General features: G+C 47.3%; 50 protein-coding genes (1 of these 50 running past the window's edge). 33 read left to right on the top strand and 17 right to left on the bottom strand.

Annotation, left to right across the window (positions count from 1 at the left end):
- Positions 1 to 190 precede the first annotated feature (190 nt).
- The gene (gene orn, locus ACKLNH_RS18660; RefSeq protein ID WP_413113774.1) at positions 191 to 733 is read right to left on the bottom strand and encodes an oligoribonuclease; all 543 of its coding nucleotides are present in this window, start codon (positions 731 to 733) and stop codon (positions 191 to 193) included.
- A gap of 77 nt (positions 734 to 810) precedes the next feature.
- Between orn and rsgA the strand changes: the two genes are divergently transcribed.
- From rsgA to ACKLNH_RS18680, 4 genes are all read left to right on the top strand, one after another.
- Positions 811 to 1,863: a small ribosomal subunit biogenesis GTPase RsgA gene (gene rsgA, locus ACKLNH_RS18665; RefSeq protein ID WP_413113775.1), complete on the top strand. Its 1,053-nt coding sequence runs from the start codon at positions 811 to 813 to the stop codon at positions 1,861 to 1,863.
- A gap of 111 nt (positions 1,864 to 1,974) precedes the next feature.
- A complete protein-coding gene (gene asd / locus ACKLNH_RS18670; RefSeq protein WP_413113833.1) occupies positions 1,975 to 2,850 on the top strand; it encodes an archaetidylserine decarboxylase in 876 nt (291 codons plus the stop codon).
- A gap of 139 nt (positions 2,851 to 2,989) precedes the next feature.
- Complete coding sequence (locus ACKLNH_RS18675) at positions 2,990 to 4,396, top strand: SLC13 family permease (RefSeq protein ID WP_413113776.1); 1,407 nt, start codon at positions 2,990 to 2,992, stop codon at positions 4,394 to 4,396.
- Positions 4,397 to 4,484: 88 nt separating this feature from the next.
- Positions 4,485 to 5,372, top strand: a complete 888-nt coding sequence (locus ACKLNH_RS18680) for a DMT family transporter (RefSeq protein ID WP_413113777.1) — start codon at positions 4,485 to 4,487, stop codon at positions 5,370 to 5,372.
- A gap of 24 nt (positions 5,373 to 5,396) precedes the next feature.
- On the opposite strand, the gene epmA is transcribed toward ACKLNH_RS18680, so the two are convergent.
- Positions 5,397 to 6,365: an elongation factor P--(R)-beta-lysine ligase gene (epmA, locus tag ACKLNH_RS18685; protein ID WP_413113778.1), complete on the bottom strand. Its 969-nt coding sequence runs from the start codon at positions 6,363 to 6,365 to the stop codon at positions 5,397 to 5,399.
- Between the two features lie 510 nt (positions 6,366 to 6,875).
- On the opposite strand from epmA, the gene frdA reads away from it, so the two are divergent.
- The 4 genes from frdA to frdD are packed head-to-tail and all read left to right on the top strand — an operon-like array spanning position 6,876 to position 10,174.
- On the top strand, positions 6,876 to 8,678 hold the full coding sequence (gene frdA / locus ACKLNH_RS18690) for a fumarate reductase (quinol) flavoprotein subunit (protein WP_413113779.1): 1,803 nt from the start codon (positions 6,876 to 6,878) through the stop codon (positions 8,676 to 8,678).
- Positions 8,678 to 9,415: a succinate dehydrogenase/fumarate reductase iron-sulfur subunit gene (locus tag ACKLNH_RS18695; RefSeq protein ID WP_413113780.1), complete on the top strand. Its 738-nt coding sequence runs from the start codon at positions 8,678 to 8,680 to the stop codon at positions 9,413 to 9,415. Before frdA ends, ACKLNH_RS18695 begins: the two co-directional genes overlap by 1 nt.
- A 2-nt stretch (positions 9,416 to 9,417) precedes the next feature.
- Positions 9,418 to 9,801, top strand: a complete 384-nt coding sequence (gene frdC / locus ACKLNH_RS18700; protein ID WP_413113781.1) for a fumarate reductase subunit FrdC — start codon at positions 9,418 to 9,420, stop codon at positions 9,799 to 9,801.
- Between the two features lie 10 nt (positions 9,802 to 9,811).
- The gene (gene frdD, locus ACKLNH_RS18705) at positions 9,812 to 10,174 is read left to right on the top strand and encodes a fumarate reductase subunit FrdD (RefSeq protein WP_413113782.1); all 363 of its coding nucleotides are present in this window, start codon (positions 9,812 to 9,814) and stop codon (positions 10,172 to 10,174) included.
- A 110-nt stretch (positions 10,175 to 10,284) separates the two neighbouring features.
- Here the strand turns inward: frdD and efp are convergent, their stop codons facing one another.
- Positions 10,285 to 10,851, bottom strand: coding sequence for an elongation factor P (gene efp / locus ACKLNH_RS18710; protein WP_413113783.1), 567 nt, complete (start codon positions 10,849 to 10,851; stop codon positions 10,285 to 10,287).
- Between the two features lie 32 nt (positions 10,852 to 10,883).
- Between efp and epmB the strand changes: the two genes are divergently transcribed.
- Complete coding sequence (epmB, locus tag ACKLNH_RS18715) at positions 10,884 to 11,906, top strand: EF-P beta-lysylation protein EpmB (RefSeq protein WP_413113784.1); 1,023 nt, start codon at positions 10,884 to 10,886, stop codon at positions 11,904 to 11,906.
- 1,478 nt (positions 11,907 to 13,384) lie between these two features.
- Here the strand turns inward: epmB and ACKLNH_RS18720 are convergent.
- The 4 genes from ACKLNH_RS18720 to ACKLNH_RS18735 all read right to left on the bottom strand — a co-directional run bounded on the left by ACKLNH_RS18720 (position 13,385) and on the right by ACKLNH_RS18735 (position 17,958).
- Positions 13,385 to 14,275, bottom strand: a complete 891-nt coding sequence (locus ACKLNH_RS18720) for a LysR family transcriptional regulator (RefSeq protein ID WP_413113785.1) — start codon at positions 14,273 to 14,275, stop codon at positions 13,385 to 13,387.
- 118 nt (positions 14,276 to 14,393) lie between these two features.
- Positions 14,394 to 15,764, bottom strand: a complete 1,371-nt coding sequence (locus ACKLNH_RS18725; RefSeq protein ID WP_413113786.1) for a serine hydrolase domain-containing protein — start codon at positions 15,762 to 15,764, stop codon at positions 14,394 to 14,396.
- Positions 15,765 to 15,978: 214 nt separating this feature from the next.
- A complete protein-coding gene (groL, locus tag ACKLNH_RS18730) occupies positions 15,979 to 17,625 on the bottom strand; it encodes a chaperonin GroEL (RefSeq protein ID WP_413113787.1) in 1,647 nt (548 codons plus the stop codon).
- Between the two features lie 42 nt (positions 17,626 to 17,667).
- On the bottom strand, positions 17,668 to 17,958 hold the full coding sequence (locus tag ACKLNH_RS18735) for a co-chaperone GroES (RefSeq protein WP_413113788.1): 291 nt from the start codon (positions 17,956 to 17,958) through the stop codon (positions 17,668 to 17,670).
- A 204-nt stretch (positions 17,959 to 18,162) separates the two neighbouring features.
- On the opposite strand from ACKLNH_RS18735, the gene ACKLNH_RS18740 reads away from it, so the two are divergent.
- Complete coding sequence (locus ACKLNH_RS18740) at positions 18,163 to 19,539, top strand: MATE family efflux transporter (protein ID WP_413113789.1); 1,377 nt, start codon at positions 18,163 to 18,165, stop codon at positions 19,537 to 19,539.
- On the opposite strand, the gene ACKLNH_RS18745 is transcribed toward ACKLNH_RS18740, so the two are convergent.
- A complete protein-coding gene (locus ACKLNH_RS18745; RefSeq protein ID WP_413113790.1) occupies positions 19,528 to 20,046 on the bottom strand; it encodes an FxsA family protein in 519 nt (172 codons plus the stop codon). The two genes, ACKLNH_RS18740 and ACKLNH_RS18745, sit on opposite strands and share 12 nt — an antisense overlap.
- Positions 20,047 to 20,458: 412 nt before the next feature.
- Between ACKLNH_RS18745 and aspA the strand changes: the two genes are divergently transcribed.
- From aspA to ACKLNH_RS18765, 4 genes are all read left to right on the top strand, one after another.
- Positions 20,459 to 21,907, top strand: a complete 1,449-nt coding sequence (gene aspA / locus ACKLNH_RS18750; protein ID WP_413113834.1) for an aspartate ammonia-lyase — start codon at positions 20,459 to 20,461, stop codon at positions 21,905 to 21,907.
- A gap of 429 nt (positions 21,908 to 22,336) precedes the next feature.
- The gene (locus ACKLNH_RS18755; protein ID WP_413113791.1) at positions 22,337 to 23,650 is read left to right on the top strand and encodes an anaerobic C4-dicarboxylate transporter family protein; all 1,314 of its coding nucleotides are present in this window, start codon (positions 22,337 to 22,339) and stop codon (positions 23,648 to 23,650) included.
- A 177-nt stretch (positions 23,651 to 23,827) separates the two neighbouring features.
- On the top strand, positions 23,828 to 25,642 hold the full coding sequence (locus tag ACKLNH_RS18760; RefSeq protein WP_413113792.1) for a protein-disulfide reductase DsbD: 1,815 nt from the start codon (positions 23,828 to 23,830) through the stop codon (positions 25,640 to 25,642).
- Between the two features lie 97 nt (positions 25,643 to 25,739).
- Entirely contained in the window at positions 25,740 to 26,390 is a 651-nt protein-coding gene (locus ACKLNH_RS18765) for a response regulator (RefSeq protein WP_413113793.1), read from the top strand.
- 59 nt (positions 26,391 to 26,449) lie between these two features.
- Here the strand turns inward: ACKLNH_RS18765 and ACKLNH_RS18770 are convergent, their stop codons facing one another.
- A complete protein-coding gene (locus tag ACKLNH_RS18770; RefSeq protein ID WP_413113794.1) occupies positions 26,450 to 27,730 on the bottom strand; it encodes an L-cysteine desulfidase family protein in 1,281 nt (426 codons plus the stop codon).
- 472 nt (positions 27,731 to 28,202) lie between these two features.
- Here ACKLNH_RS18770 and ACKLNH_RS18775 point away from each other — a divergent pair, with 472 nt between their 5' ends.
- The 3 genes from ACKLNH_RS18775 (at position 28,203) to ACKLNH_RS18785 (ending at position 30,788) form a co-directional block, all read left to right on the top strand.
- Entirely contained in the window at positions 28,203 to 28,466 is a 264-nt protein-coding gene (locus ACKLNH_RS18775; RefSeq protein WP_413113795.1) for a DUF4212 domain-containing protein, read from the top strand.
- Between the two features lie 12 nt (positions 28,467 to 28,478).
- Positions 28,479 to 30,206, top strand: a complete 1,728-nt coding sequence (locus ACKLNH_RS18780) for a sodium:solute symporter family protein (protein ID WP_413113796.1) — start codon at positions 28,479 to 28,481, stop codon at positions 30,204 to 30,206.
- Positions 30,207 to 30,302: 96 nt separating this feature from the next.
- On the top strand, positions 30,303 to 30,788 hold the full coding sequence (locus tag ACKLNH_RS18785) for a hypothetical protein (RefSeq protein ID WP_413113797.1): 486 nt from the start codon (positions 30,303 to 30,305) through the stop codon (positions 30,786 to 30,788).
- Here ACKLNH_RS18785 and ACKLNH_RS18790 read toward each other — a convergent pair whose 3' ends face one another.
- Together ACKLNH_RS18790 and ACKLNH_RS18795 are read right to left on the bottom strand one after the other, a co-directional pair.
- Positions 30,789 to 34,235, bottom strand: a complete 3,447-nt coding sequence (locus ACKLNH_RS18790) for a PAS domain-containing hybrid sensor histidine kinase/response regulator (protein ID WP_413113798.1) — start codon at positions 34,233 to 34,235, stop codon at positions 30,789 to 30,791.
- Positions 34,236 to 34,332: 97 nt separating this feature from the next.
- A complete protein-coding gene (locus ACKLNH_RS18795) occupies positions 34,333 to 35,502 on the bottom strand; it encodes a 3-phenylpropionate MFS transporter (protein ID WP_413113799.1) in 1,170 nt (389 codons plus the stop codon).
- A gap of 176 nt (positions 35,503 to 35,678) precedes the next feature.
- On the opposite strand from ACKLNH_RS18795, the gene ACKLNH_RS18800 reads away from it, so the two are divergent.
- The 11 genes from ACKLNH_RS18800 to fis all read left to right on the top strand — a co-directional run bounded on the left by ACKLNH_RS18800 (position 35,679) and on the right by fis (position 47,145).
- Positions 35,679 to 37,469 carry a DUF294 nucleotidyltransferase-like domain-containing protein gene (locus ACKLNH_RS18800; RefSeq protein WP_413113800.1) on the top strand — a complete coding sequence of 597 codons (1,791 nt, stop codon included), beginning with the start codon at positions 35,679 to 35,681 and terminating at the stop codon, positions 37,467 to 37,469.
- An 11-nt stretch (positions 37,470 to 37,480) separates the two neighbouring features.
- Positions 37,481 to 38,104: a 3'-5' exonuclease gene (locus ACKLNH_RS18805; RefSeq protein ID WP_413113801.1), complete on the top strand. Its 624-nt coding sequence runs from the start codon at positions 37,481 to 37,483 to the stop codon at positions 38,102 to 38,104.
- 162 nt (positions 38,105 to 38,266) lie between these two features.
- Complete coding sequence (acs, locus tag ACKLNH_RS18810) at positions 38,267 to 40,216, top strand: acetate--CoA ligase (protein ID WP_413113802.1); 1,950 nt, start codon at positions 38,267 to 38,269, stop codon at positions 40,214 to 40,216.
- A 322-nt stretch (positions 40,217 to 40,538) separates the two neighbouring features.
- The gene (gene aroQ / locus ACKLNH_RS18815; RefSeq protein WP_413113803.1) at positions 40,539 to 40,991 is read left to right on the top strand and encodes a type II 3-dehydroquinate dehydratase; all 453 of its coding nucleotides are present in this window, start codon (positions 40,539 to 40,541) and stop codon (positions 40,989 to 40,991) included.
- A 48-nt stretch (positions 40,992 to 41,039) separates the two neighbouring features.
- Positions 41,040 to 41,492: an acetyl-CoA carboxylase biotin carboxyl carrier protein gene (gene accB / locus ACKLNH_RS18820; RefSeq protein ID WP_413113804.1), complete on the top strand. Its 453-nt coding sequence runs from the start codon at positions 41,040 to 41,042 to the stop codon at positions 41,490 to 41,492.
- A 13-nt stretch (positions 41,493 to 41,505) separates the two neighbouring features.
- A complete protein-coding gene (accC, locus tag ACKLNH_RS18825; protein WP_413113805.1) occupies positions 41,506 to 42,849 on the top strand; it encodes an acetyl-CoA carboxylase biotin carboxylase subunit in 1,344 nt (447 codons plus the stop codon).
- A gap of 179 nt (positions 42,850 to 43,028) precedes the next feature.
- Positions 43,029 to 43,298 (top strand): YhdT family protein, encoded by a 270-nt coding sequence (locus ACKLNH_RS18830; protein WP_413113806.1) that lies wholly within the window; start codon positions 43,029 to 43,031, stop codon positions 43,296 to 43,298.
- Positions 43,291 to 44,733: a sodium/pantothenate symporter gene (gene panF / locus ACKLNH_RS18835; protein WP_413113807.1), complete on the top strand. Its 1,443-nt coding sequence runs from the start codon at positions 43,291 to 43,293 to the stop codon at positions 44,731 to 44,733. Before ACKLNH_RS18830 ends, panF begins: the two co-directional genes overlap by 8 nt.
- 74 nt (positions 44,734 to 44,807) lie before the next feature.
- A complete protein-coding gene (gene prmA, locus ACKLNH_RS18840) occupies positions 44,808 to 45,689 on the top strand; it encodes a 50S ribosomal protein L11 methyltransferase (RefSeq protein WP_413113808.1) in 882 nt (293 codons plus the stop codon).
- Positions 45,690 to 45,860: 171 nt separating this feature from the next.
- Positions 45,861 to 46,826 carry a tRNA dihydrouridine synthase DusB gene (gene dusB, locus ACKLNH_RS18845; protein WP_413113809.1) on the top strand — a complete coding sequence of 322 codons (966 nt, stop codon included), beginning with the start codon at positions 45,861 to 45,863 and terminating at the stop codon, positions 46,824 to 46,826.
- A gap of 22 nt (positions 46,827 to 46,848) precedes the next feature.
- The gene (fis, locus tag ACKLNH_RS18850; protein ID WP_086938104.1) at positions 46,849 to 47,145 is read left to right on the top strand and encodes a DNA-binding transcriptional regulator Fis; all 297 of its coding nucleotides are present in this window, start codon (positions 46,849 to 46,851) and stop codon (positions 47,143 to 47,145) included.
- Positions 47,146 to 47,251: 106 nt separating this feature from the next.
- Here fis and ACKLNH_RS18855 read toward each other — a convergent pair whose 3' ends face one another.
- On the bottom strand, positions 47,252 to 47,644 hold the full coding sequence (locus ACKLNH_RS18855; RefSeq protein ID WP_413113810.1) for an MAPEG family protein: 393 nt from the start codon (positions 47,642 to 47,644) through the stop codon (positions 47,252 to 47,254).
- Positions 47,645 to 47,876: 232 nt separating this feature from the next.
- Positions 47,877 to 49,757, bottom strand: a complete 1,881-nt coding sequence (locus ACKLNH_RS18860) for a hypothetical protein (protein WP_413113811.1) — start codon at positions 49,755 to 49,757, stop codon at positions 47,877 to 47,879.
- 387 nt (positions 49,758 to 50,144) lie between these two features.
- On the opposite strand from ACKLNH_RS18860, the gene ACKLNH_RS18865 reads away from it, so the two are divergent.
- Positions 50,145 to 50,273 carry a hypothetical protein gene (locus tag ACKLNH_RS18865; RefSeq protein ID WP_413113812.1) on the top strand — a complete coding sequence of 43 codons (129 nt, stop codon included), beginning with the start codon at positions 50,145 to 50,147 and terminating at the stop codon, positions 50,271 to 50,273.
- A 96-nt stretch (positions 50,274 to 50,369) separates the two neighbouring features.
- On the opposite strand, the gene ppnP is transcribed toward ACKLNH_RS18865, so the two are convergent.
- Positions 50,370 to 50,651, bottom strand: coding sequence for a pyrimidine/purine nucleoside phosphorylase (ppnP, locus tag ACKLNH_RS18870; protein ID WP_413113813.1), 282 nt, complete (start codon positions 50,649 to 50,651; stop codon positions 50,370 to 50,372).
- Positions 50,652 to 50,986: 335 nt separating this feature from the next.
- On the opposite strand from ppnP, the gene purH reads away from it, so the two are divergent.
- Together purH and purD are read left to right on the top strand one after the other, a co-directional pair.
- Positions 50,987 to 52,579, top strand: coding sequence for a bifunctional phosphoribosylaminoimidazolecarboxamide formyltransferase/IMP cyclohydrolase (gene purH, locus ACKLNH_RS18875; RefSeq protein WP_413113814.1), 1,593 nt, complete (start codon positions 50,987 to 50,989; stop codon positions 52,577 to 52,579).
- 74 nt (positions 52,580 to 52,653) lie between these two features.
- Complete coding sequence (purD, locus tag ACKLNH_RS18880; RefSeq protein ID WP_413113815.1) at positions 52,654 to 53,946, top strand: phosphoribosylamine--glycine ligase; 1,293 nt, start codon at positions 52,654 to 52,656, stop codon at positions 53,944 to 53,946.
- Positions 53,947 to 53,994: 48 nt separating this feature from the next.
- On the opposite strand, the gene ACKLNH_RS18885 is transcribed toward purD, so the two are convergent.
- Both ACKLNH_RS18885 and hupA read right to left on the bottom strand, forming a co-directional pair.
- Positions 53,995 to 54,687: a DUF1481 domain-containing protein gene (locus tag ACKLNH_RS18885; protein WP_413113816.1), complete on the bottom strand. Its 693-nt coding sequence runs from the start codon at positions 54,685 to 54,687 to the stop codon at positions 53,995 to 53,997.
- A gap of 37 nt (positions 54,688 to 54,724) precedes the next feature.
- On the bottom strand, positions 54,725 to 54,997 hold the full coding sequence (hupA, locus tag ACKLNH_RS18890) for a nucleoid-associated protein HU-alpha (RefSeq protein WP_413113817.1): 273 nt from the start codon (positions 54,995 to 54,997) through the stop codon (positions 54,725 to 54,727).
- 218 nt (positions 54,998 to 55,215) lie between these two features.
- Here hupA and ACKLNH_RS18895 point away from each other — a divergent pair, with 218 nt between their 5' ends.
- A complete protein-coding gene (locus ACKLNH_RS18895) occupies positions 55,216 to 56,274 on the top strand; it encodes a CNNM domain-containing protein (protein WP_413113818.1) in 1,059 nt (352 codons plus the stop codon).
- A 69-nt stretch (positions 56,275 to 56,343) separates the two neighbouring features.
- On the opposite strand, the gene ACKLNH_RS18900 is transcribed toward ACKLNH_RS18895, so the two are convergent.
- Positions 56,344 to 56,937, bottom strand: coding sequence for a YjaG family protein (locus tag ACKLNH_RS18900; RefSeq protein ID WP_413113819.1), 594 nt, complete (start codon positions 56,935 to 56,937; stop codon positions 56,344 to 56,346).
- 68 nt (positions 56,938 to 57,005) lie between these two features.
- Between ACKLNH_RS18900 and ACKLNH_RS18905 the strand changes: the two genes are divergently transcribed.
- Positions 57,006 to 57,671 carry the 5' portion of a D-2-hydroxyacid dehydrogenase gene (locus ACKLNH_RS18905; protein WP_413113820.1) on the top strand. 246 nt of this gene lie beyond the right edge of the window, so 666 of the gene's 912 nt are visible here — the first part of the coding sequence; its start codon is at positions 57,006 to 57,008; its stop codon lies beyond the right edge, outside the window.

A 57,671-nucleotide genomic window follows, 5' to 3' on the forward strand; every position in this document is an offset into this window, starting at 1 on the left:
GAGGTTCGAACTCGTGACCTCAACCTTGGCAAGGTTGCGCTCTACCAGCTGAGCTAGTGTCGCACTCATGAACGGAAAGTTATTGAAACTTCGTCGTTCAGGGCTGCGCATTATACGAGGTATTTCCTCAGATGCAAGGGGGGTAACAGGTTTTTTTTCAACTGGATTGCATTCGAACAAAAATGCATCATTATTTGAAAAAATGTTCACGATAGTAAGCAAGTTCTGCAATTGACTCACGAATATCGTCTAGCGCCAAGTGGGTGCCCTGCTTCTTAACCCCTTTTAATACCTCTGGCTGCCAACGGCGTGCTAACTCTTTAATCGTACTAACATCTAGATACCGATAGTGAAAATACTGCTCCAATAATGGCATCTGCTTATATAGGAAACGGCGATCTTGGCCAATACTGTTGCCACAAATAGGCGAAACACCAGACTTAACCCATTGAGACAAAAAGGCAATAGTCTGATTTTCAGCCTCTTCCATTGACACTTTTGACTGCTGAACTCGTGCCACTAAACCGCTACCGGTGTGTGTTGTTGTACACCACTCATCCATTTTATCCAGTTCGGCTTGAGGTTGATAAATCGCTAATACTGGTCCTTCAGCTAAAATGTTTAAGTCTGCATCGGTTACAATGGTCGCAATTTCGATGATCTTATGTGTTTCAGGGTCTAACCCTGTCATCTCAAGATCTATCCAAATTAAATTCTGATCGCTCATTGTCATCGTAGTTGCCTATTTTGTGACTAAAACATGTATGATACCGAGCTTAAAGCGAAAGCCAAACAACAGATGAACAAATTGTGGCAAAAAAGAAAAAGTTAACCAAAGGGCAAACCCGACGAGTACGCTCTAACCAAAACAAACGATTACAACGCCAACAGGACGATGTTCAGTGGGATGAATCCCTACTGGAAGCTGCTCAAGAGGGGTTAGTTATCACGCGTTTTGGTCAGCACGCTGATGTTGAAGATACGACATCGGGAGAAATTCACCGCTGTAACTTGCGTCGTAGCATAAAAAGCCTCGTTTCTGGTGATCGGGTCGTATGGCGACCTGGTATTGAGTCATTACAAGGTATTGCTGGCGTTGTTGAGGCCGTGCATGAACGCGAATCCATGCTCACTCGTCCAGACTATTACGACGGCGTAAAAGCTGTTGCAGCTAACGTTAACCAAATTGTCATTGTGTCTGCCGTGCTTCCAGAGTTGTCATTAAACATTATTGACCGTTACTTAGTTGCCGCTGAGACAATAGGCATCAAGCCATTGATCGTTCTAAACAAAACTGACCTAATCGCCAGTGAAAACCGCCCAGATATCGATAAGAAGCTGGCTATCTATACCAGCATTGGCTATCACGTTATCTTGGTCAGCTCCCAATCGGGTGAAGGCATGACAACGCTACAGGAAGCATTAAAAGGGCACATTAACATTTTCGTCGGCCAGTCTGGTGTTGGGAAGTCGAGCTTAGTTAATACCTTGATCCCTGAAGTGGAAGCCGATATCGGTGATGTTTCACAAAACTCTGGCCTAGGAAAGCACACCACCACTGCTGCACGCCTGTATCACTTCCCGCAAGGAGGAGATCTTATTGATTCTCCAGGCGTTAGGGAGTTTGGGCTATGGCATCTAGACAAAGAGCAAGTCACAAAAGCGTTTGTCGAATTTCGACAATATCTTGGTGGGTGCAAGTTTAGGGACTGTAAACATAAAGACGATCCAGGCTGCCTGCTACGCCAAGCGGCAGATGAAAGGAAGATTGCCCATTCTCGGTTCGCTAACTACCATCGAATCGTTGAAAGCATGGATGAGATGAAGGCCAATCGACAATTTTCTCGGCATAAGCCTGAGTAACGGGATCTGCTTACCGATTTGACAGGGGAAGACTGACTTTCCCCTGTTGCTGTTATAGTATTGCCGGTCATTTAGCCAAATCCGGTACCTAGAGAATACGACATCATGTCAATCATCGATAAACTAAAAATCACATTTCAATACCTACTACCTAAACATGCTATCACGCGCTTAGCGGGAAAAGTGGCAGCATGGAAAGGTGGTAATATCACCACATCGATAATTAAAGGCTTTATTCGTCAATACAATATCGATATGACAGAAGCGGCTGATGCAGATCCTGCCGCCTACCCAACGTTCAACCAATTTTTTGTGCGTGAGATGAAGTCAGGTGCACGACCAATTGATGACAACAGCAATAGTCTCTGTTTTCCCGCTGATGCCTGTGTGAGTCAATTTGGTCCAATCGCTAATGATCAACTGATCCAAGCTAAAGGGCATACTTACAACGTTTGTGAATTAGTCGGTGGCAATAAAACCTTAGCTGCACAGTTTACTGACGGCCATTTTGCGACCCTTTATCTCTCTCCACGAGATTACCACCGTGTCCATATGCCGTGCGATGCGACACTGCGTCAAATGGTGTACGTCCCTGGCGATCTATTTTCCGTTAATCAACTAACCGCTGAGCATGTTCCTAACCTGTTTGCACGCAACGAGCGTGTCGTATGTCTTTTTGATACAGAGCATGGACCAATGATTCAAATTTTGGTTGGCGCAACCATTGTCGGTAGCATTGAAACGGTTTGGGCAGGAACTGTTACCCCGCCTACCGGATCCATGATTCGTCGCTGGGATTACCCTCAAGATGGGTCGGATGCTATTCATCTGAAAAAAGGTGAAGAGATGGGGCGCTTTAAGCTAGGCTCAACCGTCATCAACCTTTTCCCAAAAGATATGATGCAGTTTGAATCCTCAATGGCTGTAAATAGCGTTACTCGCATGGGACAAACTTACGGTCACTTTAACTCTAATCTCGTAAAATAGACTAAATTCATTTTTTGTGAGCTAACGGGGGTTTTCAACCCCCGTTTTAGATCGGAAAATTGACATAATCGACGCTTAGGCCAACAAAAAGCAGTATCCTAGATTACAGTTTTTAACAATTTAATCAATTATTTGGCCTATGAATAATATCTCTATATCGTCCGTAGTACGGATACTGCTTGCCTTTGGCATTCCCTTACTGATCCTCACCCTTCCTTCAAGTGCTATTCCCATTGAAGGACTCACACAAGTGCAACACCGTCTGCTCGCGATTTTTGCCTTAGCAGCCTTGTTGTGGGTGCTTGAACCTGTTCCCGTTTTTGCAACATCAATTTTAATTATTGTTTTGCAACTTGTTCTTATCTCCGACAATGGCTTAACCGTCTTAGCTCCGACAGGTGAGAATGAAGTACTTTTGAAATACACCGATATTCTTAACGCCTTCTCCTCCCCTATCATTATTCTCTTTATGGGGGGGTTTGCATTAGCCATCGCTGCATCTCGTTACGAGCTAGATAATAACCTTGCTCGCGTGCTGCTAAAGCCGTTTGGCACACAACCTAAATTTATCATGCTCGGGTTAATGCTGATCACTGCTGTTTTCTCAATGTTCATGTCAAATACTGCAACCACGGTAATGATGCTGGCACTGCTAGCCCCGATTGTTGCCTCCGTTCCGAAAGGGGATACGGGTATCAAGGCGCTTGTACTCTGCATCCCAATCGCCGCAAATACTGGCGGTATTGCAACACCAATTGGTACCCCACCCAATGCTATTGCCTTACAATACTTAGAAGGTGAGCATGCCATTACCTTCATGCAATGGATGATGCTCGGCCTACCATTTGTTATTGTTCAATTGGCCTTTGCTTGGTGGCTTTTGCAAAAACTCTTCCCGACAACATTAGAAAAGATTGAACTCAATCTAGAAGGATCATTCCAAAAAGGCTGGCGTGCGATGGTCGTCTACGCTACTTTCGCGATCACAATTTTACTGTGGATGACCACCTCACTACATGGCATGAATGTCTATGTTGTCTCTGTTATCCCACTCGCTTCGTTTACATTGACGGGCATCATGGGCAAAGATGAGCTCAAGCTTATTAACTGGGATGTGCTTTGGCTCGTCGCCGGAGGGATCGCGATTGGCATGGCCTTGGGCAAAACTGGGCTCGCCGAAGCACTCGCGCATGCTATCGACTATGATAGCTTGTCGCCTATTGCGGTGGTGATAACTCTATCTATCATCTGTTGGTTAATGGCTAATTTCATGTCAAATACGGCCACTGCTAACTTGTTAGTTCCTATTGCTGCGGCGGTTGCTACATCAATGGAGTCCTTAGCCACCATGGGGGGCTTGCAAGGTGTATTGGTCGTTGTCGCATTTTCTGCCTCGCTGGGTATGATTCTTCCCGTCTCAACGCCACCAAACTCTCTCGCCTACTCTACCGGATTAATTGAGAGTAAAGACATGGCAAAAACAGGCATTATCATTGGCCTTGTTGGCCTTAGCATTGTTTATACTTGTGCATTAATCCTTACCTAACACTTAAGTTATAATCAACAACAGTTCGAGTCGGGCGTAAGCCCGATTTTTTGTCGCAACCAGTTAAACTCTCACGAATTGATATTCTATGACTTATGAATGGTTAGCGCTGGGGGCTGCCTTCTTATGGGCACTCAGCTCGATGATCTCTGTAACGCCAGCTCGACATTTAGGTACCTTTGCGTATAGCCGCTGGCGAATGGCATGTGTCACTCTAATGCTTGTCTGTGCGGCTTGGGTTACTAATGGCTGGTCGACGCTGGCGTTTGAAAGCTACCCATTAATGATGCTGTCAGGGCTTGTCGGTATTTTTATTGGTGATACCGCCCTTTTTGCTTGCTTTAATCGTGTTGGGCCGCGCCGTGCTGGGTTACTCTTTTCGTGTCACGCTGTGTTTTCCGCCTTATTGGGCGTATGGTTATTTCAGGAACACCTTTGGGGTTGGAAACTATTGGGGGCCCTTCTCGTCTTTTCTGGGGTGCTGATGGCGGTCTTTTTTGGGCAAAAAAATAGCTCACACACGTGGGAATCAATCAATGGAAATATCTGGCTGGCTGTCGCGCTTGGTCTGATTGCCGCTCTTTGTCAATCTCTTGGGGCCGTTATCGCCAAGCCTGTTATGGCTGCAGGCGTTGACCCGATTGCGGGTTCGGCCTTGCGCATGGCCAGCGCTCTCGGTGCTCATTGCTTGCTGTACTTAACGGGCACCTCGGTAGCAAAAGCCACTCAACCGATAAACTTTGCCATTTTGAGTCAAGTGGCGCTCAATGGCTTTCTTGCTATGGGCGTAGGGATGACCTTGATTATGATTGCACTATCAAAAGGCGATGTCGGGATGGTCAGTATATTGTCCTCAACCACCCCAATCATGATCCTGCCAATGATGTGGCTATTCACGCGACAGCGCCCTAATGCACCATCTTGGGTTGGTGCCTGCTTCGCTGTATTAGGCACCGCAATTATCCTAAAGTGGTAGTGCGGCTAGCAATCCAGAAAACGCTTAAGCACGGGCAACAGGAAAAGCCATCACAGCATCAATATGATCTTTTTCTAAAGCTAACATAATCAATCGATCAACCCCCAACGCAACTCCGGCACAATCAGGCAGCCCAGCATCCAAAGCTGCCAGCAAATTCTCATCAATTAATTGTGGCGGCAAATGGTGAGCGAGACGATATTGGTTATCTGCTTCAAAACGCAGGCGCTGCTCGTTAGCATCTGCCAACTCATGAAACCCATTCGCCAACTCAATGCCTTTAAAGTAGACTTCAAAGCGCTCTGCCACTCGATGATCTTGCCGACAAATTCTGGCTAATGCCGCTTGAGATGCTGGAAAGTTATACACCATCGCCGGCGTATCTTGACCAATCTTCGGTTCAACCCCAACACTAAACAATAACTGCAGCAGTGTATCGCGATTCTGCTCTGACTCGGCGATATCACTGAGGCCCAATGTCGCCGCAACTTGCTTCAATGTCGACATTGATGCCTCCAATGGGCAAACCCCCAATACACGCTGAAATGCATGCTGATAAGTCATCTTTTCCGCTGGCCCTTCCCCTAATATGGATTGTAGCAATGTATCAACCTCTATCATCAGTTGATGATGGTCAAAGCCAACCCGATACCACTCCAACATGGTAAATTCTGGGTTGTGGTAACGCCCTGATTCTTCATTACGAAATGCTTTACCTAGCTGATAAATACAGCCACTGCCTGCACTCAATAAGCGCTTCATATGAAACTCTGGACTTGTCATCAGGCGCAACTTTTTCCCTTTCGCAAATCCTGGTCCAACAAATTCGGTTTGAAAAGTATGTAGATGCACATCGGTAACCGTTGCCTGACTCAACGCCGGCGTTTCCACCTCAAGCACATCACGAGCCAAAAAAAATTGCCTAATAGAAGCAATTAATGCTGCACGTCGCTTTAAAACTGTAATATCAGCTGAGGGCTGCCATAACGTCATACTTTATCCTATTCTTTTTAACTACTATCACCACCGCCGCTCAATAAAGCTGAATGAACGCTGAATATCGGCCGCGCTTTTTGTGGGGTTATTATTACTCAAACGGTATACTTCGCAACGATACATATTTACCATTAATGTAATAGCAACAAGGCAGATGCCTCAATCGCATCAAATCTCGTTTGGATCAGATTTGAACTTTCAATCCAAACCAGAAGGTAATGGTAAGTATATGTTTGTTATGAATTAACACAAAAAAAGGCAAGCACGTCATTGACACGCTAGAATGAAAACAACTGTTAATGTGTTAATAAGCTTATACTACTCTACCTCTTGATGTAGATCACAGATGTTGCGTTTTTTTGCTGTCTATTCATATTTTGAATAGGAATGTGCGTCAAAATCAAATATTTCATGAATTTTGTTCACTAGAATGTGCACAAGATTTTTTAAGGGCTAGGGGCTTTTAAGTTCCTTTTTTAATTTTTACCTTTCCTCCGGAGAATAGCTGTGAAAACAATCACCACAGATATCGCTGTCGTTGGTGCTGGCGGTGCTGGCCTACGTGCCGCGATCGCTGCTGCCGAAGCAAACCCAGAGCTGGAAATCGCTCTGATCTCCAAAGTTTACCCAATGCGTTCGCATACTGTAGCAGCCGAAGGCGGCTCTGCAGCGGTTATCAAGGATGAGGATAGCCTAGACAATCACTTCAACGATACTGTTGGCGGTGGTGACTGGCTATGTGAACAGGATGTGGTGGAGTACTTTGTTGAAAATGCCACCCGTGAGATGACCCAATTAGAGCAATGGGGTTGTCCATGGAGCCGTAAAGAAAACGGTGACGTTAACGTTCGTCGTTTCGGTGGTATGAAAGTAGAGCGTACTTGGTTTGCCGCGGATAAAACCGGCTTCCATATGCTACATACTCTGTTCCAAACCTCGATCAAATATGATCAAATCAACCGTTTTGACGAATACTTTGTGGTTGACCTGATTGTATCTGAAGGCGAAGTTCAAGGCCTGATCGCTATTCACATGGCGGAAGGTGAAATGGTATGCATCAAAGCAAAATCTGTCGTTCTAGCGACAGGTGGTGCTGGTCGCGTTTATAACGTGAATACCAATGGCGGTATCGTAACAGGTGACGGCATGGCGATGGCTTATCGTCACGGTGTACCACTACGTGATATGGAATTTGTTCAGTATCACCCAACGGGCCTACCGGGTACCGGCATCTTAATGACTGAAGGTTGTCGTGGTGAAGGTGGTATTATCGTTAACAAAAACGGTTACCGCTATCTACAAGACTACGGCATGGGTCCAGAAACCCCAGTTGGTCAGCCTAAGAACAAATATATGGAATTGGGTCCACGTGACAAAGTTTCTCAAGCGTTCTGGCACGAGCAGCAAAAAGGTAACACCATCGATCACCCATTGGGCGACGTTGTTCATCTAGACCTACGTCACTTAGGTGAAGAGTACCTAAATGAGCGTCTACCGTTCATCTGTGAACTATCAAAAGCTTACGTTAACGTTGACCCTGCTAAAGAGCCGATTCCAATTCGCCCTACCGTACACTACACCATGGGTGGTATCGAAACAGACAAGAACAACGAAACCAAGATTAAAGGTCTCTTTGCGGTTGGTGAGTGTTCTTCTGTTGGTCTGCACGGTGCAAACCGCCTAGGTTCAAACTCACTAGCAGAATTGGTTGTCTTCGGCCGCCTAGCTGGTGAAGGTGCAGTTAAACGTGCTGCAGAGTTTAAAGGTTGGAACGAGAGTGCCGTTGAACAAGCGATTGCTGATGTTCAAGCACGTATCGACACCCTGATGAACCAAGAAGGTGATGAGAACTGGGCCGAGATCCGTACCGAAATGGGTAGTGCCATGGAAGCGGGTTGTGGTATCTACCGTCGCGAAGACTTAATGCAAGCGACTGTTGATAAACTGGCTGAACTGCGTGAGCGTTACAAGAACATCAGCATCCAAGACAAAGGTAAAGTCTTCAACACTGATCTACTTTACGCTATCGAAATTGGTTACGGTCTTGAAGTTGCACAAGCAATGGCTCACTCAGCACTTCTACGTCGCGAGTCTCGTGGCGCACACCAGCGTCTAGACGAAGGCTGTCAAGCGCGTGATGATGTGAACTTCTTGAAGCACACTCTTGCTTATTATAACGGTGATGATGCACCACGCATTGAATACAGCGATGTAACCATTACCAAGTCTCAACCTAAAGCACGTCTATACGGTGCCGAAGCTGAAGCTGCTGATGCCGCTGAAAAGGCTGCTGAGAAGGAGGCGAAATAATGTCTGCAAACCGTATCCAAAAAGTATCGATTCTTCGTTACGACCCAATGAAAGATGCAGAACCATATCTGCAAACGTTCGAAGTACCATTTGACGACACAATGTCTGTGCTCGATGCTCTGGGCTACATCAAAGATAACCTAGACAAAGATCTGGCCTACCGTTGGTCTTGTCGTATGGCTATCTGTGGTTCATGTGGCCTGATGGTAGATAATGTGCCAAAACTGGCATGTAAGACTTTCCTACGTGATTACCCAAATGGCCTAACCATTGAGCCATTAGCCAACTTCGCGATTGAGAAAGACTTAATTGTTGATATGACACCATTCATCGAGCGTCTAGAAGCGATCAAACCTTATATCATCGGTAACGATCGCAAGCCTGAAGATGGTCCAAACAACCAAACACCAGCACAAATGGCAAAATATAAGCAATTTGCTGCTTGTATTAACTGTGGTCTTTGTTATGCCGCGTGTCCTCAGTTCGGCCTAAACCCTGAGTTTATCGGTCCAGCCGCTCTGACCATGGCGCACCGCTACAACCTAGACAGCCGTGATAACGGCGCTGATGAGCGTATGAAGCTAATCAACGGCGACAATGGCGCATGGGGTTGTACTTTTGTAGGTTACTGTTCTGAAGTTTGTCCGAAGAGCGTGGATCCTGCCGCTGCAGTTAACCAAGGTAAAATCGAGTCGTCTAAAGACTTCGTTATTGCCATGATCAAACCGGAGGCCTAATTATGAGCAATCGTAAGCCTTACGTTCGTGAAATGACGCGTACTTGGTGGAAAGATCACCCTTTCTACCGCTTTTACATGGTTCGTGAAGCCACTGTGCTACCACTGATCCTATTCACCCTGTTCCTAACTTTCGGTCTAGGCAGCTTAGTGCTAGGTGAAGCGGCGTGGGAAAGCTGGTTAGGCTTTATGAAAAACCCAATCGTTATCGCGATTAACATCGTTGCCCTAGCTGGTAGCCTGTTCCATGCGCAGACGTTCTTCAGCATGATGCCACAAGTAATGCCTATCAAATTGAAAGGCAAAACAATCGATAAGAAAGTGGTTGTGCTTGGTCAGTGGGCAGCGGTTGCCGCTATCTCACTTATTGTTCTAGTTCTGGTTTAAGGAGTTAATTGTGGTCAATCGCAATCCTAAACGTTCAGACGAGCCAGTATGGTGGGGCCTATTTGGTGCCGGTGGTACTTGGTTCGCAATGATCACACCAATTACCGTTTTGGTATTGGGTATCTTAGTACCAATGGGCATCATCAGTGCCGAGGCATTGAACTACGAGCGCGTTAGCGCGTTTGTTAGCAGCTGGATTGGTATGGCATTCACTGTGGGTACACTGGCTTTGCCAATGTGGCACGCTATGCACCGTATACACCACGGTATGCACGATCTGAAGTTCCACATCGGTACTGTTGGCAAAATCGCTTGCTATGTTGCAGCGTACACTGTGTCAATTTTAGCCGTTGTCTTCGTATTCATGGTATAAGCCAGTCGATACGAAATAAAAACACCGCCTTTGGGCGGTGTTTTTTTATCTCTGAGCATCAAGAAAATAAAAAGCGCATCACCATGTACGCGCCTATCTAACCTCGATGACTACTTTACACGACTCACATACTCGCCTGAGCGCGTATCCACCTTAATGGTTTCGCCAATCTGAATGAATAGAGGAACACGCACAACCGCACCAGTAATTAGTGTCGCAGGCTTGCCTCCGGTACCCTGAGTATCACCTTTTAGACCAGGATCTGTCTCTGTGACTTCAAGCTCAACAAAGTTTGGTGGCGTTACCGTAATAGGATTACCATTCCACAACGTTAGCGTACAGCTGTCGTTCTCTTTCAGCCATTTCGCACTATCACCAACAGCTTTCATATCAGCACCAAGTTGCTCAAACGTTTCGCTGTTCATAAAGTGATAGAATTCACCATCGTTGTATAGGTAGTCTAGCTCCAGATCCATAACGTCAGCGACTTCTACCGTCTCGCCTGACTTAAAGGTTTTCTCTAGCACCTTACCAGAAAGCAGCTTACGGATTTTCACGCGATTGAATGCCTGACCTTTACCCGGTTTAACATACTCGTTTTCGAGAATGACACAAGGCTCATTATCAAGCATAATTTTAAGACCGCCTTTAAACTCATTAGTGCTAACAGTAGCCATTTTTTCCTCTTTCTATCTTCGAGTTAAATTTAATGCCACACATCATAACCCGAAACGTACCAACTGTTGAGCAAAACTGGCTGACAGAACTTGCGAATGCGATCACTGACCCCGATTCTTTACTGGCTCAACTTGATATCGATCCCACACCGTATAAGGCTGGGTTTGATGCAAAACGTTTATTTGCCCTTCGTGTACCTCAAAGCTTTATTGATAGAATGGAAAAGGGCAACCCTAATGACCCATTATTGCGTCAGGTTTTACCTCTCGTTGACGAGCTCACAACTCAGCCAGGGTACAGCCAGGATCCACTTAATGAACAAAACAACCAACAACCGGGGGTTTTGCACAAATACCATAATCGCTGCCTGCTCATTGTAAAAGGCGGCTGTGCCATCAACTGCCGCTACTGCTTCCGGCGCCACTTTCCTTATCAAGACAACCGAGGAGGAAAGCGCCAATGGCAAGCTGCGCTGGATTACATCGCAACCCAGCCTGAACTTGATGAAGTCATCTTATCTGGCGGCGATCCATTAATGGCCAAAGATCATGAGCTCGAATGGTTGCTAACAGCGCTCGCACAACTGCCTCACATCAAACGGCTACGGATCCACACCCGTTTACCTGTCGTAATACCTGCACGAATTACAGAGACACTCTGTCAGCTCCTTGCGAAGAGCCGCTTTCAAGTCGTGCTCGTCACGCATATCAATCATCCCAATGAAATTGATGCTGCCTTCGTCAAGGCCATGGCGAAATTGAAAGGAACAGGCGTCACATTGCTTAACCAAGGAGTATTGCTGAAAGGGGTCAATGACCATGCAGAGACACTCATAGCCCTGTCTAATCGGCTATTTGACGCTGGCATACTGCCTTATTACCTACATGTACTTGATAAGGTACAAGGCGCGGCACATTTCTATGTCAGTGATGAAACCGCGCGCTCGCTGCTACATAGCATCATGCAAAGGTTATCCGGATACTTAGTACCACAGCTAACACGTGAGATCGGCGGACGTATGAGCAAAACACCACTGGATTTACATCTCGAGTAGCTTTGCTTATCTCAATGCATCAATAAGAATAAGGCGAAGCGCTTCTGGTGAGCGCATATAAAAGAACGGGCGCGACTTACGTCGCGCCCTGAGGTCTTACTCGCAGCAATCCTGCTACAACGATGCTCCCTGCATCATCCATAATTAGTATGCTGAATCCATCAGCGCTATCCATAATCTTCGTCCTGAAGAGTTCCTTGGCGTCCTGACCCGTCAATGCATCCTTATTGACTCTCTCGACCTTCCTGGCGGTGTCCTATCTTTATCCTAAAGAGGTTCCTACACATCCCTGCCAATGGTTCATCCTCGACCACTGCTTCTCTTCCTGAGGCGCCTATCCATGACTTGTCCTGTCCTTGTCACCTCCGTGATGACATGGTTAAGAATACGATATTCTGGCGACAGAAAAAGCCCTCTGCACGTAGTCGATTATCCGGCGAAGTGGTAGGAGGTCTACAATATAATTATAAGCATTTGATAGAAAATAAATAATTTCTGGATATCGGTATATTTACCATCTTAACGATCTAAAAAGTCCCACGTTACTGTGAGAGATCTCTTACAAACATAACGGCAAATTATGAAAATCGCTACCAGCACGGCTCATGCAAATAAGAGCAGGCGGTACAATAAGGGGTTGAGTTATGAGGATGAAACGGTAACGTGTTTTTAGAGCGCACATAAAAGAGCGGGCGCGACTTGCGTCGCGCCCTAAGTTTTACTTGCAGCAATCCAGCTACTATGGTGCTCCCTGCATCATTCCATGATTAGTATGCTGCATCCATTCAGCGCTTCCGTATACTTCATCCTGAAGCTGTCCTAGTCATCCTGACTTGTCGATACATCCTTATCGACTCTCTCGACCTTCCTGGCGGTGTCCCTGACTTCGTCCTGAAGCGTTCCTTCCTCTGTCCTAGAGGTGTTCCTTCGTCATCCTGACACAGCGTCAATCCTGACTCTGTCTACAACATCCTGTTGTGGTCCTTTTTACGTCCTTGCCAGTTAACTCATCCTGAGCCACTGATTCTCATCCTGAGATTACCAATTCCGTTGCGGTTCCTGTTCCGTTCTGTCGTCATCCTGTCGACAAAGAGAATATTACGCTATTAGAGAGGGATTAAAAGTATGTCTCTCTGCTCGAACTCTACCTAGACACTTTTCCATTATTAACCATTAAATATCATTACCAATAAAAACAGTAACATATGTCGACATAACGTCCTTTTTCTTACTTATAAGACGGTCAACTCCCACACCTTTGTAAGAGATCTCGCACACGATGTTAAGCAAAGTACCCACCCTTTACTAAGTTATCTTCCATACAACACCAAACATACGCTCACCGCATGTATTGAGATAAAACGCCGATCAAATGACATAATACTTATAGCTAAGATACCTTAGGGCTTCTTTGGTGGGTGCACGGTCTCTATCGGTGGGCAGAGTACATACGAATTAGCTTCTATTTACCAGGTTCTCTAAGTGAGGATAATCTCAGCATGTTGGGTGAGTATCTCTAGCGTACTTGCAATCTCATCGGTCAATTCATCAGACAGCGCATAAAACACGCAAACCCCCTGACTATAATCTCGATCCGTATCGCTAAGGCACATTTTTTTCAGCTGTCCTGATGCTACCCTTGGTGCTGCTGTCGTATTCGTCAATGCCATCCACCCTCTCTCTTTTAAACACTCCACAGCAAGATCAATCGTCCCTACGCGTTCAATGTCATTACCCAGCTCAAAACTAGCAAGCTCCCCTGGCAACGTTGTTTGCAGCTGCAGCTGCGGTAACATTCTCAGCTCATCCATAGTAACTGAGTGGCGCATAGCCAGCGCAGAATCCGGGTGACAATAGCTGGCAACCGTCATACTCCCCATGTACTTAGATTGCAGGCGTGCCTTGGTTCTGGGGCTATTTTCTGTTGCCATGATAGCGAGGTGGCATTCCCCAGACTCGATAGCTTGATAAGCTTCATGTCGATTCGCTACCAGCAGATGAACCTTTAAGCTTGGGAAGTGGAGCTTAATCTTAGTCGCGAGCTGAGCAAGCCAACATGCAGGGATCATGACATCATAGTAAATCGTGAGATCATCAAGAGGCCGACTCAGTAACGAAAATGCGGCTAAAGAGAAGTCTTCTACTTGTTTCGTCGCATTTGCAGCTCGCTGATACAGCTTATGCGCCGCTGCTGTTGGTGCCGCTTTCCTTCCAGAGATCGAAAACAGTGGCACGCCAATCGTATCTTCTAGCATCATCACATGCTCGCGGATAGTGCTACGCTCTTTGTTTGCTGCTCGACCCGCGGCACTATAAGAACCATGTTGATAGACCAGTGTAAAAGCCTGTATCTGTTCAATGGAGATCATTTAAAATACCACTAATACTCTAAAGATAAATTATCTATAGCTTACAACAAAAGGGTGCCAAGCTTCTCACTTGGCACCCTTCTCATAGCAACTTGTTGATTGATATTACTGTCGTCGGCTATTTATCACTTAGCATTTCTGCCGCCGCACGGAAATAAGCAGGAACCTTAATTTCACCGTAAGGTGGAACATACGGAACAGCAGAGAAGTAAACAGCAGCGAAATCACGCTCAGGATCAATATAGATACCTTGACCGGTATTACCATGCTTGTACATCGCACCATCTTCGTAGAACCAGTCAAATTGATAGCCGCCTTTAACCGGTTTCGTACCTGAAATAGCGAGTGCTTGCCCCTCTTTTGCACCACCAACAAATGCCTCGGCGTCACCGGATGAACGGATCTGTTGTAATAGCGATGGCGTTACCACTTGCTCGTGCGCGACCTTATCCCAACTTGGCGTATACATGGTCGCGTACATGGCAAAGTCTTCCAGCGTTGAAGACACAATGCCCAAGTTTAGCGGTGCACCATCTTGTGAAAGGTGAACCGCTAATGGCATACGCGCGCCAAGTTGGCCCCAAATACGCTCTTCAAAGACATCAGAGACACGCTTACCGGTCACTTCTTGAATAATCATCCCCAATACGTGCGTATTCAATGACGAGTAACGGAAACGCGCACCTGGCTGCTCATCTTCTAATGGTTGCACATCGCGTAGCGCGTCAAGCCAATGCGGGCGCTCAATTGATGTATCGGTCGGAGTCACCGTGCTTCCTACAAAGCGTACAAAGACACCTTCTGGATCAAGGATGGAAGAGTTTGTCTCCTCATGGTCCAAACCAGCGGTATGGTTTAGCAGATTCAGAACGGTTGGCTCATCCCACGCAGTCCCTTTTAGCGCTGGTACGTATTGAGTAACAGAGGCATTTACATCTACTTTACCCTCTTCGACGAGCATCGCAAATACTAGCCCTGTTAGGGTTTTGCTAGACGACATCCAAATATGCATGTCAGAAGGGCTCATCCCAGGGTAAGACTCATAGACAACCTCCCCCTTGTGGATCATCATCACACCCTGGGTGCGGAAAAGAGGATCGATAACATAGTCGTTCAACGCCATTGGCCCTTTGCTGTCCGTGTCGACAACCAACTCGCCAATCGATGCTTGAAGGTTACGATTTAGCATCTTTTGCTGAGGGTGTGGGTTCACCATATCGGTACGCATTACCGTTGACCAATTGGTTAGGTAGTAAAGCGTATGGTCGCCGCCCATCTGAGCGTGAAAACTTTCAAAGCTATTGTAAGCTTCCTGAATAAAGTCAGCATCAAACCCCTCTTTCACTTGGGTTACTGGCATGGTTAGCGTTGCGCCAGGCGCTGCCAAATATTCCGCTAAAGGGTGATCGGCAGGAACAGCAGCATAGGCCGTCATCGATACCGTTGATGCAACGGCCAATGCTAGTGCTTTAACATTTAGCTTTTTCATTTTGTGTCTTTCCTCTAAAGGTATTACCGCTTGACTCATCAATATGAGGAAAGTTTATCGGTTACCCACTTGTTTACAATGCAATCACGTAGGGGAAAGCACGACAAATAGTGTGACATCGGATGCTCGATAAAAAGAAAAACGCCCGCAAGGCAATGCCTTACGGGCGTTTTAAACTATTCTGATCTTCTATGAAGCGACTAACTATGGATGATTACATCATCCCTGGCATGCCACCCATACCGCCCATGCCACCCATATCAGGCATTGCAGGCGCATCTTTAGCTGGAAGTTCAGACACCATTGCTTCAGTGGTGATCATAAGACCTGCAACAGATGCCGCGAACTGAAGTGCGCTACGCGTTACTTTAGTTGGGTCCAAAATACCCATTGCAATCATGTCGCCGTATTCGCCCGTTGCAGCGTTGTAGCCGTAGTTAGCTTCACCCGCCTTCACGTTGTTAGCAACCACAGACTCTTCGTCGCCAGCATTGCTGGTGATTTGACGCAGTGGCGCTTCCATTGCGCGTAGCGCAACACGGATACCAACGTTCTGCTCTTCGTTGTCACCTTGTAGGTCAACCACTTTTGATGCTGCGCGGATCAGTGCAACACCACCACCTGCAACCACACCTTCTTCAACCGCTGCACGAGTTGCATGCAGTGCATCTTCAACGCGGTCTTTCTTCTCTTTCATTTCAACTTCAGTCGCTGCACCAACTTTGATCACTGCAACACCGCCAGCGAGTTTAGCCACGCGCTCTTGCAATTTCTCTTTGTCGTAATCTGACGTTGCTTCTTCGATTTGACCACGAATTTGTGCAACGCGACCTTGGATAGCCGCTTCATCACCAGTACCATCGATGATCGTGGTGTTTTCTTTAGTGATAGCAATGCGCTTCGCTTGACCTAGGTCTTCTAACGTTACTTTCTCTAGCTCTAGGCCCACTTCTTCAGAAATAACCGTACCACCCGTTAGAATCGCGATGTCTTGAAGCATTGCTTTACGACGATCACCAAAACCTGGTGCTTTAACCGCTGCTACTTTCACGATGCCACGCATGTTGTTCACAACCAAGGTGGCTAGCGCTTCACCTTCTACATCTTCTGCAATGATAAGCAGCGGACGAGATGCTTTTGCTACGGCTTCTAATGTCGGCAGTAGTTCACGAATGTTCGATACTTTTTTGTCGACAAGCAGAATAAACGGATTTTCTAGCTCAACACTGCCAGATTCTTGGTTATTGATGAAGTAAGGAGATAGGTAACCGCGATCGAACTGCATACCTTCAACAACGTCAAGCTCATCTTGAAGTGCTTGACCTTCTTCAACGGTAATAACGCCGTCACGGCCTACTTTTTCCATTGCTTCAGCAATGATGTTACCAACAGTGGTATCAGAGTTCGCAGAGATAGTCCCCACCTGTGCGATCGCTTTGGTATCTGCACAAGGGACAGATAGGGCTTTTAGCTCTTCAACTGCAGCGATAACCGCTTTATCGATACCACGCTTAAGATCCATTGGGTTCATACCCGCAGCAACAGCTTTCAGACCTTCAGCAATAATAGATTGTGCAAGAACAGTCGCAGTCGTTGTTCCGTCACCTGCTGCGTCATTGGCTTGTGACGCCACTTCTTTAACCATTTGTGCGCCCATGTTCTGGAACTTGTCTTCCAGCTCAATTTCACGCGCGACAGATACGCCATCTTTCGTGATGGTTGGTGCACCAAATGATTTGTCTAATACAACATTACGGCCTTTAGGACCTAACGTTACTTTAACGGCATCAGCAAGGACATTAACGCCTTCTAGCATTCTTACGCGAGCGTCATTTCCAAACTTAACTTCTTTAGCTGCCATGATTTTCTTCCTTACTTAGATTCTTGTTTAAATTGAAGTGAATTACTCAACGATAGCCATGATGTCGCTTTCAGACAGGATCAGGACCTCTTTACCATCAATCTTTTCGGTTTTGGTGCCATAGCCTTCTGAGAAAATAACTGTATCGCCAACCTTGACGTCCAATGGCTGAACTGTACCGTTTTCTAGGATGCGGCCTTTGCCCACCGCTAAAATGGTGCCTCGAGTTGACTTTTCTGCTGCAGAGCCAGTTAGCACAATGCCACCAGCAGATTTTGATTCAACTTCTTGGCGCGCTACGATAACGCGGTCATGTAAAGGACGAATATTCATCGGTCGTCTCTCCTGATTATTTATATCCATGATTAGAACAATGCCGACAATAAGTCAGGCGTCACTTAGTTAACTCATTTATGGGGATGACAAAATCAGAACCCAAGCCTTCCTGCACTTTTTTTTTATTTTTTCATCCCCTTTACACCAATTAGGGCTTTCGATTAGGGTTATCGCGTACCCGATAACTTTAAATGCATCCCGATGACTATAAAAGCGACGTCCAATTCACTGCCACACGATAAGCATGGCTTGCTCAGCGCACCAGTTAATGGCGTATTACGCCAAATGACTGTGCCGATGGTGTTGGGGCTGATCGCCATTTTATTGTTCAATTTGGTCGATACGTTTTTTATCGCCATGCTGGGTACTGAAGCGTTAGCCGCTGTTAGCTTTACTTTTCCCATTACGTTTGCCGTCAACTGCATTACGATGGGCGTCGGCGTTGGTCTGTCTTCATTGATAGGGCAGCAGCTAGGACAAGGACATCACCATGTCGCTGCGCGTTTAACCACCCATGGTTTGTTGCTAGCTCTTGCCTTAGTATGTAGTGCCTCGACGATTGGTCTACTCACATTAACCCCCTTATTTTCAAGCCTTGGTGCCAACCACTCATTGTTACCATTAATTTCTGACTATATGGTTATCTGGTATTGGAGCATTCCCTTATTGGTTATTCCAATGGCAGGCAACAGTGCGATTCGTGCCAGTGGAGATACCCGATCGCCAGCAGTCATTATGATGTTAGCCGGGGTCATCAATGGCCTTCTCGACCCGTTGCTAATCTTTGGCTTAGGCCCCTTCCCCGAACTAGGTATTCAGGGGGCTGCTATTGCCAGCGCCATCAGCTGGCTCGGTGCATTAATAGGCTCTGGCTATCTACTGGCAGTACGTGAGCGGTTACTGACCTTTCCTACCTGGCATGGCTTATTTCATGATTGGCGACGAATTTTAGTGATTGGTACACCCGCTGGTATATCGAACGCCATGACCCCTCTGTCTGGAGCTATTCTAATGGGGGTGCTTGCAACTCATGGCAATGCGGCTGTCGCGGCGTACGGGGCAGCACAACGGATAGAGTCATTACTTTTAATTGTCGCGATGGCACTTGCTTCGGTATTTACACCGTTTATGGCGCAAAATATGGGGGCGGGATTATATCTACGTGCATTTAAGGGGTTATTTAACGCGATGCGCTTTAGCTTCTTTTTTCAACTTTTTGCCTATATCTTATTCGTCCCCTTAACTTGGCCTATTACCTATTTTTTCACCATCGATACGGCCGTGCAGGATAACCTGTGGCTATACCTTATTATGGTTCCTGCTAGTTACGGCATGCAAGGATGTATGATGCTACTCGTTTCAGCACTCAATGCACTACAACGTTCCTCACAAGCCATGCTATGTAACTTTATTCGGCTGTTTGTTTTGCTGCTACCGATGAGCATCTATGCCAGCCACAGCCAAGGCATTGACGGTATCTTTACCGCAATTGCCTTGGCGAATGTTATCGCCGGCGCTGGTGCTTTACTGTATGCCTTTAAACTGCGCCAACATTACTTGAGACAATTACTTCCCTAGCCGGTCATTTTTGTCGTCTTTGTGTTCAAACTCACCTTCATAGATATCACCATTACGCGAGCTCTGCGATCGATCATGTGGAGGCTGCTGTGAAGAGAACGGGTCTTGCTGATGCCCGAACCCTGCCTGGAAACCAGCTTGCCCCATCGTCTGCACTTTGACACGTTTCATTATCTCTTGCGCTAAGTAAGCACGCGGCACAGGTAAAAGAACCAGCATTCCCAATGCATCAGTCATAAAGCCGGGGGTCAACAAAAGCACCCCACACACTGCTAACATAACCCCTTCCAATATTTGCTGTGCTGGCATCTCCCCTTGTTGTAAACGCTGTTGGACAGACATTAGTGTCATGATCCCTTGGCTACGTACAAGCGACGCACCAACCACGGCAGTCAACAAAACAAGCGACAGCGTGGGCCATAAACCAAGCACACCACCCACCTGAACAAACAGGGCGATTTCAATAATCGGGACGAAGATGAATAGCAGTAATAAAATAGAAAACACAACCAACCCCTTAACAACTACGTGCAGTGAATAGCACCACAACTCTCACTTTCAATATGGAGATAACTCTGCCGTTTTGCAATGATGACACCCAAACAAAACGTAGCTGAACCCACTTTGAACTGGAAAGCAAAAAAAGTCAGTTAAATTTGCTATCAACGAATTCTTTCCGCGTAAAAATAAGTTACAGTAATTGATGTAAATCACATAGCTATACAAAATTTAGTTAACTTTGATAAATCAACAGTGGTAATATTGCATTAGCGAATTAATACAGCGTATTATCCACCTAGTTGTCTAAGAAGACAGTTATTTGCTTTGGCAAATGGACGCAAGAAAGGAATCTATGCACGGATTGAGTTGGTTCTAGTTTCAACTTTTTTCAAATCCTAGAAGGCGACATATGTCACAGATGATTGAAAACCAAGCACAAAACACCCAAAACACTGCTACTCGTGTAGAAGAAGACCTATTGGGTCAGCGTCAGATCCCATCTGATGCATACTATGGTATCCACACCCTACGTGCGGTAGAGAACTTCAATATTTCATCGACCACGATTTCTGACGTGCCTGAGTTCGTACGCGGCATGGTATTTACCAAAAAAGCTGCTGCAATGGCAAACAAAGAGCTAGGTGTAATTCCAGCAGACGTTGGCGAGTTCATCATCAAAGCTTGTGATGTCATTCTAGAAACTGGCAAGTGCATGGATCAGTTCCCATCTGATGTTTATCAAGGTGGTGCGGGCACATCAGTTAACATGAACACAAATGAAGTTGTGGCAAACCTTGCTCTTGAGCTAATGGGCAAAGAGAAAGGCGATTACGAAACCGTAAACCCTAACGATCACGTTAACAAAAGTCAGTCAACTAACTGTGCTTACCCAACGGGTTTCCGCGTGGCTGTTTACAACAGCGTGATGAAAGCGATTGAAGAACTTGAATACCTAAAAGGCACGTTCGAAGTTAAAGCCGAAGAGTTTAAAGACGTACTGAAAATGGGCCGTACCCAGCTTCAAGACGCTGTTCCGATGACTGTTGGCCAAGAGTTCAAAGCTTTTGCTGTTCTAGTGAACGAAGAGATTCGTTGCCTGAAACACACTGCTGCATTACTGCTAGAAGTAAACCTAGGTGCAACGGCGATCGGTACCGGCCTTAACACTCCAACTGGTTACCAAGAACTTGCAGTACAACGCCTTGCTGAAGTAACCGGTCTTGCTGTTGTTCCTTCTGAAGACTTAATCGAAGCAACCTCTGACTGTGGTGCTTATGTTATGGTTCACGGTGCACTTAAGCGTCTAGCCGTTAAACTCTCTAAGATCTGTAACGACTTACGCCTTCTATCTTCTGGTCCTCGCGCTGGTCTAAATGAGATCAACCTACCAGAAATGCAGGCTGGCTCTTCTATCATGCCTGCTAAAGTAAACCCTGTTATCCCTGAGGTTGTTAACCAAGTTTGCTTCAAAGTATTTGGTAACGACACCACCATCACATTCGCAGCAGAAGCGGGCCAGCTTCAGCTAAACGTGATGGAGCCTGTTATTGGCCAGGCGCTATTCGAATCTATCGAGATTCTAGCCAACGCTGCACGCAACCTTGGTGAAAAGTGCATCGAAGGTATCACCGTTAATGCTGACGTATGTAAGCAATACGTGATGGGCTCGATTGGTATCGTCACTTACTTGAACCCACTAATCGGTCATCACGAAGGTGATATCGTTGGTAAGATCTGTGCTGAAACCGGCAAAAGCGTACGCGAAGTCGTGCTGGAGCGCGGCCTTCTAACGGAAGAGCAACTGGATGACATCTTCTCTGTTGAGAACCTAATGAACCCAGAATATAAAGCGAAGCGTTACAACTAAGCGCATTCTCTTTCAGTTCAAAAAGCGGGCCTTGGTGCTCGCTTTTTTGTATCTCCGGCTTCACATCATGACCTTCACCACCATGATCGCAACAAAACAGCAACACCTCACCACCACTACGCAAACAACAACAGAGCATTAACAAAACCACAACGAAACAATGTGTGGGATTGAAAATTCAAAACAAGATCTAATACTGCATATATCCCAAAAAATAATGCCAATCACCATAAAGTTGATCTAACCCAATCATTACTTCCTTAGCATTAATTTAAAATACCATTCAAGCAATCGATTTGAGAGGATCGATAAGGCACTTCAAGTATATGTCGCAACCGCGTGGTAACACACCACTCACACTAAAGACACAGATGCCCAACGAAGTGCTTACACGGACTATTTGCTATTTATTCTTATCTAGGAGAGATTATGTTTTTATTACAGTTCCTCATCGTTTTAGGCTGTATCTTAATTGGTGCCCGCATCGGCGGAATTGGTTTAGGTGTCATGGGGGGAATGGGGCTAGCGATTCTCTCCTTTGTATTTGGCCTACAACCAACCAGCCCACCAATTGGTGTCATGCTCATGATCATGGCGGTTGTTGCAGCTGCTGCATCCATGCAAGCCGCAGGTGGTTTAAGCTACCTAATTAAAATAGCTAGCTCAATCTTACGTAAAAATCCCAAGCATATTACTTTCATCGCTCCAGCCGTCACTTACTTCTTCACCATGATGGCCGGTACCGGTCACGTCGCTTATTCTGTTCTTCCTGTTATTGCTGAAGTTAGCCGTCGTAGCGGTATTCGGCCAGAGCGTCCATTAGGTATGGCCGTAATTGCTTCACAATTTGCGATTGTAGCCAGTCCGATTGCAGCAGCCGTTGTGGCATGTGTGGCATTCTTAGAGCCACAAGGCATTACATTAGCGGATGTCTTGATGGTAACTATCCCTGCCACTTTCCTTGGTTTGTTCTCTGCATGCTTGATTGTTAACAAGCTCGGTAAAGAATTAAAAGACGATCCTGAATATCAACGTCGCCTACAAGATCCTGCATTCCGCGCTGAAATGGAGCAAGAAACGCAAGTCGACAATGTTGTTATTGCACCTACCGCGAAGAAATCTGTCTTTATCTTTCTCGTTGCTGCACTGACTGTTGTCATAATGGGCGCTTTCCCTGGGCTACGTCCTCACTTCGATGGCAGCGCGATGGGGATGGCCGATACCATTGAGATTGTAATGTTAACCGCAGCAGCGCTGATCATTCTTATCTGTAAGCCTGATGGCTATGCCATTACACAAGGGTCTGTTTTCCATGCGGGCATGCGGGCGATTGTTGCCATCTTTGGTATTGCTTGGTTGGGCGACACGCTAACAGCTGCGCACATCGAAGACGTAAAATCGGCGGTATCCACCATTGTTGAAGTAGCACCATGGGCATTTGCAATTGCACTGTTTGCTCTATCGGTCATGGTCAATTCACAAGGTGCAACCACTGCTGTATTGATCCCTCTCGGTATCTCTATCGGCTTGCCTGTCCATGTCATCATTGCAACGTTTGTCGCTGTAAATGGCTATTTCTTTATTCCGAATTACGGCCCAATTATCGCGTCTATCGACTTTGACCAAACCGGTACAACCAAGATTGGTAAGTACATCTTTAACCATAGTTTCATGTTGCCAGGCTTACTCAGCATGTTCTTCAGTATTATTTATGGCTTTATTTTTGCGGGTTTAACCCTGTAATCAATCCACCTCACAAAAAGGGCGCGATTATCGCGCCTTTTTTCTTATTCGCTGTTTAAAACATTTCATGCATTCTCTTGCGTATTGGTCGAACAAAATAAATTTCCCACGCAATGAAACCAAACATGCTAATCTCAGGTCTTTAAAATAGACCTTTATAATATTGTAGTCAGCCGGATGATAATCTCTCGAATACACCAACTCTTATGCGCCATCTTATTTAGTTTATCCTTCCCTGTCCTGGCATTAAACTTGCCCGGCATGAATAATACGGGGTTTGTTAGTGTTGATGAGGCTTTTGTTCTTAACTTTCAACAACAAGATAACCAGCTGACCCTAAATTGGCAGATCCTCCCCGAGCACTACCTCTATCAGCACGCTTTTGTTGTTGATGGCAATGGAGCGACGATCACCAATGTGGTGATTCCTGATGGGGTTCCCTACGTTGACCCTTATTTTGGTGAAGTCGCGATCTATCGACAGTTTGTCGAACTTAACATCGACCTTGCACACATCGGCGATAATGCCAGCGTGCTGATCACGTATCAAGGCTGTGCCGACGCGGGTTTATGCTATCCACCAGAGACGCGCCAAGTTCCACTGCAGTCTTTTACTCCCCTTCAAACGTTTAACAACAGCACACCGATAGAGACTAACACTGAATATGCGATAGCGAATAACGACACAGCAGCCCAAAATTCAAATTTACACAGCAATCAATTATCATTAGCGGCGAAACTGGCGAGCTCAGCCTGGACACCGGCCCTGTTCTTTTTGCTGGGGATTGGATTGGCTTTTACCCCGTGTGTCTTACCCATGTATCCAATCTTGAGTGGTATCGTGCTTGGTGGTGGTAAACGTAATCAACGCCAAGCTTTAGGGCTAGCCCTCGTTTACGTACAAGGTATGGCACTGACCTATACGCTACTGGGCCTGGTCGTTGCCTCCGCTGGCATGCAATTTCAAGCCGCTATGCAGCATCCTTATGTATTGATTGCGCTAAGCCTTCTTTTTGTCATCTTAGCCCTTGCCATGTTTGGTGCCTATACCCTGCAGCTGCCTTCATCACTGCAAACCCGCCTGAATCAGTGGAGTAATCAACAACAAGGCGGACATTACTTGGGTGTGTTTACCATGGGAGCCATTTCCGGCCTTGTCTGCTCCCCATGCACCACGGCGCCCCTTTCTGGCGCTTTACTGTATGTGGCACAAAGTGGCGATGTCGTCACTGGCGGATTAGCACTCTATGCACTCGCCCTCGGCATGGGATTGCCTCTCATTGCTGTCGCGGTATTTGGCAATCAACTGCTGCCTCGCGGTGGAGATTGGATGGAACGGATAAAGGTACTGTTTGGGTTTGTCTTGCTCGCCGTGCCGATATTCCTGCTCGAGCGCATTTTACCCACACCATTGATACCCTATTTGTGGGCCATTCTTGGGCTCACTTTCTTCGGTTGGGTATACCACCTAAAAACGCGTCTTCCTCTCGGCTGGCGAGGCACTTTAATTGCCATTGTTGCCATTCTCGGTATGTTTGCCTCAGTTCAGCCCCTATATCATCAGTGGTTTATGCCGCAAGCTAAATCAACCCAAAGCATCAATTTCATGCGCATTACGAATGCCGAAGCATTACAACAAGCTTTGGATTCAGCTCAACAGCAAGGAAAGCCGGTGATGCTCGACTTTTATGCCGATTGGTGCAGTGCTTGTAAAGAGTTCGAGCAGTACACATTCCATCATGCCGATGTCGAACAGCAATTACAGCACTTTGTGTTATTGCAGGCCGATGTCACCCGCAACACCACCGAGGATTTCGCTCTGCTCAATCAACTCGATGTGCTTGGCTTACCCACCATCGACTTCTGGGACAGCCAAGGTAATCACCGTAAAGACGCGCGAATAACCGGCTTTCTCAATGCAGAGCGCTTTATGCAACACCTCGACGCAGCACAGTTGATCCAAACAGATCAACCATCAAGCATTGGCGAATAATCTAATTATGATCAATAACATAGTTCTGGCTATTCAAATTGACCTATTGAGCATGGGGTGATATAGATTATTACAAACCATTAACAAGTGGCCACTCATGGACAGCTCAAATACCATTGTTATTGCTGATGACCATCCCCTCTTTCGCAACGCACTATTTCAATCTGTGCACTTGGCGATAGGGGGGGCGAACTTACTCGAAGCCGATTCGCTCGATTCATTGCTAATTTTGCTAGAAAAAGAGCAAGACGTTGATTTATTGCTGCTTGATTTGAAAATGCCCGGTGCTAACGGCATGTCTGGTCTAATCCAATTGCGCCAACGTTACCCAACACTCCCCATCGTGGTTATCTCTGCCAATGAAGAACAGAGTATTATTAAACAAGTCTATCGCCACGGTGCCTTTGGTTTCATCCCAAAATCCAGTGATATGCGCACGCTTATCGATGGATTAAATCAAGTGCTTGAAGGTGACCCCTACTACCCAGCGGACATCGCCCAGTGGCCGGATGACCCACAATCTGAAATGGAAAAATTAGAAGAGAAAATTGCCACACTCACACCGCAGCAAAACAAAGTACTGCGAATGCTCAATGATGGACTGCTAAATAAACAGATCGCATACGAACTCAATGTGTCTGAAGCCACCATTAAAGCCCATATGACCGCCATATTTAGAAAGCTCGACGTTAAAAACCGCACTCAGGCGGTCATCGTGTTGCAACAGATGAACTTTGAAGAGAAGTAACCGACAGGCACAAAATTGACACGGCATGGGGCTTAATGTTACTTAAGCCCCTGTATATCCTAGGCGTGTTTACTGCGCATAATATTGATGATCTCGATATCCGTATCCAGCATGCCATGCTTTGTCAGGTGCCCTAAGTTGGCAATGGTCTTATCAATGTTCGCCGTCACAATGCCTTCATTGTCGCTAACACCATAGTTATTCACTGCCATCAGTGCCGCTTTTACCGCTACTGACGTCGATGTCGACACCTTCATTGAACACGCGCTGCCCGCTCCGTCACAGATAATTCCAGCAACATCACCAATCATATTACTGATGCAGGCCGCCATTTGCTCAACGCTTCCACCAAGCATCCAAGTAATCGCTGCGCCCGAGCCCATTGCCGCCGTGCTCGCTGCACATAATGCAGACAATTTGTTCTGATAAGTTTTGATATAAATGGCGATCAGGTGACTCATGGTTAGAGCGCGCGTTAACGTTTCATCATCTTTTCCTAGAAATTGTGCAGCTGCAACAACCGGCATCGTCGCCGCAATGCCTTGATTTCCTGAGCCTGAATTCGACATGGCTGGTAGCATCGCGCCATCCATACGTGCATCAGATGCCGCCGAAGATAAACGCATTGCCAGTGTCATCAGATCATCTGACAGCAGTTTTTTATCCACCTGCTCCGTCATCATCTTGCCGATACGCAGCCCATAGCCATTCAGACCCTCAACGGCCAACGCCTTGTTCAATACGCCAGCTTGGGTCATGAAATCAATATCAGCCAGCGGTACATTCAATGCAAAATCAATGACTTTAGTTAGTGTCATTGGCGACTCATCAATCGGGTGTGCGAGCTGAGTGTCGATCTCACCTTCAGCCTGATCCAACATAATCTGGCCATTTAACTCTTTGAGTACAATACGAGTATGGTCGCTACAGATCACCACTTTTGCTTGTTGGTCGCCCACATAAGCAATAACTTCGGCATACAGCACATCAGCAACGTCTTTAACATCCACATGAATGCGCTCCAACATTGTTTTTGACTTATCAACCTGTTCAGCAGTAATCGTCGCCAAAACTTCTAATCCGCCGCTTGGGTCTCCCCCTACAGCACCAATCGCAGCCGCCACACTTAGCCCCGTCATCCCCGTTCCAGGGACGCCGACGCCCATGCCATTTTTGAATAAATTACCACTCACCCAAACATCCATACGCTCTGGCAACTGACCAAGTAATTGACGGCAGTTTGCTGCTGCTAATGCAACAGACATCGGCTCTGTACAGCCAAGCGCTGGGACAACGTCTTTCTTTAGGCGGGTAATATAGGCATTCCAGTTTGAATTCATCTTCGACTACTCAGTTGTTGCGGCTAAATCAGCCTTATAATTACGAATGTGCAAATATGCAGTGTGACAACGCTTTTGTTGGCGGAAAATACCCTAAAGTTCCGCCTCATACTCTGCTATTTGTGTTGTTATCAACACGATCTTCTATCATCACTGCTAATTGCCGGATGTCGATTCTAATGACTTTCTTATTTAAAAGATGTTGAACGAGTCATGTTTCATCAAACCGCCTCATCAAAAAACCACGCCATCAAAATCGCTGATATCACCAACGCTGCCATCTCAAAGATTAGACTTTTGGCTAACCCAACCCCTTCCCTTTCTCAATAAAGCGTCATCAAACCGCTTTGACGCGGCTGATATATCGATTAATTGACTTAATTCGCTCGACTAAAGTTGCACAGATACACGCCATAATCACTGCTATCGTCTCTAGGTAACATTTCATTAACACTCGCATAAGGAGATGGCCATGGCGTTCGAAGATAAAGAACGAGCCCAAGCCTACTGGGATAAAAACGTCAAACTCATGATAACCCTCATGGTGATCTGGTTTGTGGTGTCATTTGGTTGCGGCATTCTATTTGTCGATGTACTCAATCAAATTCAGATTGGTGGATACAAGCTGGGATTTTGGTTTGCCCAACAAGGTTCAATCTACTGCTTCCTCGGCATTATCTTTTTCTACGCCTGGAAGATGCGTCGTATTGATCGTGAATTCGGCGTAGATGAATAAGGAGCGCAAGCAATGGATTTAAAGACAATTACTTACCTTGTTGTTGGCGCGACATTCGTGCTGTATATCGGTATCGCCATTTGGGCTCGCGCCGGAACAACCAAAGAGTTCTACGTGGCTGGTGGTGGCATTAACCCGATTGCTAACGGAATGGCCACGGCCGCTGACTGGATGTCGGCTGCTTCCTTCATTTCGATGGCGGGACTTATCGCCTTTATGGGCTATGGCGGCTCGGTTTTCTTAATGGGTTGGACTGGCGGGTATGTTCTACTAGCCTTGCTGCTTGCTCCTTACCTCAGAAAATTTGGTAAATTTACCGTACCGGAGTTTGTTGGCGAACGCTTTTACTCTAAAACAGCCCGTGTGGTTGCTGTCGCCTGTTTGATTATCGCGTCTGTCACTTACGTTATCGGACAGATGAAAGGGGTCGGCGTTGCCTTTGGTCGCTTCCTTGAGGTGGACTATGCGACAGGCCTTGGTATCGGTATGTGTATCGTGTTTATTTATGCTGTTATGGGTGGCATGAAAGGCATCACCTACACGCAGATTGCCCAATACTGTGTGCTGATTTTAGCCTATACCATTCCGGCCATCTTTATCTCGCTGCAACTTACCGGAAATCCTTTACCTCAGCTAGGTTTAGGAGGAACCATGGTCGGCACCGATGTCTACTTATTGGATCGGCTAGATCAAGTGGTCACCGAGCTCGGCTTTACGGAATACACCACCCAAGTGCGGGGTGATACCCTCAACATGTTCGTCTATACCATGTCATTGATGATTGGTACTGCTGGCCTACCTCACGTTATTATTCGCTTCTTTACCGTGCCAAAAGTACGTGATGCTCGCACCTCTGCAGGATGGGCTTTGGTGTTCATCGCAATTCTGTACACGACTGCACCAGCCGTTGCAGCAATGGCGCGTTTAAACCTGATGGACACGGTTAATCCCGCTCCAGGGCAGCACCTCACCTATGACGAGCGTCCGGACTGGTTTAAAAACTGGGAAACCACGGGCCTACTTGGTTTTGATGACAAGAACGGCGATGGCGTCATCCAGTATACGTCCAACGCTGAAACCAATGAGTTGAGAGTTGACCGCGATATTATGGTACTCGCTAACCCTGAAATCGCGAAGTTACCTAACTGGGTTATTGCATTGGTGGCGGCAGGCGGATTGGCCGCTGCACTATCAACGGCGGCAGGGTTACTCTTAGCCATTTCGTCGTCAATATCGCACGACTTAATTAAAGGGGTCATCAACCCGAATATCTCCGAGAAGAAGGAGCTACTGGCCAGCCGGATTTCGATGGCGGTGGCTATCGCTGTCGCGGGGTATCTCGGGCTCAATCCACCTGGGTTTGCCGCCGGTACTGTCGCGCTAGCCTTTGGGCTCGCCGCGTCTTCGATATTCCCAGCCTTAATGATGGGCATCTTCAGTAAGACCATCAATAAGGAAGGGGCTATTGCAGGTATGATAGCCGGTATCACCATCACCCTGTTCTACGTATTCCAACACAAAGGGATTCTATTTATCTCTGACTGGACTTACTTAGAAAGCTGGGGCAGCAACTGGTTCCTTGGTATAGAACCTAATGCCTTCGGTGCAATCGGTGCCTTGTTTAACTTCATCGTCGCAACGGCCGTCTCTAAAGTGACTGCTGAAACGCCACAAGAAGTTAAGGATTTAGTCGAACATGTCCGTGTTCCAGCTGGCGCTGGTGAGGCACAAGACCACTAATCCAACCTCGACCACAAAAGCCCCATTCGGGGCTTTTTTTCTTACCATTATACCGTATGGTTAATAAGAGAGATCTAGACACAAGGATAGCGTCATATGTTTAAAAGCAAACACTTCATTCTTGCCCTATTGATTGCCCCCATTCTCGCTATCATTGCCTATTTCGGTACCGATATGGCCGTCAGTGAAAAGCCACACGCCGCCCAAGAGGGTGAGAGCTATAAGCTGGCCAGCAAATCCAACTGCCGTTATACCAGTGGACTTTGCAATATGGAAAATGGCGAATTTAAAGTGCAATTTCGCTCCGAAGAGCTAGGCACTGACACCTTAACCCTTAGTCTCACATCTGTGTTCCCACTGGATGGGGTAAAAGTTGCCCTCGCCGACGATACAGAATCGGCGGCCACCCCTATTGACATGCAGCGTAGCGATGACAGTGGTAAAGCATGGACTGTCACCTTACCTAACGCACCACTGGAACAAAGCGAATTGCGTGTCGTCATTAGTGCTAATAACGCGCTCTACTTCGGCGAAACGGGAACGGAGTTTGTGGTGTATAAGACCTTGTTCACAGATGAATAACTACTCTACCTGCATCGGCACCTGATTCAACAGGTTGCGTAGTTTAATCGGCTTCACCGGTTTACTCATAAAGTGGTAGCCATTGGCCTTCGCAGCATCTTGGGTCGCCTGTGTACGATCGGCACTGATCAATACACCAACAAAAGCATTCTCCAGCGCTTGGCCGCACAGTTGTAATGCCTGCAAGCCCGTTTGCTGATCGGCAAGATGATAATCACTCAGCACGACATCGGGCTGCCAGCCCTGCGCTAAAATATCACTGACATCCTCAACGGTTTCGGCCGTCTGAATCTGACAACCCCAACGCGAGAGTAGCGTTCGCATTCCAAGTAAAATAGCCGGTTCATTGTCGACGCATAGCACTTTCAGCCCCGACAGCGCCCCCGCCGCCGGTAACTCCGCCGCTGCTTTCGTTGCCACGAAGGCAGCGCGTGGGACGGTTAAAGAGAACATGGTACCTTGCTCCACCGCTGACCACATATTCAATGGATGGTCCAACACACGGCTAATGCCACGGGCTATCGCGAGTCCTAACCCCAAACCATGATCGGTTTTCTGCCCGGCTTCACCTCGGGTAAACTCATCAAAAATCTCTGCTTGCTTATCGTGTGATATTCCTGGGCCATCATCCCAAATTTGAATTTGAATGCCATTGTTACAACGACGGCAGCCCAACAATACCTTCCCTTTCGGATTGTAACGAAATGCATTGGTCAGGAAGTTTTGGAGTGCCCGCCGAAGCAACTTGGGATCAGAGCGTATAATTGCTTGAGTCTTCACCACCTTAAAGTTAATCCCTTGCTGTTGAGCCAACACACCGAACTCAGCACCGAGCGTTTCGAAGACTTCGCTAAGTGCAAATGACACCACCCGAGCAGTTAATTTGCCAGACTCAAGACGCGAGACATCTAATAAATCCGTAATTAGGTCTTCGGCCGCCCCCAGTGAACTTTCAATATATTTTGCCAATACTCGGGTCTCCTCCGTATTGGCCACCTCGCTTAACGAGGATGAAAACAGCCGAGCAGCATTAAGCGGTTGCATTAAATCATGGCTGACAGCGGCCAAAAAACGGCTCTTCGATTGCGACATTTGCTCAGCATTTCGTGTTGCTGACACTAACCGTTTATTCAGCGATTCCAGCTCTCGTGTACGCACTTGTACCCGCGCCTCTAACGTTTCATTCGCCTCTTTTAAAATATCGGCGGTCTGACGGAACTGGGTAATATCGGTAAAGCTCATCACAAACCCGCCCCCTGGCATCGGGTTCCCTTGTACTTCAATGACCGTGCCATCATCCCGCACCCGTGAAGAGGTGTGAGGCGAACCAGCACGCAAATAAGCCACCCGTTTAGCGACATGTTTTTCAGGATCGCCTGGACCACACAAGCCATTTCTCGCATTGTGGCGGATCACATCAGCAATGGGCCTCCCAACCTGAACTAATCCCGGTGGAAAATCGAATAACTCAAGGTAACGCTGATTCCATGCCACGAGCAGTAGCTTCTGATCCACGACGGCTATCCCTTGGCTAATGTGCTCGATGGCGCCTTGCAGCAAGCCGCGACTGAAATCAAACAGTTCTGACGCTTCATCCACAATGGTCGCGATCTCATCGAGCTGCATATCGCGCCCTTGCAGCGCTGATTGTAAAACCAATCTGGCGGATGATGCACCAAATATCCCCGCTAACACCCGTTCAGTGTGGCGAATAAGCTGAGCATTGGCCTGCTGCTGCGCCAATAACTCCACACCGCTTTGCTCGGCATACGCCTGAAAAGCGACTCGGGCACGTTGCCGACCGACAAAGCGCCCTGCCAGCACTTCTAATTCCGCCACCGTTACGCGGCTCTGATATACCGAGCTTGAATCTGTGTCTGATATCGGCGCCCCAACAAAGGTTCCGGCTTGGAAACGCTCCGTTAACGATGCACGCGTATAGGAAGAGACCAATACATACAACGCACTGTTCACCAACAGGCTTAGCAACATTCCCCAATCGACATGACTTAAGTCTCGCAGCCCAACAACCGCAGGAGGAGACAATAACCACAACAAAACATTGTTTTCTGGACTACCCGCCAACATCTGCGTTTGCGCCATTAAGGTGACTAACCAGATAAAAAAACCACCTAGCAGGCCGCAAAACACCCCTTTGCGGTTACCATCGCGCCAATAGATACCACCAATCAATGCCGGGAAAAACTGTGCCACGGCAGCAAAGGATAAAAAACCGATCGATGAGAGCGAAGGGATCGCCACCAACACCTGATAAAAGCCCCACGCCGCCAGCAATATCAACGCAATTAATACTCGTCGAATATTTAGCAACAGCCCAGCAAATTGATCAAATCCACCCGTTGATATTCGCATCCGCCGTAGCAGTAAAGGCAAAACAAGGTCATTCGAAACCATAATTGCCAACGCAATCGTCGACACAATAACCATGCCGCTGGCCGCCGACATTCCGCCAATAAAGGCCAACAACGCCACACTTGAATGCCCTGTCGCCAATGGTAGGTTAATCACATAGGTATCGGCACTGACTTGTGGCAATAACACCCCGCCAGCTATCGCTAACGGAATCACAAACAGGCTCATCAGAAATAGATAGATCGGAAACACTTTACGTGCCACGTGCAGATCTTGGGCACGTGCATTTTCGACAACAATGGTATGAAATTGACGAGGCAAGCAGAAAATAGCGGCCACCGTCAGTAAAGTATGGATCAGCATTGAGCCCCATTTAACGGGATGCTCACGACGACTAACACTCTCTGCGATCACCTCTGGCGGCAGTTCGAACAGCACACCGACGGCAAACAACCCTACCAACAAAAAGGCCACCAGCTTAATTACTGACTCAAATGCCACAGCGGTCATCATGCCACGATGGTGCTCGGTACTGTCGATATGCCGAGTACCGAACAACACTGTAAATACCGCTAAACCAAAGGCTACGACCCCGGCATAAAAGCCCGACTGACCACTGTCTAGCACCACTAAGTCAGGTGCTACTTGGGCGATACCGAGTGTAATTCCGCGCAACTGCAAGGCGATATAAGGCAAGATGCCGATCACTGCGATAATAGTGACCAACACGGCGATCCCTTGCGACTTCCCATAGCGGGCAGCAATAAAATCAGCAATGGAGGTAATGTGCTCTCGCTTGGCGATCAGTATTATTCGGGCAAATACACGCCAGAACAGAGTAAAGACCAAGATAGGGGCAAAGTAGATAGGCAAAAACGACCACATGTTTTCGCTCGCTTGACCAACCGTACCGAAAAAGCTCCACGAGGTGCAATATACCGCGATCGATAGGCTATATATCCAAGGTTGCCAACGAGCCAGCCACTGTGATCGCCGATCGGCATACCAAGCAATTAAAAACAGCAGTCCCAAATACACCAATGAGACCGGAATCACCACCCATCCTTGTGACATCGCGCAACATCCTTTTACATTTCCCTTACAACAGGATAAGCACCTTTACACGCTGACTCTAGTACTAATTGTTGTTGCATCATCGGATTGAGAACCGTTAGTCCTTTTCCGCCGATCTCTGCGCACATAACGGCCCATGACTCTGAATGCGAATAAAAAATACTGGAATAGCAAACAGTGCCATCACGAGGAAAACGTGTTGATGTAATACGGCATACAGCGGTCCACACAAAATGCTCAGTCCGCCCATCATCAAACCAAGGGGAATGGCGTTATACAGTGATTGCCATGCTACACGCTCACTTTCATGTTGTTGCTGTATATAACGAATGGCCGCCAGATGCGCCACTGCAAAGGTAATACCATGCAACGATTGCGCTATGCTCAGCCACCAGACACTTGTGACTGTACCTAATAGCCCCCAGCGTATCACCACCCCCATGGCTGCTAAGCGCATCATACGGTGAATCGGCCAAGTGAGGAAAAAGCGTCCACCAAACTGAAAGACGCCAATTTCGACCATCACACCAATACTCCACAACACACCGATCAATGAATCGCTTACGCCAAGCTCACGCCATGAAATAGCACTGAATGCATAATAGGCGGCATGGCTACCTTGCAACAACGAGGTGATCAGCAAGAAACGCACCACGGTTCCACGACGAAATAACTGTCGCAGTGAGGGCCGCTTGGCTCGAGTTACGCTACTTATCGGTTGTAAAGTGGGAGTGCGGCAGCTTAGCAGCATTGCAGCTATCAGCCCGGCCAGCGCGAGCCATGGAATGACACTCTCACCATACTGCTCCGTCATGCTCCCCACCACCCAGTTACCCACCACAAAGGCAATCGAGCCCCATAAACGGGTACGACCATAGTCTAACTGCTGCTTTACCTGGTAATAGTTGGTTAAAGAGTCCCCCAATGGGATCAATGGTGCGTAGCAAATATTAAACAGTATGGTGATCAGCGCCAAGAGCCAAAACTCCCCCCCAACAAACAGGTGCAGACCTACAACCACTGCGCTGGCTGCGGTGATCCAGCGGATAGCCGGCAACAATTGCTCTGGGCGATAAATACGTGGCGTTAACAGCAAGTTGCACCCAGCCCGAGTAATCAATCCCAGCCCGGTTAACAACCCTATCTCCTTTGCTTCCATTCCCATAAAAGCAAACCAAACAGCCCAAAAGGGTAAATAAATACCGTAACTAAAAAAGAAACCAAAAAGGTATTGAGAGGTGTAGGCATAGGGAGATGGGCGTAACATTGAATAATCCTTATACTTGATAACGCATCGCGAACAGCAGACTTCTTTCGCCCGCATTATGCCTGACCACACTCACTGTCGCACCATTATTCATCCGCATAGACTAAAGTCGGCTAGAGCCTTTGCCTTCCGTGGTACACACTATCTAATAGAATCTTCGGCTTTATGGAGTCAGAATGCCTGAGAAATTTGATACCAGCTTAGCGCCATTTAACCGCCTCTCTTCCGCGCAGCAAAAGCAGCTCAAGCACGCCCTAGATGTTGCCTATTATCGTGAAGGCGATACGCTTATCGACGGCGGGCAAACATGTCAGTCGTTATTCATTATCATCAAAGGGGTGGTAGAAGAGCGTGATAACGATAGCGGTACACTTTTCAGTCATTACACTCAAGATGACCTCTTTGATGTACGTGCGCAATTTGAACCTCAGTGTAAACATAGCTATGTCGCTCTTGAAGATACGCTCTGTTATCTGCTCAGCAAGGCATGCTTTATTGAGCTCTATCAGGCCAATGCGGACTTCGCCGCTTACTTTGATAGCAACCTAGCTGCGCGACAACAGCTCCTTGAAACGGCGCATCAACAGCAAAACTTGGCGGAATTTATCTTAACTCGCATTGATGAAGACAATATCCAACCCTGCATTGTGATTGATGAGGCCACCACCCTCTATCAAGCAACACTGCGCATGCAGCAAGACAATATCGATTGCGCCTTTGTGCAGATGCCGAATGAGATTGGCATCATCACCCGCACCGATCTATTACATGCTACCTTACTCGATCACAATAATGCCGAGACGCCGGTCGGTCAGATCGCAACCACGCCAGTCGTCAGCGTGCGCTTCGGTGAGTACTTATTTAATGCCACCATGGCGATGACGCGTAATAAGGTAAAGCGCGTGCTGGTGATGCGTGATGACGACATCGCTGGCATGCTCGATTTGACGCAGATCCTCAGTCTATTCTCCACTCACTCTCATGTACTGACGCTGCGTATCGCCCGTGCAGAAACCATTGATGAGCTGGCCTTGGCAGCCAATAGCCAACCAAAGCTAGTACAAACATTACTCAATAACGGTATCCACACCCGCTTTGTGATGGAACTTATCGCCTCCGTCAATGAACGCATCATAGAAAAAGCCTTTCAGCTCCATGTCCCTATCGAAATGCAACAACACTGTTGCCTTATCGTGATGGGCTCAGAAGGGCGCGGTGAACAAATCTTAAAAACCGATCAAGACAACGCACTCATACTGCGCAATGACATCGAGTGGCCGGATGCACAGGCGTGTATGGCACGTTTATCACAAACCTTAATCCACCTTGGCTACCCGCCTTGCCCCGGGAATGTCATGGTCAATAACCCACAATGGGTTAAGTCGCAGCAACAGTGGCAAAAACAGATAGTACAAGCGAAAGCTCGCGGCACAGATGAAAGCTTGTATTCTCTCGCCATTTTGGCCGATGCTCATCCGGTGGCTGGCAACTTATCACTGTTCAATAGCCTCGCGCATACGCTGCAAAGGGAGATGAAACAGCAGCAGTTATTGCTGGCCACCTTTGTGCGGCCCGCCCTGCAGTTTAGCGTGCCTCTCACCCTTTTCGGCAAATTGAAAAAAAGCCATCAGGGCTTAGACATAAAAAAAGGCGGCATCTTTCCTATCGTGCATGGTGTGCGAACAGTAAGCCTAGAAAAGGGGATCGATGTCACCAACACGTTCTTGCGCCTTGAGGCCTTGCTGCAGCAAGGCGTTCTTGAAGCGGATACCGTGGCCAACCTTAGCGAAGCATTGAAGCTATTTATTAAGCTACGTTTACGCCAACAACTGAATGATCCCAGTGCAGGGACCATTTTGCACACAGAAAGCCTAGAACGCAGTGAGCGGGACCTATTACGCCACAGCCTGCATGTCGTTAAGAAGTTCCAGCAATGGCTGGCGTTTCATTATCAAATACGCGATTAAGAGGGTTATCCATGAACATTGTCACTCGCTGTTGGTATCGGCACAAATTACGCGCTTCATCATACCGTTCTTTATTCGAACGCTATAAAGGGGATGAACTTGTTTCACTCGACTGTGAAACCACCAGCCTCAACCCTAACAGTGCCGAACTGGTGACGATTGCTGCAACGAAGATCCAAGCCAATCGGATTCTGACCAGCCAATCTCTCACCTTAACTCTTCAAGCCCCTAGCAGCCTAAATGCGGATTCTGTCACCATACACCGTTTACGGCATCAGGATCTTCATCAGGGCCAATCAGTAGAAAGCGCCCTCAGCGAACTGATGGCGTTTATTGGCAACCGCCCTCTGGTGGGGTATCACATCCGCTATGATAAACAGATACTCGATCGGTACTTTAAACGTTACTTCGACTTCCCACTGCCCAATCGCTTAGTCGAAGTCTCGACCCTTTATCATCAGCGCTTAGATCGGATATTGCCTAATGCCTATTGCGATCTCTCCCTCGACGCCATCAGTCGCCAACTCAATCTTCCCATTCCGGATAGGCACGATGCATTAGAAGATGCAATTACCGCAGCCCTTATCTACGTTCGTCTAACTCACGGGGGTTTGTCACTAAACTCGCGCCCCTAACCGATTGAAATAAGGTGGTAACAGCGTCAATAGCCCCATTAAGTCGATAATCGCTGGTCATGATATATCCGAAAGTCTAATTGCCGTTCTAGCCAAGATCCGTCACTTTTATTAATACAAATCAAGAGGAATCCCGCCGCAAGAGGCAGAAAGGAGATCAGGATGAGCGAAGGCCATATCTACCCCGTACAACCCGAGTTAGCGACAGCAGCACATATTGACGATGTTAAATACCGTGAAATGTACCAGCAATCTGTGGTTAATCCAGAGGGGTTTTGGCGCGAGCACGGGCAGATTGTCGACTGGATGACCCCCTTCACGAAAGTTAAATCGACCTCATTCGATACGGGTCATGTCGGCATTAAGTGGTTTGAAGATGGTGAGTTAAATGTCTCAGTTAACTGTATTGATCGTCACCTCGAAAGCCGCGGTGATCAAGTGGCCATTATCTGGGAAGGCGATGATCCTAACGACGACGCTACCCTGACCTATCGCGATTTGCATGAGCAAGTTTGCAAGTTTGCCAATGCCTTAAAAAGCCAAGGCGTTCGCAAAGGCGATGTCGTCTGTCTCTACATGCCGATGGTCGCCGAAGCTGCTATTGCGATGCTGGCTTGTACCCGTATAGGCGCCGTGCATACCATCGTCTTTGGTGGCTTCTCCCCTGAAGCACTCTCTGGCCGTATCATCGATTCGGACGCCAAAGTGGTCATTACTGCTGACGAAGGCGTACGAGGGGGTCGAGCTGTACCTCTGAAGAAAAATGTTGATGAAGCGTTGACCAACCCTGACGTCAAAACCGTTGAAAAAGTCATCGTCTTCCAACGTACTGGCAATGACGTAGAATGGCACAGCCACCGCGACGTCTGGTGGCATGAAGCCACTGCCGTTGCGTCAAGCAACTGCGAGCCTGAGCCAATGAATGCGGAAGATCCGTTATTTATCCTCTATACCTCCGGCTCAACAGGGAAACCCAAAGGTGTACTCCATAGCACTGGTGGGTATCTCGTTTATGCCACCATGACCTTCAAGTATGTTTTCGACTATCAAGAAGGCGACATCTACTGGTGTACCGCCGATGTCGGGTGGATCACCGGACACAGCTACCTTGTCTATGGCCCACTGTCTAATGGTGCGACCACGATTTTATTTGAAGGTGTACCAAATTACCCTGATGTAAATCGCATGAGTCAAGTGGTAGACAAGCATCAAGTCTCTATTCTCTATACTGCTCCTACCGCCATTCGTGCCTTAATGGCAAAGGGCGAAGAAGCGATTAAAGATACCCAGCGCAGTTCACTGCGTATTATGGGCTCAGTTGGCGAACCAATAAACCCCGAAGCTTGGGAGTGGTACCATCGCACCATCGGTGATAGCCGTTGCCCAATCGTCGACACATGGTGGCAAACCGAAACTGGCGGTATCTTAATCACGCCATTGCCTGGCGCCACCGCACTCAAGCCCGGTTCAGCCACGCGTCCTTTCTTTGGCGTACAACCTGCCTTGGTCGATAATATGGGGAACCTACTAGATGGTGCAACAGAAGGTAACCTCGTTATCCTCGATTCGTGGCCGGGCCAAATGCGTACTGTCTATGGTGACCATGATCGCTTTGAACAGACTTACTTCTCTACCTTTAAAGGCATGTACTTCACTGGTGACGGCGCGCGCCGCGACGAAGATGGTTACTATTGGATTACCGGCCGTGTCGATGACGTATTAAATGTCTCTGGCCACCGCATGGGTACGGCTGAAATTGAATCAGCGTTAGTTGCTTTCGACAAAATCGCCGAAGCAGCAATTGTCGGCGTTCCTCATGATATCAAAGGCCAAGCTATCTATGCCTACATCACCTTGAACGCCGGTGAAATCCCCAGTGCTGAACTACATAAAGAAGTCAAAGAGTGGGTGCGAAAAGAGATAGGTCCAATCGCAACCCCTGATTTTCTGCACTGGACTGATGCACTGCCAAAAACACGTTCAGGCAAAATCATGCGCCGCATTCTGCGTAAAATTGCCACCGGCGACACCAGTAACTTAGGTGATACCTCTACCTTGGCCGATCCAAGTGTTGTCGACAAGCTCATTGCTGAGAAACAGCAAGTGCTATAACAGGTTACCAAATAACGTAATACACTCCTTTGCCGCCTCTCTGAGGCGGCTTTTTTGTGAGCACCACTCCAGTTTCGACATAAATCAGTACAAAAATCGAGCAGGCGTGTCGTTATTATGTCTAATCAATAGATATTCACCATTGAACAAATTAGAAGCTTTTGATGAGATAAGACCAGTATTTTGCTGCGATTTGCAGCGAATTCTCTATAATTGCAGGAAAACCAAGAAAGACACCTATGCTTCGTTAAAACTCACTATGCTATGAGCGTAATTTCAAGTTAACTACTTTTACCTGCATTTTAAATGGATTATACCAAATATGCCTGCAAATCGACGCATTTTGTTAATAAATGGACCTAACCTGAACCTACTGGGCACGCGTGAGCCAGGGCACTACGGCAATGATAGCCTTGATGCCATCGTTACACGGCTGAAAAAGCAAGCCCAAGCAGCCAATGTAGACTTGCAGCATGTTCAGTCAAATGCCGAACATTTGATTATCGACGCTATTCATCAGGCGTTAGGTCAGGTTGATTTTATTATCATCAACCCTGCCGCATTTACTCATACCAGTGTTGCGATACGTGATGCCTTGCTGGGCGTTGCTATCCCTTTTATCGAAGTGCACCTATCCAACGTTCATGCGCGAGAACCTTTCCGTCATCACTCCTACTTATCAGATAAAGCTGAAGGGGTTATTTGCGGGCTGGGCGCGCAGGGCTATGAATTTGCGTTAACTGCCGCCTTGGGTAGCCTTAACGCAACCAAATAACGCAACTGAGTTAACTCAGTATCACCAACAATTTATAGAGAAATAGACATGGACATTCGTAAAATTAAAAAACTGATTGAGCTGGTTGAAGAGTCTGGCATTAGCGAACTAGAAATTTCTGAAGGTGAAGAGTCAGTGCGTATCAGCCGTGCTGCAACGGTTGCCGCTCCAGTTCAATATGCCCCTGCTCCAACAGCAGCACCGGCACCTGTTGCTGTTACTCACGCCGAGGTTCCTGCAACACCAGCAGAAACACCAGCGGTAAGCGGGCATCAAGTTCTGTCACCAATGGTTGGTACCTTCTATCGCTCACCGAGCCCAGAAGCCGGATCATTTGTCGAAATCGGTAGCCAAGTGAATATTGGTGATACGCTGTGCATTGTTGAAGCAATGAAAATGATGAACCAGATTGAAACTGACAAGGCTGGGGTTGTTAAAGCTATTTTGGCCAACGATGGTGATGCGATTGAGTTCGATCAACCACTGTTTGTGATCGAATAATCGCGGAGCGACTATGTTAGATAAATTAGTAATCGCCAACCGCGGCGAAATCGCCTTGCGCATTTTGCGAGCATGTAAAGAGCTTGGTATTAAAACGGTCGCTGTTCACTCAACAGCCGATAGAGACCTAAAGCACGTTCTATTAGCTGATGAAGCGATCTGTATTGGTCCTGCCAGCGGAATGGAAAGTTACCTGAATATTCCACGCATTATTGCTGCCGCAGAGATCACTGGCGCAGTGGCTATCCACCCTGGCTATGGCTTTCTGTCAGAGAATGCCGATTTTGCAGAGCAAGTGGAACGCAGTGGCTTTATTTTTGTCGGTCCGAAAGCAGAAACGATCCGCTTAATGGGTGACAAAGTCTCTGCCATTACCGCAATGAAAAAAGCTGGCGTACCTTGTGTTCCAGGATCTGATGGTCCACTGGATGATGATAATACCAAGAACCGCGCCTTTGCTAAGCGCATCGGCTATCCCGTTATCATTAAAGCGTCTGGCGGCGGCGGTGGTCGTGGTATGCGTGTGGTACGCAGTGATGCAGACTTGGTTGAATCGATCGCAATGACCCGCGCAGAAGCAAAAGCGTGTTTCAATAATGACATGGTTTACATGGAGAAATACCTTGAAAACCCACGTCATATCGAAGTGCAAGTTATTGCCGACGGCCAAGGTGGTGCGATTCATTTAGGTGAGCGTGACTGCTCTATGCAGCGTCGTCACCAAAAGGTGGTTGAGGAAGCACCGGCACCAGGCATCACCGAAGAGATGCGTAAGTACATTGGTGAGCGTTGTACTCGTGCTTGTCTAGAGATCGGCTATCGTGGCGCGGGCACATTTGAATTCCTATATGAAAACGGCGAGTTCTACTTCATTGAGATGAACACCCGTATTCAAGTAGAGCACCCAGTAACAGAAATGGTGACTGGCGTTGACCTTATCAAAGAGCAGCTACGCATTGCAGCAGGACAGCCGTTATCATTCACTCAAGATGATATCCAAATTCGTGGCCATGCCGTTGAATGCCGTATCAACGCCGAAGACCCTGAGCGCTTCTTGCCTTGTCCGGGGAAAATTGATCGCTTCCATTCACCGGGTGGCATGGGCGTACGTTGGGAGTCGCATATCTACACGGGCTATACTGTTCCGCCTTACTATGACTCCATGATCGGTAAACTGATCTGCTTTGGTGAAAACCGTGATGTTGCCATTTCACGCATGAAAAATGCACTCAGTGAAATGATCATTGGTGGTATCAAAACCAATATCCCGCTACAGCTTGATATTATGAAAGACGAAAACTTCCAGCATGGTGGTGCAAACATCCACTACCTTGAGAAAAAACTCGGCTTACAATAGCATCAAGTAACACACTAAAATCAAATACAAAGGCAGTCGATAAGACTGCCTTTTCTGATCTGTCACCGATCAAACTTAGATCTCGATACAGGAAAACATGGCATTTCGTCGCCGCTTTTGCCAGAATGCGCGTTTTTAACGCACATATCATGCATCGGCACGCTGTCAAAGGAGTTCGCATGCACACTCTGCTATCTCGTTACCATCAAGCGCATCGCGAAGCGCGCTGGGCGCTAGGTCTCGCTCTCGCCTACTTTGTTTGGTGGTATTGCTCAGCCTATGGCTTTGCACCACAAGATGAAGCATTACCCACACTTTACTGGGGAATGCCACTATGGTTTCTGCTCGCCTGTGTCGCCGGACCCATTATTTTTACACTGCTATGCGCCGTAATGGTGAAGTTCGTCTACCGTGACATGCCTCTGGATGTGGAGGAAGAGAGTGAATAATCCTCTACTTATCCCTGTTGTTCTTTACTTAGCCGCGATGTTTGCTATCGCTTGGTGGTCTCGTCGTGCTCAACAAGGCAACTTTCTAACCGAGTACCTTGTTGGCAACCGCACCATGGGGGGCTTTATGCTCGCCATGACATTAGCGGCAACCTATGCCAGTGCCAGTTCTTTTATTGGTGGGCCTGGTGCGGCCTATCAGTTTGGCTTAGGTTGGGTATTGCTGGCTATGATTCAATTGCCAGCAGCTTGGTTAACGTTAGGCGTGCTAGGAAAGAAATTTGCCATTGAAGCGCGACGCCATAATGCACTCACCATCAACGATATGCTCTATGCGCGTTACCAGCATCGCGGTGTGGTTATCCTTGCCTCGGTAGCCTTACTGCTGGCCTTTCTCGGTACCATGGTAGTGCAATTCGTTGGTGCAGCCCGCTTACTTGAAACCGTAACAGGCTTGGGCTATTTGCCCTCTCTGAGCATCTTCGCAATTACCGTCGGACTGTATACCTCCATTGGCGGCTTTCGTGCCGTCGCGCTGACTGATAGCCTACAAGGCATTATGATGCTAATTGGTACCTTCGCGTTATTAATAGGGGTCCTTATCGCTGGAGACGGCTTAGGGAACCTAGTCACTGAACTTCATCGCATCGACCCAGGGTTGGTCTCTCCGCATGGGCCAGATGGCTTCATTAGCCAACCATTTATTCTGAGCTTCTGGATACTGGTCTGCTTCGGGGTTATTGGTCTGCCTCACGCAGCCTTTCGCTGTATGACGTATCGCGATAGCCGCGCGTTTCACCGTGGTATAGTCATTAGCACCATTATGATGGCAATTTTAATGCTGGGTATGCACCTTGCGGGGGCATTAGGCCGTGCCATCGTGCCCGAAATTGCGGTGCCCGATCAGATCATGCCGACGTTAATGATGACAGTGCTGCCACCATTCGTTGCAGGGCTCTTTCTGGCCGGACCAATGGCGGCGATTATGTCGACCATTGATTCACAGCTGATTCAGGCTTCTGCCACCATGGTGAAAGATCTCTACCTAAACTACATTAACCCGCAAGCCAACAGTGACAACCACAAGCTCAGCAAGTTGTCACGCTGGACAACGGTTATCTTTACCGTGATTGTGTTCGTCGCAGCCACCAATCCTCCGCAGATGATTATTTGGTTAAACCTCACTGCCATGGGGGCACTACAAGCGGTTTTCCTTTGGCCTTTAGTACTCGGGCTATACTGGAAACAAGCAAATGCACACGGCGCGTTCAGCTCAATGCTGGTGGGGCTGGTCTCTTACATCACCCTCAGTGTCATTAAACCGGATCTTCACGGCGTACATATTATCGTACCAACGTTAAGCTTGGGCTTGATCAGTTTTGTTGCCGTAAGCCTACTCACACAGCCAACTCGCCATGCTGAGCTGGCGCAGTAATCACAGCGCGCGCAGTGAGCTTTCATGCTAGACTGCGCGCCATCTTTTTATGACTTTATTCAGAGTGAGCAATCATGCCTTGGATTCAACTCAAACTCAACGCCACTGCCGATAACGCAGAAGCCATTGGTGATATGCTAATGGAAGAGACAGGCGCTTTATCTGTCACCTTTCTCGATGCACAAGATACTCCAGTATTCGAACCTTTACCGGGCGAAACTCGCCTATGGGGAGATACGGATATTGTTGGCCTCTATGATGCTGAGAGCGACATGACATGGGTCATTGAAGCCTTGCAGAACAGCCCTCTGCTAGCGAATGACTTTGCCCACAAAGTTGAACAACTCGAAGATAAAGATTGGGAACGCGAGTGGATGGATAACTTCCACCCTATGCGATTCGGCCAGCGTTTATGGATCTGTCCTAGCTGGCGCGATGTTCCCGACGAAAATGCGGTTAACGTCATGCTCGACCCAGGTCTGGCATTTGGTACGGGGACCCACCCAACCACAGCCCTTTGTTTAGAGTGGCTAGACGGTCAAGATTTAACCGGTAAAACTGTGGTCGACTTTGGCTGTGGGTCTGGCATTTTAGCCATTGCAGCGATTAAATTAGGTGCGGCAAAAGTGATCGGTATTGATATCGACCCACAAGCAATTATTGCTTCCAAAGATAACGCTGAACGCAATGGTGTCGCTGACAAGTTAGCGCTATTCCTACCTCAAGATCAACCTGAAGGTCTATTAGCCGATATCGTCGTGGCCAATATTCTTGCGGGCCCACTGCGCGAACTGTCAGGGCCAATAAAGGCCTTAGTTAAGCCACAAGGCAAACTCGCTATTTCTGGTGTTTTAGCAACCCAAGCTGACGATGTGGCAAGCTTCTACAGTGATGAATTGGCTCTAGACCCAACCCAAGTAAAAGAGGATTGGTGCCGCATTTCAGGCCACAAGTAACAGCCTGATAACACAGCGTAATTTGCCGCTGATGAAGTTTTTTTTTGCACAACTGGCTAATTTTTATCACTTTTTATTAGTCAATAGCAAAATGCTCAAAAAATGGTCTTTTCAGGCGGCGAAAAAATGCGTAAAATGCGCGCCCTTGCTGACATAGTAAGGTGACGTCTTTTGCAGATTGGTTCTTATCAACTCGACAGTCCATTGATTGTCGCACCCATGGCGGGTGTAACCGACAGGCCATTTCGTGAACTGTGCTTGCGCTTTGGCGCAGGAATGGCAGTAAGCGAGATGATGACTGCTAACCCTGATTGCTGGGATACCCAGAAATCAAGGCAGCGTATGGTGCATGAAGGTGAATCGGGCGTTCGCTCGGTTCAAATTGCAGGTGCCGATCCACAACTGATGGCTGATGCCGCACGCTTTAGCGTTAAGCATGGCGCACAAGTTGTAGATATCAATATGGGTTGTCCGGCCAAGAAGGTAAACAAAAGATTGGCAGGCTCGGCATTATTACAGCATCCCGCTCTGATAGAAGAGATTCTAACAGCGGTGGTAAATGCCGTCGATGTCCCTGTTACGCTGAAAACGCGTACAGGCTGGGATCCTGAAAGCCGAAACTGTGTCGAAATCGCACAGCTCGCAGAGCATTGTGGTATACAAGCACTGGCCCTTCACGGTCGTACACGTGCTTGTATGTACAAAGGCGACGCGGAATACGATTCAATTAAAGCAGTTAAGCAAGCCGTGTCTATCCCGGTGATTGCCAATGGTGATATTGATTCACCAGAAAAAGCTCGCTTTGTGCTGGAGTATACCGGTGCAGATGCTTTAATGATTGGTCGCCCTGCACAAGGAAGACCATGGATTTTCCGGGAAATCCAACACTACTTAACAACAGGTGAAACGCTTCCTGCTCCTTCTTTTGAAGAGATCAGTGAAACTATGTTGGGTCATGTCGCTGAACTGCACCGCTTTTATGGTGAGTTCTTAGGCCCGAGAATCGCGCGTAAGCACGTTTCTTGGTATTTACAGGCGCATGACACTGATAAAGCCTTTCGCCGTACCTTCAACGCAATTGAGGATGCCACAGCGCAACTCATTGCGCTGCAAGGCTACTTCGACAACGTTGCATAAATTCGAGAAGAGCTTACAGAATATGTTCGAACAAAACCTGACTTCTGAACCATTAACAGTGACCACAGTAACTTCACAAGATCAAATCGCACAGAAACCATTGCGTGATTCAGTGAAAGCATCTTTGAAGAACTACCTAGCTCAACTGAATGGTCAGGATGTTAACGACCTGTATGAGCTTGTACTAGCAGAGGTTGAGCAGCCACTACTAGACACTATCATGCAGTACACTCGTGGTAACCAGACTCGCGCTGCGAACATGATGGGTATCAACCGTGGTACTCTACGTAAGAAACTAAAAAAATACGGCATGAACTAATACTCATCTCGTAAATTGTTGATTTAAGCCGTGTTTCTCTTTTTAGGGGCGCGGCTTTTTTTTGTACATATACCCCCATATGTACACCGATGCACTTGTATAACCCCTAAAGCCCCAGCACGGATCCCCACGGCAATAGCCACAAATTAAGTACCCCAAGGGCAATAATTGGCCACAGCGTGGCATGCATGCCGATAGCGCGGCCGTTAAAGCTATCATTAAGGATACCGGCAGCATGATAACAACGTCCAATCACGAAAATCAGACCGAAGATGTGCAACAACCATAGCGGGCCATTGTTATGCTCAAAACCAATCAGCAGTAGCAGGGCAATAGGCGCATACTCAGTACAGTTGCTGTGTGCTGCACGCGCCCTTTGCAAACGCTCATCACCACCATCACCATATTTTATCAACCCTTTACGCCGTGCTTTAATAACCTGAATAGATAAAAAGCAGATCAGCCACCCCGTCAGGGCGACATATAGCATACTGACCATAACCACTCCTTGCTCTTTTTAATTCACTCAGTGTAGTCAGCATTTATCTTCACTGCGCAGTTTCCTTTAAAGGATCAGTCAACTCGCGCTAGCGATGTTCGCGATTGCAGTTTACGGGTGATGAAAGATCAATACGCTAAGCAAACGGATTTAAAGCATGTGTAATGCGGGGCAGAAGAAAGTTGCAAATGCCATACAGCCATCAATTGGCTGTATGGCAACGTACACTTAATTAATGACTGTAGTATTTTTGGTTCAATTGACGTTCTGCGAGATTATTAATCGACAGTGACATCGCTTGGGGCACTGGGTTGATATCGGGGCTAGAAACAAACTCATCGACAAAAGTAACCGTCGCTTCTCCGCTTTCATCAACGTTGATATTCAACACATGCCACCAATCCGTTTTATCCTGAACGGTATTAGGTCTAAGAACATGGAGTTGATTATTCATCCGAAATTCAATACGCGTCTCTGCCGATGATATTTCCCCCTCACCACTAAAACGGTTTACAAGATAGCGATACGTACCAGGAAGCGCATAGGCAGGGATAGTGACCACCTCCGGTCCATAGCTCGTTGTATCATCCACATCCAAGAAGTAGGTCACCCCTTCAACATTGACTGAGCGATTACCAAAGTAGACATGAAACTCCGGCATGTCAGCTGCAGCGGGACCATATAAGTGGCTATCAAGATCTCGCGGATGCTGTCCCCATTTCAGGGTGATCGTCGTTAATGCCTCAGATAGCGTAAAGCACTCATTTAACTGAAAATCTGTCGATCCAACTTGCAACTCCGTGGTTTGGCTTAAATAACCATGAATGCCTGATACCCTAACAGTAGAGTTCGGCTTAACCGGTAATTGAAAGTTTCCCTCAGCATCGCTATAAACAGACGAACGCCCATTATAGTCAGCCCCCTCACTACCAATACGCGCATTCGCAATTCGGACTCCGTCACCATCGGCAAGACAGCCATGGATATAAACAATCTCGTAAAGTCGATCGGCATTCCAAGTGGTGAAATGACTTACCTCGCCCAAGTAGAATGCCATGCCATTGTCGTAGCTTAGCGTGGCACTGCCCTCTTCAACCCAAATACCACTGCGACTATCAAAATAGTACAACGGGATTGTTTCAGGAGGGTTAGTGCCCACGGCAGGAATACGAATCGTGGCAACGGCCCCAGGCGCTAGCTGCAATGCATTTCCCGCAGCATCAAAAAACTCAACATCAATTGCACCAAAGGACTCAATCGGCGAAAGACTACCATCGGCATTCTCTGTTACCATCTCGCCTGGCATCAAGTTAATATCCATCTCAGGATCAATCACCATCAACTCAGCTTCAAGGTTACCCGTTACGATCTCGCCTTGCGCATTCACTAAGCTAGCCGCTGGCAACTCAACCATTACAAGGTTATCGAGCACTAATTGACTGGCCTGACTATTGTCAAAGTTAACAAGACCATGAATGGGCGCTAGCAACAAGTTTTGATTATTGGGTAAATCTGACAGCGCAACGCGGACTGAATCCTCTGCGTAGCCGCGGCGATTAGCACGAATAACCATCAAATTTGTCGCTTCAATATCTAGCACACGAACAGAAAAGCTTCCTTGTTCTGTGGTTAGAGCACGATCAACTAAAGTTGAGTCAATGAGAAGCTCAATCTCCCCTTCTTCAATTGGCTCACCGTTATAGAAATCTTGCACCAAGCCATTGAAGGTCAAGTACACCTGCTCCTGCAAGGAAAAGGAAACACGCTCTGTCTGTGCAGTCTTCTTTTGCGTAATTTCAATGACTACGTCTGATTGCGTCGTCTCTAACGTATTAGACGTATAGTGTATTACTCCTTCAGCATTCACCGACAAGTTATTAGGCGCATCGGTTACTTTGTAGCTAACAGGCAGATCACTCACCACCTCTAACTGATATGTAAACGTCTCCCCTGTCTCGACGACTTGATTCTCAACCACTGACACTGAAAACTCAGGGACTTTGTCAGGCGTATTGTCCGCTGTCGCATCATCATCCGATGAGCTACCGCACGCCGCCAGCATCATCAACGCCGCCCCCATCAGCACGCCATTTAATACCGTCTTTACTTGCATTTTATTCTCCGTTTTTAGCGATAAGTCATTGGGTTTCACTGTGGTCAAAAAACGTCCACAGTGACAACGCTAAATTATCACAAGCTAACAGATGAACGTGTTGCCCACCTAAACAGCAGTAAATAAAAAACAAACAAAAACAGTGATATAAATAGACAAAACTAACAATACGACCACCGACAATTAGATTAACTACCATAAAAGCAATAGTAGCTGGCTATAACTTCTGTCAAAATAAAGATAGCCAGTCATAAGCACCAGAAGTGACCCAGTCAGTAGTTATATTGCGTGGAATTCTAATTAATGTGTCAGGCTGCGAGGCAGAAAATAGAAATGTGAAAGCAATAAATATATCAGTAGATAAAATCGCAGCCGAGAAGCAGTGTTGTGAAAAACAATCAGAAGCAGATAGGCGTACGTGCCGGGGAGCAGTTAGTCGCTCGATTTAAGCAACCTAACTTACAAGCAGAAGTGGTTATCATGCCATCTCAGTTAATTGAACGTGAGTCAGCCTAGTTTTCTCAAGCTTTTATTCTGATCATCAACAGGATGCCACCATTACCCATCAGAGATGATGGGTAAGGCAGTAAGGTTCACGGCTGGTAGCGACGACTATAGGTAATCACAAAGGTAGGCTGTCGGATCAATCACGGTCACTTCAAAGCTCGAGTCACCCGGAACCTCAAAGCTATCGCCATTTGAATAAGTTTCCCAATCGACATGGCCAGGCAGCTTCACCGTTAACGCCCCTTTAATCACTGTCATTCGTTCTGGTGCAGCGGTTGTAAACTTAAATTCACCAGGCTGCATTACGCCAACACTGGTTTTGTCACCCTTGTGTTCAAACCCTAGCGACGCGACAGCTCCATCAAAGTATTGATTGACGTTAATCATAGTAAACCCTTCTTGATATTCAAAAAAGCACGCTAGCACACATTGAGCTATTGCGCCTAATAAATAAAGATAGAGATGTGAGATCCCTTCTGCCACACCACGACCCACCCCAATCACATAGCAAACAGTCACGCCGCCATAACCGCAACGTTAATGGCCCACTCAACAACCCAACGACGAAAATAAAGTCAAAAACTGAGATAGCAATCGATTGCGTCATCTTTTTATAGTAGAATACGCACCACATCATCGGGTGCTCACTAAAACCCAACATCATGGTTTTCATGTTGGCTTTAGTGAATATCCTATCCCCTTATCTTTGAGAGATAACTGCAATGGAAAACGCGCGTCCTATCCGCCGTGCGCTAATTAGCGTGTCGGACAAAACTGGTATTGTTGAATTTGCTCAGGCACTCGCTGAGCGTGGTGTTGCGATTCTGTCAACTGGCGGTACAGCCCGCTTATTGGCCGAGCAAGGTGTTAAGGTTACGGAAGTATCTGATTACACTAATTTCCCTGAAATGATGGACGGACGGGTAAAAACATTGCACCCGAAAGTGCACGGCGGGATACTTGGGCGTCGTGCTCAAGATGACGCAGTAATGGCGGAGCACGGTATCGAACCAATCGATATGGTGGTCGTTAATCTATACCCATTTGCACAGACTGTTGCCAACCCTAACTGCACGTTGGAAGATGCAGTAGAGAACATCGACATCGGCGGCCCAACCATGGTACGTAGTGCTGCGAAAAACCATAAAGATGTCACCATCGTCGTAAAGGCCAGCGACTATGGGCGCGTTATTGCAGAAATGGATGCGAACGAGCTATCGTTAACGCATCCAACACGTTTTGACCTCGCTATTGCAGCCTTCGAACACACCGCCGCTTACGACGGCATGATTGCCAACTACTTCGGTACCATGGTACCAAGCTACGGTGACAACAAAGAAGGTGACGAGACATCTCAATTCCCGCGCACTTTCAACATGCAGTTCGAAAAGAAACAAGATATGCGTTACGGCGAGAATAGCCACCAAGATGCTGCTTTTTATGTCGAAGCCAATCCTGAAGAAGCGTCGGTTTCGACTGCACGTCAAATCCAAGGAAAAGCGTTATCATACAACAACATCGCCGACACTGACGCCGCATTAGAGTGTGTGAAAGAGTTCGACGAGCCTGCCTGTGTGATTGTTAAACACGCTAACCCATGTGGTGTTGCTCTGGGCGAGAACATCCTTGAAGCTTATGACCGTGCGTTCAAAACAGACCCAACGTCGGCCTTTGGCGGCATTATCGCGTTTAACCGTGAGCTCGATGCTGCGACCGCTACCGCGATCACTGAGCGCCAATTCGTTGAAGTGATCATTGCTCCTTCAGTATCGGCTGAAGCGGTCGACATCGTCGCGGCGAAAAAGAATCTACGCCTACTTGAGTGCGGTGAATGGTCAACCAAGACAACGGGCTTTGATGTTAAGCGCGTCAATGGCGGTCTATTGGTTCAAAACCGCGACCAAGGCATGGTTTCAGAGTCTGACCTTAAAGTGGTGTCAAAACGCCAACCAACAGCAGAAGAGCTAAAAGATGCTCTGTTCTGCTGGAAAGTCGCAAAGTATGTGAAGTCTAACGCTATCGTGTACTCTAAAGGCGATATGACCATCGGTGTAGGCGCAGGGCAAATGAGCCGTGTTTACTCTGCAAAAATTGCAGGTATCAAAGCCGCTGACGAAGGTCTACAAGTTGAAGGTTGTGTGATGGCATCTGATGCATTCTTCCCGTTCCGCGACGGCATTGATGCGGCAGCCGAAGCGGGTATCAAATGCGTGATTCAACCGGGCGGCTCTATGCGTGACAATGAAGTTATCGAAGCAGCCGACGAGCACGGCATGGCGATGATTTTCACAGGTATGCGCCACTTCCGTCACTAAGCTGGACGCTTAAAATACGATTTAGCCCTTGAGCCATTCAAGGGCCTATCTCTTAGATGATTAAAGGAATTACGATGAAAGTTCTTGTAATAGGTGGCGGTGGTCGTGAGCACGCATTGGCGTGGAAAGCGGCACAATCTGAAAAAGTAGCCACTGTCTTCGTGGCACCAGGTAACCCGGGGTGCGCACTAGAACCAAAACTAGAAAACGTCGCCATTGGTGTTGAAGATATCCCTGCTTTGGTCTCTTTTGCCAAAGAGAACAGCATTGACCTAACTATCGTTGGCCCAGAAGCCCCCTTAGTTATCGGTGTTGTTGATGCATTCAACGAAGCGGGCTTAGCCATCTTCGGTCCAACCGCTGCTGCCGCACAACTTGAAGGCTCAAAAGCCTTTACCAAAGACTTCCTTGCTCGCCATGACATTCCTACCGGTTACTACCAAAACTTTACTGAGATTGAGCCTGCCTTGGCTTACATTCGTGAAAATGGTGCACCAATTGTGGTTAAAGCTGACGGCTTAGCCGCAGGTAAAGGCGTGATTGTCGCGATGACGGTTGAAGAGGCGGAAGAAGCCGTACGTGATATGCTGGCCGGCAATGCCTTTGGCGAAGCAGGTCACCGTGTTGTTATCGAAGAATTTTTGGACGGCGAAGAAGCGAGCTTCATTGTGATGGTTGATGGCGAGAACGTTCTTGCTATGGCGACCAGCCAAGACCACAAACGTGTCGGTAATGGCGATACAGGCCCAAATACTGGTGGCATGGGGGCATACTCTCCTGCACCAGTGGTAACGGCTGAGATCCACCAGCGCGTGATGGATGAAGTGATTTATCCAACGGTACGCGGCATGGCCGCTGAAGGTAATCCATACACGGGTTTCCTCTATGCCGGTTTGATGATTATGGCTGATGGCACACCAAAGGTTATCGAGTATAACTGTCGCTTTGGCGATCCAGAAACTCAACCTATCATGCTACGTCTCCAATCTGATCTGGTTGAGCTTTGTGTCGCTGGCGCAACAGGTAAACTTGATACTGTTGAGTCGAAATGGGATCCACGTGCGTCCATCGGTATCGTGCTGGCAGCACAAGGTTACCCTGCGGCGTACCCGAAAGGGGATGTGATTGCAGGCCTACCAACCACAGATGTTGACGGCGAAAAAGTCTTCCACGCCGGTACGGCTTCAAAAGACGGCAATATCGTTACCAATGGTGGTCGTGTTCTTTGTGCAACCGCTATGGGTGAAACCGTTGCTGCAGCGCAAACGCGTGCTTATGCCCTTGCTCAACAGATTAGTTGGGATGGAATGTTCCACCGTGATGATATCGGCTATCGCGCCATTGCTCGCGAGCAAGCACAGAAATAACGCCGAAAGATCTCAAGCATAAAAAAACGCGCTAAGTTAGCGCGTTTTTTATTCTCTGCTCAACTGCGATACAAAGCATTCCGTTTGTTGCTCAGGCGCTGCGACGACATAGGCATGCTGTAAGACACGTTGTCCGGATAGACGTCGCTGTTTTGCCATAAGGCTAACCACGGTCCCTTTCTCTTGCCATTGACGCAGATCGGCTTCAGACGGCAAAACTTGAAATTCGGTGCCATATCGGCTGCCTTTGCAATCAACATACCCCTCAGACGTCCAATATCCTTGCCACAGCTCATAGCCTTCCGCTGTTGTTGAGCGTGCCAGTTGCAAGGCATCGCTGGCCTGTTGATATAGCTTATGTAGCTCGATCTCTTTCAGTGGCATGACTTTATCGTTAAGCAAGTACCGTTGATAGACAGGATCGCCTGCCGTGTCATAGCGCACCACTAAATGGTACAGCTTACCATCCATGTGGCCTTGCTGCTCAACCTCTCTCAGCAACCCCTCTCGCCACAGGTAAAGCCCTTCAGCACGTTGTTCGGCTTGGTCCAATAGCTGAACACGAAGACGAAGCGGACGCTGACCACGTTGCTCTAACCAAAGCAGGTAACTGAGATCATCTAAGACATGTGCACTGCTGATTTTTTGAATAGGGGTAATTGTGGTTGACGGTGTCGTGCCGATCTGGGCGCACCCGACAAGAAGAAAAGTAAAAATTAAGCCTGTAATATTACGCGTCATAAAAAGCTGCCAGAGGAACTCCCCTGGCAGTCTCATTTTACTTAACGGCGTCTTTCAGCGCTTTACCAGCAACAAACGCTGGTACATTTGCTGCTGCAATCTCGATCTCTTTACCTGTTTGTGGGTTACGGCCAGTGCGTGCTGCACGATGGTTTACTTTAAAAGTACCGAAACCAATCAATTGAACCTGATCACCTTCTTTCAATGCTTCAGTCACTCCACCTAAAGTCGCTTCTAGCGCAGCCTTCGCTTGTACTTTAGACAGGTCTGCTTTTTCTGCGATAAGGTCGATCAGTTGGGTCTTGTTCATTAGGTTTTCCCTTCTTTTGTTTCGTAAGACGTAACAACTCTAATTCAAAAGAAGCCTTGCTGGCAAAGGTTTGTCGGACTTTAGCAACCTATATGGTGCCTCTTTAACCATAAACTGAGCGCAAGTTCACAAAATCCAGCATTCTTTCCCTTTTATTCCTTCATCTCTCAGCAATACTGATAGCTGGCAACCCGCCATTTTATGGGATCAATATCGTTATGCTACTACTGGCTACCTACATTTTTGTCGCCATTGGCGTCTCGTTTTTGTGCTCAATTCTTGAAGCTGTACTGCTTAGTCTCTCTCCTAGCTACATTGCCAGTTTAAAGCAGCAACAGCACCCATTAGCATCACAATTAGATTCTCTCAAAAGGCATATCGACCAACCTTTAGCGTCGATTCTGACCTTAAACACCATTGCCCACACAATCGGTGCCGCAGGGGCAGGCGCACAGGCTACAGTGGTGTTTGGTAGTCAATGGCTTGGCCTTTTTTCGGCCATTCTCACCCTTGCCATCTTACTGTTCTCTGAAATCATCCCTAAAACTCTCGGTGCGACCTATTGCCGCCAGCTCGCCCCCTTTACCGCCATGACACTAAAGTGGATGATCTGGTTACTGACCCCTATTGTATGGGCCTCAGAGCAACTGACACGCCGTTTAGCGCGTGGAAAGCAACCGATTAAGTTACGCGACGAAATCTCCGCTATGGGGCTTCTAGCGCATGAGAGAGGGGAATTAGCGGAAGGTGAATCAAAAATCTTGAACAATTTACTCGCCTTTCGCGACGTCAAGGTGAGTGAAATTATGACCCCTCGCCCAGTCCTGTTTCGTGTTGATGCAGAGTTAAGCATCAATGATTTTATTGAACAGTACAGCGATTCGCCGTTCTCTCGCCCACTGCTATACGCTGATCAAAAAGACAATATTATCGGCTTCGTTCATCGTCTCGAGCTATTTTCAGCGCAACGTCGTGGTGAAGGGGCTCGTCAACTCGGCACCATTATGCGCGCCCTACCCGTGGTGCATAACCAAGTGAGTGTCCCTTACGCTTTCGAGCAATTGATGAAACACCGCTCTCAACTTATTCTGATCGTCGATGAGTATGGTACCGTGATGGGCATTGTCACGATTGAAGATGTATTTGAGTGCTTACTGGGTGAAGAAATTATCGACGAGGCTGATACTAATTCTGACATGCAGCAACTAGCGATAGAACGCTGGGCTAAGTGGAAAAAAGACCATAACGTGATTGATAATGTGGATGACAGCGAATGAGCACAACAACCATAGGCCAAGAGAAACGGCCTATGGTTTACTGTGGCAACACTTTATCGCATTGACTTATCACATTGATAAAGCAACGCCAATATTGCTGATCGGCTCTTCTCGTAGGTCTGAACGTAGTCCTTTGATCATCTCAATATCGCGCTTCTCAGCAGACTTCAAGACACGGAAGATTTCCCACTGAACATCCCACTCAGCACAAACCGCTTCATTCTCTTTTTGGTTTGCGTTGGTGATCTCTTCACCGGATTGTGCCAGTTCAAGATCAGCAACCGTTTGTGCTGACTGACTACTGATTTTAAGCAGTGACTCAAGCAGTATGTCTCTATCTAGCAAACCATGCAGTAGCGCAGACAGTGCAACGCAAGCATCCATGGCTGGGTAGACAAGATAAATATCATGCTCTTTATCGCTTGGCACTAACTCTTCTAAGCGCTCTAACTGGCGTTCGAAATTGACTTTCGCACTCTTAACCGTCAGCGACTCCCATACACTATCTAGAATGAGGTGCATCTGTTTTGGGTCAGCGAATTGAGTCTGTTCGCAAAACAAGACATAGTTAGGGTACATACGCTCACAAAGCGCGACCATGAATGTAATGTGTTGCCAAGGTTCTAGTTTTTCAAGCCTAAGCTGTACGGGATTCTGTAACATAAGATATTCTGTGGTTATCGTTTGAGCGCAAGTGTACTCGATCCACCCATTGTGCAAAAGGAAAAGCCGTGAACAAATTACTGATCCTCTCACGCCAAAAAGAAAAGTACTTGCAATTGGTTAATGATGCCAAACTGCCCGCCCTTGAAGTAACGGACGATCCAAAGCAAGCCACCATCATTTTAGCTGATCCACCAGCTGTTGCTGAACAATTGGATTCTTTCCCTCGCCTTCAATGGTTACAATCAACCTTTGCGGGCATTGATGCTTTGACCACATTGACGCAACGCACAGACTACTTGCTCACCAATATTCGCGGTGTTTTTGGCCCCTTAATCGCTGAATATGTCATTGGTTATCTCTGCCACTATTACCGTACGTTTGATCAATACGCCCAACAGCAACGCGATAATGTGTGGCAACCGCACCATTCGTTATCTCTACAAGGAAAATCGATATTAATTCTCGGCACCGGGTCTATTGGTAGCCACCTTGCTAAAATGTGCAAATGTATGGGGATGAAGGTGTTAGGTTTAAATCGCAGTGGTATCGTACGCAGTTTAGATTTCGATCAGATCTATAACTTTACGCAGTTACAGCAAGCACTAGCACAGGCAGAGGTGGTTGTTTCAACCCTGCCATCGACACCAGAGACCCACAACTTACTTAATCACAACACCCTAAGTCAGTGTCGCAATACGCTACTATTTAATGTCGGTAGAGGTGATACACTG

Source organism: Thaumasiovibrio clandestinus (genome assembly GCF_047250365.1).
In the GTDB taxonomy this organism is placed as follows: Bacteria; Pseudomonadota; Gammaproteobacteria; order Enterobacterales; family Vibrionaceae; genus Thaumasiovibrio.

Excerpts from the sequence above, each read along its gene's own strand:
- ACKLNH_RS18680 (WP_413113777.1), top strand. The coding sequence starts at position 4,485 with ATGACTTATGAATGGTTAGCGCTGGGGGCTGCCTTCTTATGGGCACTC.
- ACKLNH_RS18885 (WP_413113816.1), bottom strand. The coding sequence starts at position 54,687 with ATGACGCGTAATATTACAGGCTTAATTTTTACTTTTCTTCTTGTCGGG.
- ACKLNH_RS18735 (WP_413113788.1), bottom strand. The coding sequence starts at position 17,958 with ATGAATATTCGTCCTTTACATGACCGCGTTATCGTAGCGCGCCAAGAA.
- ACKLNH_RS18800 (WP_413113800.1), top strand. The coding sequence starts at position 35,679 with ATGCCTGAGAAATTTGATACCAGCTTAGCGCCATTTAACCGCCTCTCT.
- orn (WP_413113774.1), bottom strand. The coding sequence starts at position 733 with ATGACAATGAGCGATCAGAATTTAATTTGGATAGATCTTGAGATGACA.
- ACKLNH_RS18785 (WP_413113797.1), top strand. The coding sequence starts at position 30,303 with ATGTTTAAAAGCAAACACTTCATTCTTGCCCTATTGATTGCCCCCATT.
- epmB (WP_413113784.1), top strand. The coding sequence starts at position 10,884 with ATGCCACACATCATAACCCGAAACGTACCAACTGTTGAGCAAAACTGG.
- ACKLNH_RS18770 (WP_413113794.1), bottom strand. The coding sequence starts at position 27,730 with ATGAATTCAAACTGGAATGCCTATATTACCCGCCTAAAGAAAGACGTT.
- accB (WP_413113804.1), top strand. The coding sequence starts at position 41,040 with ATGGACATTCGTAAAATTAAAAAACTGATTGAGCTGGTTGAAGAGTCT.
- ACKLNH_RS18760 (WP_413113792.1), top strand. The coding sequence starts at position 23,828 with ATGATAATCTCTCGAATACACCAACTCTTATGCGCCATCTTATTTAGT.
- ACKLNH_RS18830 (WP_413113806.1), top strand. The coding sequence starts at position 43,029 with ATGCACACTCTGCTATCTCGTTACCATCAAGCGCATCGCGAAGCGCGC.
- efp (WP_413113783.1), bottom strand. The coding sequence starts at position 10,851 with ATGGCTACTGTTAGCACTAATGAGTTTAAAGGCGGTCTTAAAATTATG.
- ACKLNH_RS18900 (WP_413113819.1), bottom strand. The coding sequence starts at position 56,937 with ATGTTACAGAATCCCGTACAGCTTAGGCTTGAAAAACTAGAACCTTGG.
- accC (WP_413113805.1), top strand. The coding sequence starts at position 41,506 with ATGTTAGATAAATTAGTAATCGCCAACCGCGGCGAAATCGCCTTGCGC.
- ppnP (WP_413113813.1), bottom strand. The coding sequence starts at position 50,651 with ATGATTAACGTCAATCAATACTTTGATGGAGCTGTCGCGTCGCTAGGG.
- groL (WP_413113787.1), bottom strand. The coding sequence starts at position 17,625 with ATGGCAGCTAAAGAAGTTAAGTTTGGAAATGACGCTCGCGTAAGAATG.
- ACKLNH_RS18695 (WP_413113780.1), top strand. The coding sequence starts at position 8,678 with ATGTCTGCAAACCGTATCCAAAAAGTATCGATTCTTCGTTACGACCCA.
- ACKLNH_RS18895 (WP_413113818.1), top strand. The coding sequence starts at position 55,216 with ATGCTACTACTGGCTACCTACATTTTTGTCGCCATTGGCGTCTCGTTT.
- ACKLNH_RS18765 (WP_413113793.1), top strand. The coding sequence starts at position 25,740 with ATGGACAGCTCAAATACCATTGTTATTGCTGATGACCATCCCCTCTTT.
- frdC (WP_413113781.1), top strand. The coding sequence starts at position 9,418 with ATGAGCAATCGTAAGCCTTACGTTCGTGAAATGACGCGTACTTGGTGG.
- ACKLNH_RS18795 (WP_413113799.1), bottom strand. The coding sequence starts at position 35,502 with ATGTTACGCCCATCTCCCTATGCCTACACCTCTCAATACCTTTTTGGT.
- purH (WP_413113814.1), top strand. The coding sequence starts at position 50,987 with ATGGAAAACGCGCGTCCTATCCGCCGTGCGCTAATTAGCGTGTCGGAC.
- hupA (WP_413113817.1), bottom strand. The coding sequence starts at position 54,997 with ATGAACAAGACCCAACTGATCGACCTTATCGCAGAAAAAGCAGACCTG.
- fis (WP_086938104.1), top strand. The coding sequence starts at position 46,849 with ATGTTCGAACAAAACCTGACTTCTGAACCATTAACAGTGACCACAGTA.
- ACKLNH_RS18860 (WP_413113811.1), bottom strand. The coding sequence starts at position 49,757 with ATGCAAGTAAAGACGGTATTAAATGGCGTGCTGATGGGGGCGGCGTTG.
- ACKLNH_RS18780 (WP_413113796.1), top strand. The coding sequence starts at position 28,479 with ATGGATTTAAAGACAATTACTTACCTTGTTGTTGGCGCGACATTCGTG.
- prmA (WP_413113808.1), top strand. The coding sequence starts at position 44,808 with ATGCCTTGGATTCAACTCAAACTCAACGCCACTGCCGATAACGCAGAA.
- ACKLNH_RS18790 (WP_413113798.1), bottom strand. The coding sequence starts at position 34,235 with ATGTCACAAGGATGGGTGGTGATTCCGGTCTCATTGGTGTATTTGGGA.
- aspA (WP_413113834.1), top strand. The coding sequence starts at position 20,459 with ATGATTGAAAACCAAGCACAAAACACCCAAAACACTGCTACTCGTGTA.
- epmA (WP_413113778.1), bottom strand. The coding sequence starts at position 6,365 with ATGACGTTATGGCAGCCCTCAGCTGATATTACAGTTTTAAAGCGACGT.
- acs (WP_413113802.1), top strand. The coding sequence starts at position 38,267 with ATGAGCGAAGGCCATATCTACCCCGTACAACCCGAGTTAGCGACAGCA.
- ACKLNH_RS18775 (WP_413113795.1), top strand. The coding sequence starts at position 28,203 with ATGGCGTTCGAAGATAAAGAACGAGCCCAAGCCTACTGGGATAAAAAC.
- ACKLNH_RS18740 (WP_413113789.1), top strand. The coding sequence starts at position 18,163 with ATGACTATAAAAGCGACGTCCAATTCACTGCCACACGATAAGCATGGC.
- ACKLNH_RS18725 (WP_413113786.1), bottom strand. The coding sequence starts at position 15,764 with ATGAAAAAGCTAAATGTTAAAGCACTAGCATTGGCCGTTGCATCAACG.
- ACKLNH_RS18855 (WP_413113810.1), bottom strand. The coding sequence starts at position 47,644 with ATGGTCAGTATGCTATATGTCGCCCTGACGGGGTGGCTGATCTGCTTT.
- purD (WP_413113815.1), top strand. The coding sequence starts at position 52,654 with ATGAAAGTTCTTGTAATAGGTGGCGGTGGTCGTGAGCACGCATTGGCG.
- ACKLNH_RS18675 (WP_413113776.1), top strand. The coding sequence starts at position 2,990 with ATGAATAATATCTCTATATCGTCCGTAGTACGGATACTGCTTGCCTTT.
- ACKLNH_RS18805 (WP_413113801.1), top strand. The coding sequence starts at position 37,481 with ATGAACATTGTCACTCGCTGTTGGTATCGGCACAAATTACGCGCTTCA.
- ACKLNH_RS18720 (WP_413113785.1), bottom strand. The coding sequence starts at position 14,275 with ATGATCTCCATTGAACAGATACAGGCTTTTACACTGGTCTATCAACAT.
- aroQ (WP_413113803.1), top strand. The coding sequence starts at position 40,539 with ATGCCTGCAAATCGACGCATTTTGTTAATAAATGGACCTAACCTGAAC.
- ACKLNH_RS18755 (WP_413113791.1), top strand. The coding sequence starts at position 22,337 with ATGTTTTTATTACAGTTCCTCATCGTTTTAGGCTGTATCTTAATTGGT.